Annotated in this window: 52 protein-coding genes and 3 tRNA genes; 32 read left to right on the top strand and 23 right to left on the bottom strand. The window is 42.4% G+C overall.

Going from position 1 to position 48,415, the window contains the following annotated elements; genetic code table 11:
• Positions 1–224: 224 nt before the first annotated feature.
• The 12 genes from L4C32_RS11280 (at position 225) to L4C32_RS11225 (ending at position 8,574) form a co-directional block, all read left to right on the top strand.
• Positions 225–300 (top strand) — tRNA-Asn (locus tag L4C32_RS11280).
• Positions 301–316: 16 nt separating this feature from the next.
• Positions 317–392 (top strand) — tRNA-Asn (locus tag L4C32_RS11275).
• 139 nt (positions 393–531) lie between these two features.
• The gene (gene rsxA, locus L4C32_RS11270; protein ID WP_428196978.1) at positions 532–1,113 is read left to right on the top strand and encodes an electron transport complex subunit RsxA; all 582 of its coding nucleotides are present in this window, start codon (positions 532–534) and stop codon (positions 1,111–1,113) included.
• 1 nt (position 1,114) lies between these two features.
• The gene (gene rsxB / locus L4C32_RS11265; RefSeq protein WP_428196977.1) at positions 1,115–1,699 is read left to right on the top strand and encodes an electron transport complex subunit RsxB; all 585 of its coding nucleotides are present in this window, start codon (positions 1,115–1,117) and stop codon (positions 1,697–1,699) included.
• Positions 1,700–1,702: 3 nt separating this feature from the next.
• Positions 1,703–3,973, top strand: coding sequence for an electron transport complex subunit RsxC (gene rsxC / locus L4C32_RS11260; protein WP_428196976.1), 2,271 nt, complete (start codon positions 1,703–1,705; stop codon positions 3,971–3,973).
• Positions 3,974–3,976: 3 nt separating this feature from the next.
• Positions 3,977–5,032, top strand: coding sequence for an electron transport complex subunit RsxD (gene rsxD / locus L4C32_RS11255; protein WP_428196975.1), 1,056 nt, complete (start codon positions 3,977–3,979; stop codon positions 5,030–5,032).
• 3 nt (positions 5,033–5,035) lie between these two features.
• Positions 5,036–5,671, top strand: coding sequence for an electron transport complex subunit RsxG (gene rsxG, locus L4C32_RS11250; protein ID WP_428196974.1), 636 nt, complete (start codon positions 5,036–5,038; stop codon positions 5,669–5,671).
• On the top strand, positions 5,668–6,363 hold the full coding sequence (locus tag L4C32_RS11245) for an electron transport complex subunit E (protein ID WP_428196973.1): 696 nt from the start codon (positions 5,668–5,670) through the stop codon (positions 6,361–6,363). The genes rsxG and L4C32_RS11245 overlap by 4 nt, the downstream gene beginning before the upstream one ends.
• A 28-nt stretch (positions 6,364–6,391) precedes the next feature.
• On the top strand, positions 6,392–7,027 hold the full coding sequence (gene nth, locus L4C32_RS11240) for an endonuclease III (RefSeq protein ID WP_428196972.1): 636 nt from the start codon (positions 6,392–6,394) through the stop codon (positions 7,025–7,027).
• Between the two features lie 14 nt (positions 7,028–7,041).
• Positions 7,042–7,458, top strand: a complete 417-nt coding sequence (gene gloA, locus L4C32_RS11235) for a lactoylglutathione lyase (protein WP_428196971.1) — start codon at positions 7,042–7,044, stop codon at positions 7,456–7,458.
• Between the two features lie 130 nt (positions 7,459–7,588).
• Entirely contained in the window at positions 7,589–8,026 is a 438-nt protein-coding gene (locus L4C32_RS11230; RefSeq protein WP_428196970.1) for a DUF2753 family protein, read from the top strand.
• A gap of 77 nt (positions 8,027–8,103) precedes the next feature.
• Positions 8,104–8,574 carry an RNA methyltransferase gene (locus tag L4C32_RS11225; RefSeq protein ID WP_428196969.1) on the top strand — a complete coding sequence of 157 codons (471 nt, stop codon included), beginning with the start codon at positions 8,104–8,106 and terminating at the stop codon, positions 8,572–8,574.
• Between the two features lie 69 nt (positions 8,575–8,643).
• Here L4C32_RS11225 and motY read toward each other — a convergent pair whose 3' ends face one another.
• Complete coding sequence (motY, locus tag L4C32_RS11220; protein ID WP_428196968.1) at positions 8,644–9,516, bottom strand: flagellar protein MotY; 873 nt, start codon at positions 9,514–9,516, stop codon at positions 8,644–8,646.
• Positions 9,517–9,765: 249 nt separating this feature from the next.
• Between motY and rnt the strand changes: the two genes are divergently transcribed.
• Both rnt and L4C32_RS11210 read left to right on the top strand, forming a co-directional pair.
• Positions 9,766–10,431 carry a ribonuclease T gene (gene rnt, locus L4C32_RS11215; RefSeq protein WP_428196967.1) on the top strand — a complete coding sequence of 222 codons (666 nt, stop codon included), beginning with the start codon at positions 9,766–9,768 and terminating at the stop codon, positions 10,429–10,431.
• Positions 10,432–10,508: 77 nt separating this feature from the next.
• Complete coding sequence (locus L4C32_RS11210; RefSeq protein ID WP_428196982.1) at positions 10,509–11,831, top strand: Na+/H+ antiporter family protein; 1,323 nt, start codon at positions 10,509–10,511, stop codon at positions 11,829–11,831.
• 69 nt (positions 11,832–11,900) lie between these two features.
• Here L4C32_RS11210 and grxD read toward each other — a convergent pair whose 3' ends face one another.
• Positions 11,901–12,224: a Grx4 family monothiol glutaredoxin gene (gene grxD / locus L4C32_RS11205; protein WP_428196981.1), complete on the bottom strand. Its 324-nt coding sequence runs from the start codon at positions 12,222–12,224 to the stop codon at positions 11,901–11,903.
• Between the two features lie 230 nt (positions 12,225–12,454).
• Between grxD and sodB the strand changes: the two genes are divergently transcribed.
• The 3 genes from sodB to L4C32_RS11190 all read left to right on the top strand — a co-directional run bounded on the left by sodB (position 12,455) and on the right by L4C32_RS11190 (position 14,571).
• Positions 12,455–13,039, top strand: a complete 585-nt coding sequence (gene sodB, locus L4C32_RS11200) for a superoxide dismutase [Fe] (protein ID WP_428196966.1) — start codon at positions 12,455–12,457, stop codon at positions 13,037–13,039.
• A 125-nt stretch (positions 13,040–13,164) separates the two neighbouring features.
• The gene (locus L4C32_RS11195) at positions 13,165–13,668 is read left to right on the top strand and encodes a VC2046/SO_2500 family protein (RefSeq protein ID WP_428196965.1); all 504 of its coding nucleotides are present in this window, start codon (positions 13,165–13,167) and stop codon (positions 13,666–13,668) included.
• A gap of 213 nt (positions 13,669–13,881) precedes the next feature.
• Complete coding sequence (locus tag L4C32_RS11190; RefSeq protein ID WP_428196964.1) at positions 13,882–14,571, top strand: SDR family oxidoreductase; 690 nt, start codon at positions 13,882–13,884, stop codon at positions 14,569–14,571.
• 75 nt (positions 14,572–14,646) lie between these two features.
• Here L4C32_RS11190 and adhE read toward each other — a convergent pair whose 3' ends face one another.
• Positions 14,647–17,325 (bottom strand): bifunctional acetaldehyde-CoA/alcohol dehydrogenase, encoded by a 2,679-nt coding sequence (adhE, locus tag L4C32_RS11185; protein WP_428196963.1) that lies wholly within the window; start codon positions 17,323–17,325, stop codon positions 14,647–14,649.
• Between the two features lie 576 nt (positions 17,326–17,901).
• On the opposite strand from adhE, the gene L4C32_RS11180 reads away from it, so the two are divergent.
• Together L4C32_RS11180 and L4C32_RS11175 are read left to right on the top strand one after the other, a co-directional pair.
• Complete coding sequence (locus tag L4C32_RS11180) at positions 17,902–18,540, top strand: YchE family NAAT transporter (RefSeq protein WP_428196962.1); 639 nt, start codon at positions 17,902–17,904, stop codon at positions 18,538–18,540.
• Between the two features lie 97 nt (positions 18,541–18,637).
• Positions 18,638–19,480, top strand: a complete 843-nt coding sequence (locus L4C32_RS11175; protein WP_428196961.1) for an ion transporter — start codon at positions 18,638–18,640, stop codon at positions 19,478–19,480.
• Positions 19,481–19,534: 54 nt separating this feature from the next.
• Here L4C32_RS11175 and L4C32_RS11170 read toward each other — a convergent pair whose 3' ends face one another.
• Entirely contained in the window at positions 19,535–20,047 is a 513-nt protein-coding gene (locus L4C32_RS11170; protein WP_428196960.1) for a pilus assembly FimT family protein, read from the bottom strand.
• 138 nt (positions 20,048–20,185) lie between these two features.
• Complete coding sequence (gene asd, locus L4C32_RS11165; RefSeq protein WP_428196980.1) at positions 20,186–21,304, bottom strand: aspartate-semialdehyde dehydrogenase; 1,119 nt, start codon at positions 21,302–21,304, stop codon at positions 20,186–20,188.
• A 566-nt stretch (positions 21,305–21,870) separates the two neighbouring features.
• Between asd and nhaC the strand changes: the two genes are divergently transcribed.
• Complete coding sequence (nhaC, locus tag L4C32_RS11160) at positions 21,871–23,304, top strand: Na+/H+ antiporter NhaC (protein WP_428196959.1); 1,434 nt, start codon at positions 21,871–21,873, stop codon at positions 23,302–23,304.
• A 59-nt stretch (positions 23,305–23,363) separates the two neighbouring features.
• On the opposite strand, the gene L4C32_RS11155 is transcribed toward nhaC, so the two are convergent.
• Both L4C32_RS11155 and yejK read right to left on the bottom strand, forming a co-directional pair.
• Positions 23,364–23,714 carry a nitrous oxide-stimulated promoter family protein gene (locus tag L4C32_RS11155; protein ID WP_428196958.1) on the bottom strand — a complete coding sequence of 117 codons (351 nt, stop codon included), beginning with the start codon at positions 23,712–23,714 and terminating at the stop codon, positions 23,364–23,366.
• Positions 23,715–23,818: 104 nt separating this feature from the next.
• Positions 23,819–24,838 carry a nucleoid-associated protein YejK gene (gene yejK / locus L4C32_RS11150; protein WP_428196957.1) on the bottom strand — a complete coding sequence of 340 codons (1,020 nt, stop codon included), beginning with the start codon at positions 24,836–24,838 and terminating at the stop codon, positions 23,819–23,821.
• 76 nt (positions 24,839–24,914) lie between these two features.
• Here yejK and L4C32_RS11145 point away from each other — a divergent pair, with 76 nt between their 5' ends.
• The 3 genes from L4C32_RS11145 (at position 24,915) to L4C32_RS11135 (ending at position 27,253) form a co-directional block, all read left to right on the top strand.
• Positions 24,915–25,142, top strand: a complete 228-nt coding sequence (locus L4C32_RS11145) for a YejL family protein (RefSeq protein ID WP_428196956.1) — start codon at positions 24,915–24,917, stop codon at positions 25,140–25,142.
• Between the two features lie 39 nt (positions 25,143–25,181).
• A complete protein-coding gene (locus L4C32_RS11140) occupies positions 25,182–27,014 on the top strand; it encodes a DUF3413 domain-containing protein (RefSeq protein ID WP_428196955.1) in 1,833 nt (610 codons plus the stop codon).
• A 148-nt stretch (positions 27,015–27,162) separates the two neighbouring features.
• Positions 27,163–27,253: transfer RNA gene (locus L4C32_RS11135), tRNA-Ser, on the top strand.
• A 52-nt stretch (positions 27,254–27,305) separates the two neighbouring features.
• On the opposite strand, the gene L4C32_RS11130 is transcribed toward L4C32_RS11135, so the two are convergent.
• Positions 27,306–28,553: an MFS transporter gene (locus L4C32_RS11130; protein ID WP_428196954.1), complete on the bottom strand. Its 1,248-nt coding sequence runs from the start codon at positions 28,551–28,553 to the stop codon at positions 27,306–27,308.
• Positions 28,554–28,676: 123 nt separating this feature from the next.
• Between L4C32_RS11130 and L4C32_RS11125 the strand changes: the two genes are divergently transcribed.
• The gene (locus L4C32_RS11125; RefSeq protein WP_428196953.1) at positions 28,677–29,444 is read left to right on the top strand and encodes a helix-turn-helix domain-containing protein; all 768 of its coding nucleotides are present in this window, start codon (positions 28,677–28,679) and stop codon (positions 29,442–29,444) included.
• Between the two features lie 175 nt (positions 29,445–29,619).
• Here the strand turns inward: L4C32_RS11125 and L4C32_RS11120 are convergent, their stop codons facing one another.
• Both L4C32_RS11120 and L4C32_RS11115 read right to left on the bottom strand, forming a co-directional pair.
• Entirely contained in the window at positions 29,620–31,089 is a 1,470-nt protein-coding gene (locus L4C32_RS11120) for a hypothetical protein (RefSeq protein WP_428196952.1), read from the bottom strand.
• Positions 31,082–31,669 carry a chromosome partitioning protein ParA gene (locus L4C32_RS11115; RefSeq protein ID WP_428196951.1) on the bottom strand — a complete coding sequence of 196 codons (588 nt, stop codon included), beginning with the start codon at positions 31,667–31,669 and terminating at the stop codon, positions 31,082–31,084. The genes L4C32_RS11120 and L4C32_RS11115 overlap by 8 nt, the downstream gene beginning before the upstream one ends.
• Before the next feature lie 409 nt (positions 31,670–32,078).
• Between L4C32_RS11115 and L4C32_RS11110 the strand changes: the two genes are divergently transcribed.
• From L4C32_RS11110 to L4C32_RS11100, 3 genes are read left to right on the top strand one after another with little or no spacing between them, the layout of a single operon-like run.
• Complete coding sequence (locus tag L4C32_RS11110) at positions 32,079–32,333, top strand: type II toxin-antitoxin system Phd/YefM family antitoxin (protein ID WP_428196950.1); 255 nt, start codon at positions 32,079–32,081, stop codon at positions 32,331–32,333.
• Positions 32,326–32,595: a Txe/YoeB family addiction module toxin gene (locus L4C32_RS11105; protein ID WP_428196949.1), complete on the top strand. Its 270-nt coding sequence runs from the start codon at positions 32,326–32,328 to the stop codon at positions 32,593–32,595. Before L4C32_RS11110 ends, L4C32_RS11105 begins: the two co-directional genes overlap by 8 nt.
• A gap of 31 nt (positions 32,596–32,626) precedes the next feature.
• Positions 32,627–33,265, top strand: a complete 639-nt coding sequence (locus L4C32_RS11100) for an HD domain-containing protein (protein ID WP_428196948.1) — start codon at positions 32,627–32,629, stop codon at positions 33,263–33,265.
• Here the strand turns inward: L4C32_RS11100 and L4C32_RS11095 are convergent.
• The 4 genes from L4C32_RS11095 to L4C32_RS11080 form a co-directional block, all read right to left on the bottom strand.
• A complete protein-coding gene (locus tag L4C32_RS11095) occupies positions 33,257–33,526 on the bottom strand; it encodes a type II toxin-antitoxin system RelE/ParE family toxin (protein WP_428196947.1) in 270 nt (89 codons plus the stop codon). The two genes, L4C32_RS11100 and L4C32_RS11095, sit on opposite strands and share 9 nt — an antisense overlap.
• Positions 33,519–33,797, bottom strand: coding sequence for a type II toxin-antitoxin system RelB/DinJ family antitoxin (locus tag L4C32_RS11090; protein ID WP_428196946.1), 279 nt, complete (start codon positions 33,795–33,797; stop codon positions 33,519–33,521). The genes L4C32_RS11095 and L4C32_RS11090 overlap by 8 nt, the downstream gene beginning before the upstream one ends.
• 72 nt (positions 33,798–33,869) lie before the next feature.
• Positions 33,870–34,406 (bottom strand): RES family NAD+ phosphorylase, encoded by a 537-nt coding sequence (locus L4C32_RS11085; RefSeq protein WP_428196945.1) that lies wholly within the window; start codon positions 34,404–34,406, stop codon positions 33,870–33,872.
• The gene (locus L4C32_RS11080) at positions 34,399–34,755 is read right to left on the bottom strand and encodes a hypothetical protein (RefSeq protein WP_428196944.1); all 357 of its coding nucleotides are present in this window, start codon (positions 34,753–34,755) and stop codon (positions 34,399–34,401) included. Before L4C32_RS11080 ends, L4C32_RS11085 begins: the two co-directional genes overlap by 8 nt.
• Positions 34,756–35,020: 265 nt before the next feature.
• Here L4C32_RS11080 and L4C32_RS11075 point away from each other — a divergent pair, with 265 nt between their 5' ends.
• On the top strand, positions 35,021–36,439 hold the full coding sequence (locus L4C32_RS11075; protein ID WP_428196979.1) for an MltF family protein: 1,419 nt from the start codon (positions 35,021–35,023) through the stop codon (positions 36,437–36,439).
• A gap of 36 nt (positions 36,440–36,475) precedes the next feature.
• Here L4C32_RS11075 and L4C32_RS11070 read toward each other — a convergent pair whose 3' ends face one another.
• Entirely contained in the window at positions 36,476–37,387 is a 912-nt protein-coding gene (locus L4C32_RS11070) for a LysR family transcriptional regulator (protein WP_428196943.1), read from the bottom strand.
• 123 nt (positions 37,388–37,510) lie between these two features.
• Between L4C32_RS11070 and L4C32_RS11065 the strand changes: the two genes are divergently transcribed.
• From L4C32_RS11065 to L4C32_RS11050, 4 genes are all read left to right on the top strand, one after another.
• On the top strand, positions 37,511–39,415 hold the full coding sequence (locus L4C32_RS11065) for an alkyl/aryl-sulfatase (RefSeq protein ID WP_428196942.1): 1,905 nt from the start codon (positions 37,511–37,513) through the stop codon (positions 39,413–39,415).
• Positions 39,416–39,500: 85 nt separating this feature from the next.
• The gene (locus tag L4C32_RS11060; protein ID WP_428196941.1) at positions 39,501–39,779 is read left to right on the top strand and encodes a hypothetical protein; all 279 of its coding nucleotides are present in this window, start codon (positions 39,501–39,503) and stop codon (positions 39,777–39,779) included.
• A gap of 110 nt (positions 39,780–39,889) precedes the next feature.
• Positions 39,890–41,281, top strand: a complete 1,392-nt coding sequence (locus L4C32_RS11055) for a sensor histidine kinase (RefSeq protein WP_428196940.1) — start codon at positions 39,890–39,892, stop codon at positions 41,279–41,281.
• A complete protein-coding gene (locus L4C32_RS11050) occupies positions 41,278–41,913 on the top strand; it encodes a winged helix-turn-helix domain-containing protein (protein ID WP_428196939.1) in 636 nt (211 codons plus the stop codon). The genes L4C32_RS11055 and L4C32_RS11050 overlap by 4 nt, the downstream gene beginning before the upstream one ends.
• Positions 41,914–41,922: 9 nt before the next feature.
• On the opposite strand, the gene L4C32_RS11045 is transcribed toward L4C32_RS11050, so the two are convergent.
• The 8 genes from L4C32_RS11045 to L4C32_RS11010 all read right to left on the bottom strand — a co-directional run bounded on the left by L4C32_RS11045 (position 41,923) and on the right by L4C32_RS11010 (position 48,342).
• On the bottom strand, positions 41,923–42,369 hold the full coding sequence (locus tag L4C32_RS11045) for a cytochrome c3 family protein (protein WP_428196938.1): 447 nt from the start codon (positions 42,367–42,369) through the stop codon (positions 41,923–41,925).
• Entirely contained in the window at positions 42,369–42,926 is a 558-nt protein-coding gene (locus L4C32_RS11040) for a cytochrome c3 family protein (RefSeq protein ID WP_428196937.1), read from the bottom strand. The genes L4C32_RS11045 and L4C32_RS11040 overlap by 1 nt, the downstream gene beginning before the upstream one ends.
• Before the next feature lie 89 nt (positions 42,927–43,015).
• Positions 43,016–44,062 (bottom strand): ethylbenzene dehydrogenase-related protein, encoded by a 1,047-nt coding sequence (locus L4C32_RS11035; RefSeq protein WP_428196936.1) that lies wholly within the window; start codon positions 44,060–44,062, stop codon positions 43,016–43,018.
• Between the two features lie 302 nt (positions 44,063–44,364).
• Positions 44,365–44,925, bottom strand: coding sequence for a sulfurtransferase-like selenium metabolism protein YedF (yedF, locus tag L4C32_RS11030; protein ID WP_428196935.1), 561 nt, complete (start codon positions 44,923–44,925; stop codon positions 44,365–44,367).
• On the bottom strand, positions 44,909–45,193 hold the full coding sequence (locus L4C32_RS11025) for a putative Se/S carrier protein (RefSeq protein WP_428196934.1): 285 nt from the start codon (positions 45,191–45,193) through the stop codon (positions 44,909–44,911). The genes yedF and L4C32_RS11025 overlap by 17 nt, the downstream gene beginning before the upstream one ends.
• Positions 45,183–45,980, bottom strand: coding sequence for an acyl-CoA dehydratase activase (locus tag L4C32_RS11020; protein WP_428196933.1), 798 nt, complete (start codon positions 45,978–45,980; stop codon positions 45,183–45,185). The genes L4C32_RS11025 and L4C32_RS11020 overlap by 11 nt, the downstream gene beginning before the upstream one ends.
• Positions 45,977–47,149: a double-cubane-cluster-containing anaerobic reductase gene (locus L4C32_RS11015; RefSeq protein ID WP_428196932.1), complete on the bottom strand. Its 1,173-nt coding sequence runs from the start codon at positions 47,147–47,149 to the stop codon at positions 45,977–45,979. Before L4C32_RS11015 ends, L4C32_RS11020 begins: the two co-directional genes overlap by 4 nt.
• A 20-nt stretch (positions 47,150–47,169) precedes the next feature.
• Positions 47,170–48,342 carry an aminotransferase class V-fold PLP-dependent enzyme gene (locus L4C32_RS11010; RefSeq protein ID WP_428196931.1) on the bottom strand — a complete coding sequence of 391 codons (1,173 nt, stop codon included), beginning with the start codon at positions 48,340–48,342 and terminating at the stop codon, positions 47,170–47,172.
• Positions 48,343–48,415 lie beyond the last annotated feature (73 nt).

The raw sequence follows: 48,415 nt of genomic DNA, 5'->3' as shown, positions 1-48,415 counted from the left end.
ACTTACCTCTAGGGGGAATAAGGCTTCATCGTACATTCAAGGGACTCATCAACATAGTTATCCACAATTTTAGTGGATAACTAATCTTAGCCTTTTGCATAAAAGGGTCAATGAATGTCAATCTTTTTTTATGACAAAAATAGTGATAATTAAAAACCATTTTTTAGATGATTCTAGTTGACAGTTTTTTTGTTGATCGTTAGAATTTTCCCGCTTTCAGCAATTCCCTCTTAGTTCAGTTGGTAGAACGCCGGACTGTTAATCCGTATGTCGCTGGTTCAAGTCCAGCAGAGGGAGCCAAATTCGCAATACCTGTTCCCTTTTAGTTCAGTTGGTAGAACGCCGGACTGTTAATCCGTATGTCGCTGGTTCAAGTCCAGCAAAGGGAGCCACACACTAAAGCCTCGTCATTGACGAGGCTTTTTTCATTTTTTTTCGTAATAAAGTAAAAACCCTACCGTTGAATGGTTGTTATCCCGAGCGCAACCAACGATAATATCTAAATCTCTTTATAAACATCATCATGTTGGTATGACTGACTATCTATTACTCCTTGTAGGCACAGTACTCGTTAATAACTTTGTACTGGTGAAGTTTTTAGGCTTATGTCCCTTTATGGGGGTTTCTAAGAAATTAGAGACCGCTATTGGTATGGGGTTAGCCACCACATTTGTTCTTACCTTAGCTTCAGTCTGCTCCTACTTAATCGAAAGCTATATTCTAAAACCGCTTGGTATTGAATATCTTCGCACTATGAGTTTTATTCTCGTCATTGCTGTTGTGGTACAGTTTACCGAGATGGTGGTGCATAAAACTAGCCCGACACTGTACCGAGTTCTGGGTATTTTCCTTCCACTGATTACCACCAATTGTGCTGTTCTTGGCGTCGCTTTACTTAACGTAAACGAGAGCCATGATTTTATCGAATCCATCATTTATGGATTTGGCGCTGCCGCGGGTTTCTCATTAGTCTTGGTACTGTTCGCCTCCATGAGAGAGCGTATCGCCGCCTCTGATGTCCCACTTCCATTTAAAGGGGCATCCATAGCCATGATAACCGCAGGTTTAATGTCCCTTGCTTTCATGGGCTTTACAGGATTGGTGAAACTCTAGTATGAGCACATTACTCATTGCGATTATCGCTATTTCAGCATTAGCAGCAGTCTTTGGTGTCATCCTCGGTTTTGCTTCGATCAAATTTAAAGTGAAATCGAATCCGATTGTGGAGCAGATAGATAGCCTTCTACCACAAACTCAGTGTGGTCAGTGTGGTTACCCCGGCTGTCGCCCTTATGCCCAAGCGATTGCAAATGGTGACAACATTAATAAATGCCCTCCAGGTGGACAAGCAACCATTGAGAAGTTAGCTGATCTAATGGGTGTCGATGTCGAAGAGTCCGCTCATGATGAGGACAAAGGAATAAAAACGGTTGCTTACATACACGAAGCGGATTGCATAGGCTGCACTAAGTGTATTCAAGCTTGCCCAGTCGATGCCATAGTCGGCGGCACCAAATCAATGCATACCGTAATCAAAGCCGAGTGCACGGGTTGCGATCTCTGTGTTGCCCCTTGCCCAACAGATTGTATAGAAATGATCCCTATTGAAATGACACCTGAAAGCTGGAAATGGCAGTTGAACCAAATTCCCATCGTCACTCTTCCTTCTGATGCACCACAACACAAGATGGAGTCATAATCTATGTTGTCCATCATCGAGCAGATCAAACAGGGGCAGCTATGGGATTTTCATGGCGGCATTCACCCACCAGAAAATAAACATATCTCTAGCAAACATCCATTGGTTCATGCTGGGATCCCAGATGAGATTACGCTGCCACTCAAACAGCATATTGGAGCGAAAGGGGAGATTCTTGTCTCTGTCGGAGACAACGTACTAAAAGGTCAACCCCTGACCCAAGGCAATTTTGCTATGTCTGTGCCTGTTCATGCCCCCACGTCAGGAACGGTCACGGCCATAGAACCGAGAACAATCGCACACCCATCAGGCTTGAGTGATTTATGTATTGTGATCAGCACAGACGGAGAAGACCGTTGGTGTAAGCGAAAACCTGTCTCTGATTATCTATCAGTAGACCCGGCTATCTTAATCGAGAAAATTCGTTCTGCAGGTATCTCTGGAATGGGTGGTGCAGGCTTTCCGACCAGCAGAAAAATTCAGACCGGTGTAGGCAAAGCCGACATCTTAATCATCAATGCTGCCGAATGTGAACCCTATATCACCGCCGATGACCGCTTAATGCAGGATCACTCAAAAGAGGTGATCGAAGGCATTAAAATTCTTAGACATATTCTCACACCTAAACTGACCATTATTGGCATTGAAGACAACAAACCCGAAGCGATCGATGCACTGATTAGTGCCTCAAAAGATGACGATGAGATTGTCATTCGAGTAATCCCGACTAAATACCCCTCTGGCGGTTCACGTCAACTGCTCAAGATATTAACAGGTAGAGAAGTTCCAACTCGAGGCCGCTCTACTGATGTTGGTGTTATCGTGCAAAACGTGGGTACTATTTTTGCCATCAAAAAAGCCATTTGTGATGCAGAACCTCTCATTGAACGCGTTGTCACCTTAACTGGAAACAGCATCGAACAGCCTGGTAACGTTTGGGCTCTTCTGGGTACCTCTGTCGAATACCTACTCACTAAACACGGTTACCAAAAAGACAAAAAACACCCTCGTATTATTATGGGTGGCTCGTTAATGGGTTATACCTTGCCACACACTGAGGTCCCCGTTACCAAAATTACTAACTGCATTATCACTCCTACTCGCAAAGAGCTGCCAATCAACAAGTATGAGATGGCCTGTATCCGTTGCAGTAGTTGTGCCGAAGTCTGCCCAAGTGTGTTATTACCACAGCAGCTCTATTGGTACGCAAAATCGGCAGAGTATGACAAATGTGAAGAGTACAACTTATCAGATTGCATAGAGTGTGGAGCCTGTGCTTACGTCTGCCCTAGTGACATTCCTCTCGTGCAATATTACCGCCAAGCAAAGTCTGAAATTTGGGCTCGCAAAGAGGATGCGCAAAAGGCCGAGCGAGCAAAATTACGCTTTGAAGAGCGAAATGCACGCCTTGAGCAAGACAAAGCTGACCGAGAAAATAAATTTAAGTTGGCTGCTGAACAACGTAAAAAGACCATGCTCGCAAAAGGTGATGACAATGCACTCTCCGCGGCTATTTCTAGGGTTAAGGCGCAAAAATCCAGTGAATCTATTACTGAAAAAAGTGACACCAAACCTGCTGTAGCGGCTGCGATTGCAAGAGCGAAAGCCAAACAAGCCGCCAGTGCATCTCAATCTCAACCAGACAATAGTGAGATGCAAAAGCTCCGAGAAGAAAGAAAACAGCAGGCTCGAGAAAAGCGAGCTAAGCAACAGAGCGAGTGTGTGCCAGAAAAACCAACAGCCAAAAATGCTGCTGTTGCCGCCGCTATTGCTCGCGCTAAAGCAAAAAAAGCCCAGCAAGCAGAAAACAGTGAGGTAAAAGAGACTGCACCAGCTGCGGATCCGAAAAAAGCCGCCGTTGCCGCCGCTATTGCACGTGCCAAAGCAAGAAAGGCACAACAAGTTGAAAGCAGTGACAATCAAACTGATGAGGTAAAAGAGAACGCACCAGCTGCGGATCCGAAAAAAGCCGCCGTTGCCGCCGCTATTGCACGTGCCAAAGCAAGAAAGGCACAACAAGTTGAAAGCAGTGACAATCAAGCTGATGAGGTAAAAGAGACCGCACCAGTTGCGGATCCGAAAAAAGCTGCCGTTGCCGCCGCTATTGCACGTGCCAAAGCAAGAAAGGCACAACAAGTTGAAAGCAGTGACAATCAAGCTGATGAGGTAAAAGAGACCGCACCAGCTGCGGATCCGAAAAAAGCCGCCGTTGCCGCCGCTATTGCACGTGCTAAAGCAAGAAAAGCACAAAATACTGAACAGAAGGATAGTTAAACCGTGGCATTCTTTATCTCAAGCTCACCACATGCTCACATTCAACGTCGCACCAGCGAGCTGATGTTATGGGTCATGTTATGCACCGGTTTCGGCCTATTTGCTCAAACGCTATTTTTTGGTTTTGGGTCATTAATTCAAGTTCTCTTTGCCATGCTGTTAGCGGTCATCACAGAAGCCGCCGTATTATTGCTACGAAAGAGACCGCTAGCGCCCTATTTATCAGATAATAGTGCGCTACTTACTGGTCTGTTAATCGGGTTAGCCATTCCCCCCCTTGCGCCTTGGTGGATTACGGTCATCGGTGTGATCTCAGCCATTGTGGTGGCAAAACACCTGTATGGGGGGATAGGTCAAAACTTATTTAACCCAGCGATGGTTGCTTATGTCGTGCTATTAATCTCCTTCCCATTAGAGATGACTACTTGGTTACCTCCTCAAGATTTACTCGCGAACAAAGTCGGTTTTGTTGATTCATTCATGGTGATTTTTACCGGTCATTCAAGTGAAGGGTTTTCAATTTTTCAGTTACAAAATAGCGTTGATGGCATCACGATGGCGACCCCTTTAGATACCATCAAAACGTCATTAAAAAATGGCCTAACCACACAAGAGATCTATCAGCAGCCTATCTTTGGATCATTAGCAGGTATTGGTTGGCAGTGGATTAACATTGGTTTTTTTGTTGGTGGCATTATCTTGTTAAAACTGCGTGTCATTCAGTGGCAAATCCCTCTCTCGCTACTAGCGTCACTGTTTAGCTTTAGCCTTATTTTTTATCTGTTCAATCCTGATACAGCAGCCTCCCCGGCTATCCACCTATTTTCTGGTGCCACCATGCTTGGTGCATTTTTCATTGCCACAGACCCTGTGTCGGCAGCGACAACACCAAAAGGCAGAGTGGTTTATGGGGCATCTATTGGTCTGCTCATTTTCATCATTCGTAGCTGGGGAGGGTTCCCCGATGGCATCGCTTTTGCCGTATTACTTGCCAATATGTGTGTTCCCTTGATTGATTACTACACCAAACCACGCACATACGGCCACGTGAAGGGATAGACTATGATTAAAGCCATTAAAAAGAGTTCTCTTGTTCTTACCCTATTTGCCATAGCCTCTACCAGTTTAGTGGTGGCCACTTATGCGTTAACGGCGGATCGCATTCAACAACAAGAGCAGATACACCTTCTTAAAGTACTTAACCAAGTGATCCCAGCGGACAATCATGACAATGAGCTCTATTTAAGCTGCTCAGTGATCGCAGCTTCGCCAGCGCTAGGGACCACAGTGGCAACTCCTGCTTATATTGCAACAAAGCAGGATAAACCTTCTGGTGTTGCGATAGAAACGATTGCACCAGATGGTTATAACGGAGCGATTAAGATCATTGTCGGTTTAAGTTACAACGCTGAAGTCACCGGTGTCCGCGTGTTATCCCATAACGAAACACCGGGCCTTGGCGATAAAATTGATCTTCGTATATCAGACTGGATTCTATCCTTTACTGGCCAATCATTGACTCCAAACACTGAAAATCAGTGGGCTGTAAAAAAAGATGGCGGTCAGTTTGATCAATTTACCGGCGCCACAATTACACCAAGAGCGATAATAAAAGCGACCAAGAAAGTGGTGCTCTACTATCAAAAAAATAGAGACGCTATCTATGCACTACCAAAAAATTGTCAGGAGGCGAAATGAGTGAGCAATCAAACCACAAAGAGCTAATGAACAATGGATTGTGGAATAACAACCCTGCTTTAGTTCAGCTTCTTGGCTTATGTCCTCTACTTGCTGTATCAGCCACTCTAACTAATGCTCTTGGTTTGGGTTTGGCCACCACCCTAGTATTGGTGGGTTCAAACCTAATCGTTTCATTAGTTCGTCAATGGGTACCCAAAGAGGTACGTATCCCCATTTTTGTTATGATCATTGCCTCACTAGTAACGTGCGTGCAGCTGCTCATGAATGCTTATGCTTACGGTTTATACCAATCTCTAGGTATATTCATTCCCCTTATCGTGACTAACTGCATCATCATCGGGCGTGCAGAAGCGTTCGCCTCGAAGAACAGCCCTAAGCTTGCTCTTCTTGATGGAATATGGATGGGCATTGGCATGACCGCCGTTTTGGTTCTCCTTGGTGCCATGCGTGAAATCCTTGGCAATGGCACCCTGTTTGACGGCGCCGATCTACTTCTCGGAGAATGGGCATTAATGCTCAGAATCGAGATATTCCATTTTGACAGTAAGTTTCTATTAGCGATTTTACCTCCCGGAGCATTTATTGGCGTCGGTTTGTTGATAGCACTAAAAAATGTGATTGATAATCGCGTGAAGATGATTTCGCCCAAAGAAGAAAAAACACAAATTGAGCGCGTAAGAATCAGTTAATAATAAAAAAGAGTAGAGTGAAAACCGTATGAACAACGTCAAACGTGTAGAGATACTTGAGCGATTAAGGGCAGAGAACCCCCACCCGGAAACTGAGCTCAACTGGTCAACACCCTTTGAATTACTGATTGCGGTACTGCTGTCTGCACAGGCTACAGATGTCAGTGTCAATAAAGCCACGGATAAACTCTATCCAGTCGCCAACACCCCTCAAACCATTTTCGATCTTGGCGTTGACGGCCTAAAAAGCTACATAAAAACCATCGGACTGTTTAATACCAAAGCGGTCAATGTGATCAAAACCTGTCGAATGATTATGGATCTTCATGGTGGTGAAGTACCTGAAGATCAAGAGGCTCTAGAGGCGCTTCCAGGCGTTGGCCATAAAACTGCAAATGTGGTTCTAAACACTGCTTTTGGTTGGCCGACTATTGCCATTGATACCCATATATTTCGCGTCAGTAACCGCACAAAGCTAGCGATGGGAAAAAACGTAAATGAAGTGGAAAAAAAATTACTCAAAGTGGTTCCAAAAGAGTTCAAATTAGATGTTCATCACTGGTTAATTCTGCATGGGCGTTACACCTGTATCGCTAGAAAACCACGTTGTGGCAGCTGTTTGATTGAAGATCTCTGCGAATTTGCAGACAAAACTGATAACTAAAAGTAGGTAACAATATGGCTATGGGAAGAATTCTACACACCATGATTCGTGTTGGTGATTTAGACAAATCTATCGAGTTTTACTCTACCGTAATGGGCATGACTCTACTGCGCCAAAACAGCAATGAAGAGTATAAATATACGCTGGCATTTCTCGGTTTTGGTGACGAGTCTCAAGGCGCTGTCATTGAGCTGACTTACAACTGGGGTACTGAAAGTTATGACCATGGCAACGCGTTTGGTCATATTGCGATTGGCGTTGATGATATCTACTCTACCTGCTATGCCATTAAAGCAGCAGGCGGTAATATTACCCGTGAAGCAGGCCCAGTCAAAGGCGGCTCGACGCACATCGCCTTCGTGAAAGATCCAGATGGGTATATGATTGAATTAATCCAAAACAGAGATGCCAGTGCTGGCCTTGAAGGATAAATTCTTCCACATCAAAAAGTGATAACTGCCTCACATTTTTCTGCTTCCAGTAAGAAAATAGATACAAATGATAACGGTTATCAATTAATCTCAATGCAATATTAACTCCAAAGTGGTATGGAAAGGAATTATGAGCATTGAGAATTGGGAACAACACACTCTACTGGCTGATTCTGCTATGCAGGAAAACGACCATTTACGCTCAATGATTCACTATCAACAGGCGTTCAGCATCTCAGAATCGATGATTGAAGATCAACGCTATTCACTGGATGACCGCTTAATCATCAGCTTATCCTCCTGCCACAACCTTGCAAACTTCTGGCGAAAGAACCACGATTCTGACTATGAATTAAAGTATCTACAGCTTGCTTCAGAAAAGATCCTGCTTCTTATTCCTCAATGTCCCCATAAAGCATGTAGCTCTTTTGTTTCATCACTCGGCTGTTGTAAAAAAGCCCTCATTGATTTTATGAAGCGACACCCTAACCCTGTCGTTGCTGAACAGGTAAAACATCTTGATAATGCAGCTCAATGTGAGCTAATCGCAACGTTTAGATTGCACTAACCTTGTCCTATCGGCTTGTATAAAGCGCCTTGCTTTGGTTATAATCCCGCTTCATTTTTTTGTATAGAGCGCAGTTTATGAGCAAAGGTTACTCTTGTATTGGTTTAGTTAACCCGAAAACCCCTGAAAATGTGGGCTCAGTGATGCGCGCCGCTGGTTGTTATGGGGTGAACTCAGTATTCTATACTGGCAAGCGCTATGAAATGGCCAAACAATTTTGTACTGATACAAAAAATGCACACTACAATATTCCATTAATTGGTGTGGAAGACTTAAAATCAGTCATCCCATTAGGTTGTGTACCCATTGCCGTCGATTTAATACCCGGTGCAAAGCCTCTACCAGAATATAAGCACCCTGCACGCGCTTTTTATATCTTTGGACCTGAAGATGGCACCCTCAAGAAACAGATTACTAACTTCTGTAAAGAGACCATTTATGTCCCAACTAATGGCTGCATGAACTTGGCTGCCGCTGTGAATGTCATCATGTACGACCGTATGGCCAAAGGGGATGATTTCTCTAATCATCAAGATACCCTAAAGTAGCAATCCACACTCAATAGTAAAAATGCCAGCAGTTAGCTGGCATTTTTCGTTATCCGTGACACTACCCGACTAAATGAGCGTTCGGCCTAGCGAGATCACAACACGACGGTTTTTATCTTTGCCTATTGGCGTATCGTTGTCAGCGATAGGTCTGCGTTTACCATACCCCTGAACTTGGATTCTGTCTCCTGGCATACCAATGGATTCAAAATACTCTTGTAACCTTTTCGCTCGCTTCTCAGAGAGGTTCTGATTGACGTTCTTTCCCCCTGACGAATCGGTATATGTTGATACTAACACCAGGTCAATATCATCACTGTAACGAACATATTCAGCAATCTGTGACAATCGCTTCTGTGACGCTTTGTTGAGCTGATCACTGTTTTTACTGTAGTGCAAAATAGTAAATGAGATATCTTCAAAACTGTATGGCAGTAAATTAGAGACACAAGTACTGAATTCATCATAAGCAGATTGAAACAGCACGGAAGAGAGTGATACTTCAATTAATTTATCGCGATTCTGCCAATCAGAATAGGTAAAGGTAGGGTAACGACCACTCTCAAGTTCTGCTAATAGTCCCCAAGCAGTTTGGCCACCGACATAACCATCAAACTGCTTGTAAAAGCGTAAATGCGTTATCGACTCGGCACTTTCACCTGGCATCCAACGAGGAGGCATTGAGACCAAAGAGACATTACGAGTCTCCCCCATGGCACGACGCATTTTGAGTTCGAAATCCAAATTGATTTTTTTACTGGCCATTGAGGTAAAGGTGGCATCACCATAGCTTGGGATCGGATGATTTAATTGACACTGCAAAGGCGTGTTCACCACCATTTTCCATTCAGATTGACCTGGTTGAGCTACATACTGTTTTGATGCCGATACATAGGGCACCATCAGTAGAGTCACCATTAACGAATACACAATCTTTTTCATAAATACCTAAACAACTAAAATTCTGATGCCGCAAAAAACTCATGTGGCAATGTTTGTCCCATTCACACAATGAGCACGCAACTGCACTTTTTAATGCAAGAAGCCCGCCATAGTTGCCAATAATATACGCTCAATTACGTTCATCCAATTTTTTATTCGCGTTAAAATGCCAAAACCACTTAAATCAGAGTTCAGCCTAGGCCCCTTTTCTGTAATAATAGCGCCCTATTTGACTAAGATAATATCTAAATGACCGCTGTTAAAGATGAAAACCTACTAAAAAGCCGATTTAGAGGCTACTTTCCTGTTGTGATAGACGTTGAAACAGCAGGGTTCAATGCCAAAACAGACGCACTGCTTGAAATTTGTGCCATCACCTTAACCATGGACGAAGATGGGTTTTTACATCCAGCAACCACAATGCATTTCCATGTATTGCCTTTTGAAGGGGCAAACATTGAACAAGCCGCTTTAGACTTTAACGGTATTCGCGATCCGCTCAGCCCACTGCGTGGTGCGGTATCAGAAGAACACGCCTTAAAAGAGATCTTTAAACAAGTTCGTAAAGAGCAAAAGAACCTCGATTGCCAGCGTGCCATTATGGTTGCCCATAACGCAACGTTTGATCACAGCTTTGTCATGGAAGCTGCTGAACGTTCAAAGTTAAAGCGTATTCCTTTTCATCCATTCTGTACCTTTGATACAGCTGCACTCAGTGGTCTTGCATTAGGTCAAACGGTTCTGGCCAAAGCGTGTAAGACGGCCAAAATCGACTTCGATGGCAAAGAAGCGCACTCTGCACTTTATGATACCGAACGCACAGCAGAGCTGTTCTGCCACATTGTTAATAAATGGAAAGCATTAGGTGGTTGGCCACTGATAGCGGACGATGAGCCGAATGATATCTCAGAGTAACCTTATCAATACGCGTCCCATAATTATGTTCATTACTAAATAGGTTCATCGATCTCATGAGTTTTCTTCTCGAATACATCAACCCAGTCATACTCTCTGTCTGCTTTATGCTGATACTCGCTTTAATGCGAGTGAACGTTGTTGTGGCATTAACATTCAGTGCTCTTGTAGGTGGTCTGTCTGCCGGTATCTCTCTTACAGATACCATTCAAGCGTTTGAAAATGGTCTGGGTGGTGGTGCAACCATTGCATTAAGCTACGCCATGTTAGGTGCTTTTGCAGTCGCTATCTCGCGCTCAGGTGTTACCGACCTTCTGGCGCAAACCGTCATCAAGAAAATCAGTGGTCATGATAATGCGGCGGCATCTATAAAGGTAAAATATACCCTGCTATTTACCTTAGCCATTATTGCAATTTCATCTCAGAATGTGATTCCGGTACATATCGCGTTTATCCCCATTTTAATTCCACCTTTACTCGTCGTATTTGCCAAGCTGAAACTCGATCGCCGCTTAGTGGCTTGTGTCCTCACATTTGGTTTAGTCACTCCTTATATGGTATTGCCTGTAGGTTTTGGCGGGATCTTCCTCAATAATATTTTATTGAAAAACTTGCATGATAATGGATTAGACATTGTCGGTAGCCAAGTTCCTGTAGCTATGTTGCTGCCCGCTTTAGGCATGGTAAGCGGACTATTCATTGCGGTCTTTTTCAGCTACCGCAAACCAAGAGAGTACAAAAGTGTCGCAGATCAGAATAGCTCAGCCACGCCATTAGCACTGAACATGCGTCATATCTACATTGCCATTGCCGCGATCATCACAGCATTAACGGTTCAATTGGTCGCAGGTTCGATGATTATCGGTGCTCTTGCTGGCTTTATGGTCTTTACTTTTGGTGGCGTCATCGCGTGGAAAGAGACACATGATGTCTTTACCAAAGGCGTACATATGATGGCAATGATAGGTTTTATTATGATCTCTGCTGCAGGATTTGCCGCTGTTATGAAAGCAACGGGGGGGGTAGAAACCTTAGTGGCTGCTTTATCATCGAACATCGGAGATAATCGTCCGCTGGCTGCATTACTTATGTTAATTGTTGGCTTGTTAGTCACGATGGGGATCGGTTCCTCCTTCTCAACTATCCCAATTATTGCCACTATTTACGTCCCTTTAGCCCTAGCATTTGGTTTCTCACCTATGGCAACCGTTGCCCTCGTGGGTACCGCGGCGGCTTTAGGCGATGCTGGCTCACCCGCCTCAGATTCAACCTTAGGCCCCACTTCGGGCTTGAATGCCGATGGGCAACATGAACACATTTGGGAAACGGTCGTTCCAACCTTCCTACATTATAATTTACCGCTAATTATTTTCGGTTGGATCGCCGCAATGACACTATAACCAAGCCGTTGAGACAAAAAAAAGCCCTTCACACTCAGTGCGAAGGGCTTTTTATTAAATAATGGTGTGCTATTCAGCGTCAGGGTGACGAGCTGCTGCTTCAGAAATCAAAGGCTGTAGTTCACCTTTTTGGAACATTTCAACCACGATATCACATCCGCCAACCAACTCACCTTCAATCCACAGTTGTGGGAATGTTGGCCACTGAGCATAAATTGGAAGTTCAGCACGAATATCTGGGTTTTGCAGAATATCGACATACGCGAATTTTTCGCCACAATTCACCAATACTTGAGCCACTTGTGAAGAGAAACCACAACTAGGTAGTTTAGGGGAACCCTTCATGTAGACTAAAATGTGATTTTCTTCTATCTGTTTTTTTATTTTATCAATCGTTTCCRTTGCTTCCTCTAAATGGTAACAGCTCTAATTAGTAACGATTCTACGCGTTAATTGAAAAGAAAAAAACACCTGTAATTTTAAAGGCTATTATTGTTCACTAATTTTGCATTTTTTCCCTTTTAATAAAGTAAAAACTTGCTAAAATAAAAAACAGTTCCAAACAACAATAACTATTGGAAGTTTTGCTAGTACACACTGGCATAATACATGGAGAATCCACAATGTCATTTGAATTACCAGCTCTACCATTTGCTAAAGATGCGCTTGAACCACATATCTCATCAGAGACGTTAGATTACCATCACGGCAAGCACCACAATACCTACGTAGTAAAGCTAAATGGCCTTATTCCTGGTACTGAGTTTGAAGGTAAATCATTAGAAGAGATCATCAAAACTTCTACTGGTGGCGTATTTAACAATGCAGCTCAGATCTGGAACCACACGTTCTACTGGAACTGCCTAGCTCCAAATGCAGGTGGCGAACCAACTGGCGCAGTTGCAGAAGCAATCAACAGCTCATTTGGTTCTTTTGCTGACTTTAAAGCAAAATTCACAGACTCTGCAATCAACAACTTCGGTTCATCTTGGACTTGGCTTGTTAAAAAAGCAGACGGCTCTCTAGAGATCGTCAATACGTCAAACGCTGCTACACCGCTAACAGAAGAAGGATCAACCCCTCTTCTAACGGTTGATCTGTGGGAACACGCTTACTACATCGATTTCCGTAACGTTCGTCCAGACTACATGAATGCTTTCTGGGCACTTGTAAACTGGGAATTCGTTGCAGCAAATCTAAGCAAGTAATCACGTTACAATATCTGGTTATTGCACCATTAAAGGTTGACTACGGTCAGCCTTTTTTTATTTCAAAGGAGCACTAAAGTTTTTTGCTATGAGCCGATAAGCTTATATCAGCAAAGGAATTTAGTATGCAACTCCACACTTTAGATAAAGCGTATTTAGTCAACGAAATCCAATTAGGCGATAAGCTTAACCGTGCCGTTGAATCAGGAAGACGAGCTGATTTTGCTTTAATGATGTCACTACTATCCAGCAACCTTTGCGAAAAAAGTCCTCTTCAGCACCCTGACGCGACGCACCCAATGTCACTGCGTGAAACACTAGGGGTAGCACCGGAAGCAGAACTCACGGCGAGTGAGATCTCCTACTCACGATCTGCGGCACAATCACACAGTTTTCACTCTGGTGGTATGTCCGATACGAGACTGCTGCAACATCTCGCGCCAACCTCATTGGCACAACTTCCCCAACACACGTACCAACTACCAGAAGATCTCTATCACAATTTATCTGGCCATGATCGTCGCCAATTAGCATCCTCCTCAACGCAAGCATTCAATGTCGCAGCCAATGAGCTCTATAATGAGCTTGTTATTGCCAAACGAACCGCCGATATGAATAGAGTCGCCTAATTCGTAATCCCCTAAAAAATATACTGTTATTTTATCTCCACTGTTATCTACTTAATAAGTGAGATCATCGTCTACTTTTTGTACATTTCATGATAATTCCTTCCAATCTACGATCTGTTACTTCGCATATATTGAGTTTATCTACCATGCTTATCTCCCTATGCAAGAATCATCTCTGTATTCTGTGCATATCCGGGGGAGGGAAACAGAATAATGGTGATTAAAGACTCTGTTATTTTAATAACATCATCGGGCAGTCAAATGGGTCGAGCTATCTCGTGGCACTTTGCAGCTTTAGGTGCCAAGCTGATACTGATCGACAGCAATAGCAAACAGTTATTGTCTACACACCAGACTTGCGAGCACCTTGGTGGAAAGGTATCAAGTTATCTTTTAGACGATGGCACTGATCATAATATCCGCCAACTCTTTTCATTCATCGATGAACAACATGTGAAGGGTATTGATGTCATGATCAATACGATGGTTGAAGATGAAACACCTTCGCTGCTTAGCAGCAACAGTGCCGAACTGTTTAGCTCACAGCTGACTGACTTAGCAAGTAAACTATTCTGTATTGGTAAGCGTGCTGCACAAAATATGCGTAAACATAATAAACAGGGCGTTATTATTAATTTGGTGACCAACCATGAGTTAAATAGTGAGTCTGACTCGCTCAGTAATTCCCGTGCAGTATTAAGTGGCATTACTCAGAGCTGGGCAAGAGAGTTGGAACAATTTAATATCAGAGTGGGAGGTGTCACGCCGACCTTCCACTGCATTGATCAATTACCATCCACTAATGCGCTGATCAAACTGCAAACCGAGCTAGTAAGAAATACAGAGTATATCGTCCAAAATGACTCATTTAATGGTCGTATGCTAGAGGCCGAATGCCACTAACTGCAACATTCAGAGCAAAAAAAACCACTTCAATAAGTGGTTTTTTTATTCGTTGCTAGTAACTAACCGTATCAGTTACTTTTTATTTTTCGCTACTTTTGCATCAGCTTCAACTGTTTTTTTAATCACAGTTGTTCCTTCAAAGGTTTCACCTTCAACAAACGCCGTACCGTAATAAGCAGACTTAAGTACTTCTTTAAGTTCTGAAATTAATGGGTAACGTGGATTAGCACCAGTACACTGATCATCAAACGCTTCCACAGAAAGCTGGTCAAGTTTAGCCAAGAAGTCCGCTTCTGGAACACCAGCGGCTTGAATTGACAGTGGGATATCCAATGCAATTTTCAGCTCTTCTAACCAAGTTAGTAGACGTTCAATTTTCTGTGCGGTACGGTCGCCAGCTTGGCTAAGACCTAAGTGATCGGCCACTTCAGCGTAACGACGACGTGCTTGTGGGCTTGCGTACTGAGAGAATGCTGTCTGTTTCGTTGGGTTATCATTAGCGTTATAACGAACAACGTTAGAGATAAGCAGTGCATTGGCAAGACCGTGTGGTACGTGGAACTCTGCACCTACTTTATGTGCCATTGAGTGACACACACCAAGGAAGGCATTAGCAAACGCAATACCAGCGATAGTCGCGGCATTGTGAACTTTTTCACGAGCGATTGGGTCAGCAGCACCATTTGCGTAGCTTGATGGTAGGTACTCTTTAAGCATCTTAAGTGCTTGCAGCGCTTGACCGTCTGAATATTCGTTAGCCAGCACTGATACGTAAGCTTCTAATGCGTGAGTGACGGCATCGTAACCACCAAATGCAGTTAGAGACTTAGGCATGTTCATCACCAAGTTTGCATCTACGATAGCCATTTGTGGAGTCAATTCGTAATCAGCAAGTGGGTATTTCGCCCCAGTCTTGTCATCCGTAACCACCGCAAATGGAGTCACTTCAGAACCGGTACCTGATGTTGTAGTAATACACACTAATTCTGCTTTTTTACCCATCTTAGGGAACTTGTATATACGCTTACGGATATCCATAAAGCGCATTGCTAGCTCTTCAAAATGTGTTTCAGGGTGTTCGTACATTACCCACATGATCTTCGCTGCATCCATTGGAGAACCACCACCAAGGGCGATAATAACGTCAGGTTGGAAGCTCTTCATTGCTTCAGCGCCTTTCTCTACAATCGACAGTGTTGGATCCGCTTCAACATCAAAGAAAGTTTGAACTTCAATACCTTGAGCTTTTAGTAGCGATACCACTTCGTCAGCATAACCGTTGTTGAATAGGAAACGGTCAGTAACAAGGAACGCACGTTTCTTGTCTTCAAGATCGCTCATTGCGATTGGTAGGCTGCCACGACGGAAGTAGATGGATTTAGGAAGTTTGTGCCACAACATATTTTCAGCTCGCTTTGCTACTGTTTTTTTGTTGATAAGGTGTTTAGGACCTACGTTCTCAGAGATAGAGTTACCTCCCCATGAACCACAACCTAGAGTCAATGAAGGTGCAACGTTAAAGTTATAAAGATCACCAATACCACCATGTGTGGTTGGGATGTTTACAAGAATACGTGCTGTTTTCATTTTATCGCCAAAGTACTTAATGCGATCTTTGTTGGTATCTTGGTTTGTGTAGAGACCAGATGTGTGTCCGATACCACCGATATCAACCATAGTACAAGCTTGATCCACCGCATTTTCAAATGACGAGGCACGGAACATACCGAGAGTAGGAGACAGTTTTTCATGAGCGAACTCGTCGTCGTATGAAACCTCACCGCCTTCACCAATTAGAATCTTGGTATCCGCTGGTACTTTAATGCCGGCCATTTCAGCAATTTTAGTTGCTGGCTGACCAACGATATCTGCGTTCAAGTTACCGTTAATCAATAGGATTTTACGAACTTTGTCCGCTTCAGTTTTGCTTAATACATAACCGTTATGAGAGGCAAAACGTGCTTTCACTTCTTCGTACACTTCATCCATAACAATAACGGCTTGCTCAGACGCACAAACAACACCGTTATCAAACGTTTTTGACATCAATACAGACGCAACAGCACGTTTAATGTCTGCAGTATCATCGATAACGACAGGTACGTTACCCGCACCAACACCAATCGCAGGCTTACCTGAAGAGTAAGCGGCTTTAACCATGCCTGGACCACCTGTTGCAAGAATCAGGTTAACGCCATCGTGCTTCATCAGTGCGTTCGACAGTTCAACTGATGGTTGATCAATCCAACCAATAATATCCTTTGGAGCACCTGCTGCTACTGCTGCATCTAAAACAAGTTTTGCGGCATCATTTGTTGAGTTTTTAGCACGTGGATGTGGTGAGAAGATGATTGCGTTACGCGTCTTCAAAGAGATAAGTGATTTAAAGATCGCTGTAGATGTTGGGTTAGTAGTTGGAACGATACCACAGATGATGCCGACTGGCTCAGCGATGGTCATGGTACCAAACTCTTCATTCTCTTCTAGAATGCCACAGGTTTTTTCATCTTTATATTTGTTGTAGATAAATTCAGATGCAAAGTGGTTTTTAATCACTTTGTCTTCAATGATACCCATACCTGACTCTGCGACCGCTTGTTGCGCCAGAGGGATACGCGCATTGTTCGCAGCCAATGATGCAGCACGGAAAATAGCATCTACTTTTTCTTGAGAAAAGGTAGAAAATTCCTTTTGCGCCGCTTGTACACGAGCAACTAATGCATCAAGTTCAGCCAAATTTGTTACAGGCATAATGGATCTCCTAAAAATTAAAAACTATTTATTAAGGATGCTACTGAATTCCTTAAGAGTGATGACATTCTCATCATCTTTTTCACTACCGCTATCCACACTTAGTAAATTGCTTTCAAAATTGATTATAATATTTCACGCCTCGAAAAAAGTTGATTCAGATCACTTCTCGTGAACTAAATAACCATTAAGTATCAGTACATTATACCAATTAAAAAATTTATTATTTATCAGTGAATTACAGGTAAAACCTTGCAAATTTTAATGACATACATAGCAAGAATTGTATGATTATCAGTCACTTTTATGTAATTATCTTACGAATTATTGTTTTTTAAGGACAAAAGTAGCCATAAAATGTGAACTTAAACCAAAATGCACCCTATGACGGATGCCTATGAAAATAGTCGTTATTGACAATTAATGCCACTGAAATCTCATACCTTGTAACACTATTAACAAGCGAAAAACATTAGCTATACTAAATCGTTGACATACTTTAATTCACTAGTGTTTCACCACACTTTCAATTACATTACCCGAAAATATCACTGTTCTTAATTAGGTACATCGCTAATGCAATCAATTGAAATTGCAATCTATCTACAGTTTTTCCTTGGTTTAGTTGCAACCGTTAACCCAATAGGAATTATGCCCGTTTTTGTTTCTCTTACCGGACACCTAACTCCTGAAGAGAAAGCGAAAACCGCTGCAACCGCGAACCTTGCTGTTGCTATTATCTTGATCGTCTCCCTATTAGCCGGTCAAATGCTGCTTGATATGTTCAGTATCTCTCTGGATTCTTTCAGAGTGGCAGGCGGACTGCTTCTACTTAGCATCGCATTTTCGATGATGAGCGGTAAACTGGGTGAAGATAAACAGAACAAACAAGAGAAATCTGAGTATACCTCTAGAGAGCAAATTGGAGTCGTTCCACTGGCAATGCCGTTAATGGCTGGACCCGGTGCAATAAGTTCAACCATTGTTTATGGTTCTAGATACTCAACGCTGCAAAATATTTTAGGCATCATCATTACTATTATTATGTTTGCGCTCTGTACTTGGATACTGTTTCGCTCTGCGCCCTATATAGTGAGATTCTTAGGTCAGACAGGGATTAACGTGATTACTCGTATCATGGGTTTAATTCTTGGTGCATTAGGCATAGAGTTCATCGCCAATGGGTTAAGAAGTTTGTTCCCTGGATTAGCGTAACTCGTTCGCTTTCTCCGGAAAACGCCAAACATGCTATTAGCGTGTTTGGCGTTTTTTTATTACTCTAAAGGCTCCATCCATCACTAGATTCTCAATAATGACCAGTAAAAATCTCAAACATCAGTTATATACCGTGATTTTTGGTACTCACACTCAAGCGGGGAAAGCGTTTGATATTTTGCTGATCGTGATTATTCTTGCTTCGCAACTTACCTTGATCCTCGAATCAATCAGCCATGTCCGACAGCAATATGGCGATGTATTAAGGTTATTAGAGTACTCTTTCACAGCCGTGTTCACCGTCGAATACTTACTGCGCTTATACTGCTCTCCAAAACCAACCGCTTATGCACGAAGCTTTTACGGTGTGATTGACCTACTGGCAATTTTACCAACCTATCTTGCCATCTTCTTCCCTAGCGCAAGTTTCTTGGCCATCATTCGTCTATTGCGTGTGATGCGAATCTTCAGAATCTTAAAGCTGGTTCGCTACCTTCAAGATTCCAATATACTGATGCGCTCTCTACTGATGTCTAAACGTAAGATCATTATCTTCTTTAGCACTGTCGCCATATTAGTCTCTGTTTTTGGTTCGATGATGTTTGTTATTGAGGGGCCAGATAATGGTTTCACTAGTATTCCACAGAGCATCTACTGGGCAATTGTGACGATTACGACTGTCGGGTACGGAGATCTGGTGCCACATACGCATTTGGGTAAGGCCGTTGCGTCATTAACCATGTTATTAGGTTATTCTATCTTAGCGGTGCCCACCGGCATTATTACGGCAGAGCTTAGTCATGAAATGAGCGCTCATCGACAATTGGTTAAGTGCCCTAATTGTACACGCAGTGGTCATGAAGACGATTCACACTATTGCAAACATTGTGGCAGTGAACTACCGGAACCCTCCGAAAGAGTGGTACCGCCCACCAACTGATAGACATAAAAAAAGAGCCTTAGGCTCTTTTTTATATTCAATTAATTGAGTGCTCTAACAGCCATCGGTAAATGTTTCTACTTTATACGATCCATTGACTTCCATAGCCGTTGTGTATTTAACGTAACAGTTTGTCGCAATGATCTCATCTCGTGTCGGAGCAGTCGAGAAGAGTGACGATAGAGTAATCACACGATAATCAGGATCGGCTACCGTACCTCCCGTATTGTAGCCAGCCCATACCCAGTCATGGTCTAACGAAGCCATTTTCATATCCATGTCTAAGAATGTCTCCAATCCACCATTCTCAATAATCGGATAGCCATAAGTCAGGTAGCCATAACCATCCAAAGAATACATCGGATCATTCTCTTGATTAAGAATTACCGCTTTTGAATGTGCCAATTGTGCCGCACTACTAATACTACCTGCAGCCCCTTTTATATCTGCTGCTTTTGCATCATTTTGTAGATTCAAAAACTTCGGGGCCGCGGTCACAGCAAGAATGCCTAAGATAACAATGACAACGACTAACTCAATGAGTGTAAAACCTTCTGTTTTCTTCATATTAACCTCTAATGTTAGATGGTTAATATGATAATCAAAAACAGAGTGTGTAAGTCATCGTTTTGTAAAATGTGATATTAATCACACAAAAAAGCCTCGTCAATGCGAGGCTATTATCATCTGTTTAAGTGGACGAGGTTATGACTTTTCGGCCAGTAGGATACGCAACGTTCGTCGTAATGGCTCCGCCGCTCCCCATAGTAGTTGATCGCCCACGGTAAAGGCATTAAGGAAGTCATCACCCATGGTCATTTTACGCAAACGACCCACAGGAACAGAGAGTGTGCCTGTTACTTTGGCTGGTGTTAACTCTTGGCAGGTTATATCGCGCTCATTCGGAATCACTTTAACCCAATCGTTATGGCTAGCAATGATGCCTTCGATTTCATCCATTGGCACATTTTTCTTCAGTTTAATGGTTAACGCCTGAGCATGACAACGCATTGCCCCAATTCGAACGCACGTGCCATCGATAGGAACCGGCTTACCATCTAGACCAAGGATTTTGTTGGTCTCAACCGATCCTTTCCACTCCTCTTTACTTTGACCATTTTCACGCTTCACATCAATCCAAGGAAGCAGAGAGCCAGCAAGTGGTGCACCAAATTCTGACGTAGGAAAAGCGTTAGAGCGGAGGGTTTCAGCCACTTTTCTATCAATATCTAAAATGGCGCTAGAAGGATTGGCAAGTTCTGAGGTTACAGAGTCGTTGATGACACCCATTTGAGAGATCAACTCACGCATGTTCTTCGCACCTGCGCCAGAGGCCGCTTGGTAAGTCATTGCGCTCATCCACTCCACCAAACCAGCTTGATACAGACCACCAACGGCCATCAACATCAAGCTAACGGTACAATTACCACCAACAAAGGTCTTAGTTCCACCATGGATACCTTGTTGAATCTGGCTGAGGTTGACTGGATCTAAGGTAATGATTGAATCATCTTTCATACGAAGTGTTGATGCCGCATCAATCCAGTACCCTTTCCAGCCTGCTTGACGAAGTGCAGGGTAGACTTTCTCGGTATAGCTACCGCCTTGGCAAGTAATGATCGCATCAAGCTGCTTTAAACTATCAATATCAAACGCGTCTTGCAGCAGACCCGCTTCTTTGTTGCCCAGTTGAGGGGCTGGAATACCTACTTGTGACGTAGTAAAAAAGACCGGGTTGATAAGATCAAAATCTTTCTCTTCTACCATGCGCTGCATTAATACAGAGCCAACCATTCCTCTCCAGCCAACTAAACCTACTCTCATCATTCCAAAACACTCCCTGTAAATATAAATGTTGTTACTGCCAAAAAACTTCTCTACCTATGTTTTTAATTTGTTCGCGCGTAGAACACAAGTCTATTTTTCATTATTTCGTATATTATTTTGAATTCATATTGAAAAAAATAGTACAAAACAGATGAAAACATGAACAAAACCATAGGTTAAGTAGTATCCACCAGCATAATAAAAACAATTAATTGTAGAATATTCAATTCATTTACAAACATTAACACCCACTAGACACAGCTAATAGCTGTAAATGTTCAATGCTTAGTATGAATCTCAATAATCATCGTTTAAACCACATAAATAAAGGGGATTTAATCGATAAAAACAACACAAAAATACAACATTATCGATTAATAATGCACCGTTAAGTTATCATTATGAAGAATTRAAGTAAAAATAGTCATGAAGTTACTAATTAGCATCGTATCTTGCTAAACATTCAGATAAATTACCTTCCACACTGAAATCCCCCTATTGTTGCTGAAATAGGATAGCTTCTGCTCGCATTAGCTTCCAGCTTCATAAATTACAGGTTCGCTATGTATTCTAAAAAAATTCGATTACCTTCACTGCTGCATGTTGTGCTTGCTCTCGGTCTCTTTCTATCTCTGGCATTTTCATTCACCGCTCAACTTGATCTCCCTATCCAACTCGCTCTCTACATTGGCTGGTTTATCATCATCTCTCTAGGCATCAAACTGGGGCACAGCTACCAATCACTTGAAAAGGCGGCATTAAAAGGTATCACCAACGGTTTAGGCGCGATTTTAATTCTCTTGGCCGTGGGCGCTTTGGTGGGAACTTGGATTGCTGGAGGGATTGTTCCAACCATCATCTATTATGGTTTGAAAGCCATTCACCCCTCAATCTTCTTATTGGCCACTATGATCATCTGCTCACTGACGGCTTTGGCTACGGGGACCTCATGGGGATCAGCGGGTACAGCAGGCATTGCAATGATGGGAATCGGTCAAGGTCTCGGCGTTCCAGCCCCCATCACAGCAGGTGCAGTGCTTTCAGGCTGCTATTTTGGCGATAAAATGTCACCACTGTCTGATTCCGTAATTTTAGCGTCCTCAATGTCTGGTGTTGAAGTGGTTGAACACATTAAAGGCATGTTACCTATCGCGTTGATCAGTTATATCATTACTGGAATCATGTTCACTGGCTTTGGTATGCACTATGCGGGCAATGTTGACATGAGCCAAGTCGACTCAGTTATCCGCGCGATGGAAAATCAATTTGTCATAACGCCCGCCTCCTTTGTTCCGGTTATTATTATTCTCGCACTCCTTGCTCTAAAAATGCCATCGTTCCCAGTGATCAGTTTTGGTTCGCTCCTAGGTATCATTTGGGCAGTGATGATTCAAGATATTGACTTCATTGTGGCTTTTAATACCGCTTGGGCCCCTTTCTCGATTGATTCTGGTGTCGCCTTCATTGATTCAATTTTAAACCGTGGAGGGATGTCCTCCATGCTAGGTTCCGTCGCTGTGATCATATTTGGTCTTGGTTTTGGCGGTCTACTCGACAAAGTGGGTGTGCTAGAGACTGTTGCGACGTTATTTGAAAAACGCGTTCAAGGGCCAGGCAGTTTAGCGACATCCACCATCTCCACCGCCTTCCTTGGGAATCTGTTTGGATCGGCCATGTATGTGTCACTTATTTTAACGCCAAAAATCTGTGCCAAAAACTATGACCGTTTAGGCTATCAGCGCAAAAACCTATCTCGAAATGCCGAGTTTGGTGGGACACTCACGTCAGGCATGGTGCCATGGAGCGATAATGGCATCTATATGGCCAGTATATTGGGGGTCGCAACTCTCTCTTATGCGCCCTTTATGTGGTTAAGTTTTGTCTGTATTGCGGTCACCATCATCACCTCTTACATGGGTTGGTTCGTTGATAAGTGCCCACCAACAGAGCTCCCAGCAGAAAACAACGAACAAACAGCAGCAGCCAAACTGGCCTAACGAGAAAAATCAGACAAAAAAATAGCGCTAACTCATTAGCGCTATTTTTTATTTCAAACTCACTCTATCAACGCTGACGGCCTATCTTGATGTATATACCCACCCAATTTCATTCTTAGATAAAAAATGGGATGACTCCATCTGATTTTAGGCTTCGCCCAGAGATAAATATGTTTCATCTCTAGTCGCTTACTATTGCTATAACACTTGGCTTTACAATCATGGCAACTTGGTTTCTCTCCAGACTTCTTACAGCTGACTATTTTCTCTGAAGCGTACTCTTTAACTTCCAAACATTGAGAACATAACTTTGCCCCTCGATGCAACCTACTGCAGTATAAACTGACGACCAGATCAACAGCTTCTAGCTCAAATTGAACTCTGTTGTCGTATTGATTTGAATTATCCATAGGCGCGGTATTATCCTCATCAAAGAAGACATTCCGTTGATTACGATCAATAGATGTAAAAAAAGCGCCGAAGAAGGCGCTCTATTGCTCAAAATTTACTCTAACTACGACTCGTCATTCGAGCCAAGTCGTCGAGTTAACTGATCCCGTAGATTAGGAGGTGTGCCTTTGATGGTCAAAGTATCGGTTTCAGCATCATAAAAGACACGCTCACCCAACAACATGCTATCAAAGTTTACCGACAAGCCACCACCGGCACCAACAAACTTAGTCAACTTACGCAGTGACGTTCTGTCTACCGGAAAGCTCTCTTCCAATTCGTACCCCTGCTCATTGGCAAACTGATAAAAATCAGTACCTGCATCAGAAGTAGGCAGCTCGCCAGATAGCTCTTTAACTTCTACCTCTTCGCCAGATTGAAGTTGACCGTTACAGTAATCGTACACTTGCTTACGGTAGGTTTGACTCTCCTCTTTATCTAAACGAGAGTCAGAGCAGTAATCTTCAACCGCCTGCATCAAAACTTGGTTTTGAACTTTGCTGTCCATTCCCACTTCCGCTTGCAAGAAGTCTAAAAAGAAATCCGCCACTTTACGGCCCACTCTGCCTTTTATGTAAGTGAGGTAACGGTTACTGTCTGAATCGGTTTCCCATGTTGAGAGGTCAATACGGGCAACAATGTCCATTTTGGCAATATCAAGGTAATCCGTTGCACTGATGTCGAGTTGTTCAGTTAACTTCATGCTCTGATTAAACGGAAGTAAGCCAACCAATAAATATTGAGTCGCTAAAGATTGGTACTCTGCCATCACTAATACCCCCTCTTCAGCAAAAGGATATTTAATCAATTCACCTTTTAAACGCTCTGCTGCTTGGGCACTAAAATCGAGAAAATCCAACCCTCCACTGCGCAACGCCTTAAGCATGGAACTAAACTCACTCTCCTCTTTAAAAATCCCGAAGCCTTTGCCCCCTTTAGAGCTAAAAACTCGGTGCAATTCTGACACTAAATTTTCAGTCGAATGATCATGATCAAGTGATTGTTTTCTTAGAATAAAATTCAATTCATCTTGATCATTTTTTGCTAATTTATGTAATATAACGTTTGAAAGAGATATGCTCATAATGGAAAAGGTTTTTAGTTGTGGTAGATAGTAGGTTATCATAACGCGTTTTTACTATCATTAACTCAAGAATTTTATGCCAATTAAATCAAAATACAGTAACCAAAAAATTGAACAAATGCTTAACGAAATTGTCGATGTATTAGACAAACACGAAGCGTCTGCGGATCTTTCACTTATGATAGTTGGTAACATTGCTACCAATGTTTTAAATCAAGAAATCCCAGCAGCTCAGCGTAAAGTGATCGCTGAGAAGTTTGCTCAAGCGCTAATCTCTTCCATTGAAGAGCCGAAAACGCATTAAAGTTTCGTTAACTACATAACTAAAAAGAAAAATTACTAAATGGTCGATAGCGGAAATACCTACAGTGATAAAGTCTCCCGCATAATTAGCTGGGGACACTGGTTCAGCTTTTTCAACATCATCGCAGCGATGATGATTGGCACACGTTACATCATTCAATCAGATTGGCCTGATACTTTTATCAGTCAACTTTATCTGTGTTTGAGTTGGGTGGGTCACTTCGGCTTTTTAGTTTTTGCTATTTATGTATTAGTCCTTTTCCCTCTGAGTTTTATCGTCCCTTCACAGCGATTAATGCGCTTTTTAAGTGTTGTTATTGGCACACTAGGTTTAACGATACTGCTTCTTGATACCCACTCTTATCAACAGATCCACCTGCACCTAAGTCCATTGGTATGGGAACTTCTGCTGAGTAAAGAGAAAACAGAAATCAACTCGCAATGGCAATATCTGTTCATTGTGGTACCGATCATCTTCCTGCTGCAATTAATGCTGTCAGAGTGGGTGTGGACTAAACTTAGAAAACTGTCACATAAACAAGTTGGTAAGCCGATCGCTATCATCTTTTTTGTTTCGTTTATTGGCAGCCACCTAATTCACATTTGGGCTGATGCGAATATCTATCGTCCGATCACGTCGCAGCGTTCAAACTTCCCACTCTCTTATCCAATGACCGCCAAAACCTTTATGGAAAAATATGGTTTATTGGATAAACAAGAGTACCAACGCTTGCGTGAAGCAAAAGGCGCTGAGGGCAGTGAGTTAATTCGCTACCCTATTGAACCACTCTCATTCAAAGATCAAGGCCACGGTTATAACGTGATGGTCGTGATGGTCGATAGCTTACGCAGTGACATGCTCACCGAAGGGTACATGCCGAACTTGTGGCAATTCAGTAGTCAAAACATCAACTTCTCTCGTCACTACAGCACCAGCAACGACATGAGTGGTGTGTTTGGTCTGTTTTATGGTTTACCTGGCGGTTACTCTGAAAGCATTAAAGCTGACGGCGCCTCTCCACTGTTATTGCAAACCTTAACCAAACGAAAATATAACTTTGGTCTCTTCAGTGGCAGCAACTTTGACGACTCTCTCTACTATCAATCGATATTCAGTGAGTCGCAAATGAGCGAAGTCAACACTGAAGAGACAGAACAAACCGATACCAATGCTATTGAAGATTGGACGGCTTGGCTCGCCAAACAACCGACAGACGAATCATGGTTCAGTTACCTAGAACTTGAAACGGTTGCCGACTATGAAGAGTTATCAGATATTGATGACAGATTCGCCCCTGAGAAGTCGACAGCCGATCAGATTTTATCGGCGAAGTACAAAAATGCCGTGGCGCATTTAGATTCGCAACTGGGCTCAGTGATCGAGTCATTACGACAGTCTGAACAGTATCAAAACACCGTGATTATCATCACTTCAAACCATGGTATGGAGTTTAACGACACCAACACCCACTCTTGGGGCGCCAACAGCAACTACAGCAAATATCAGCTACAAGTTCCTCTTGTGGTCCACTGGCCAAACAAGGAGGCTCAGGTGATTGAGCGTGCGACAAGTCATCTAGATGTGGTTCCAACCTTAATGGAAGATGTGCTGAATGTAAGCTCGGACTCTAAGGACTACAGCAGCGGCATTAATCTATTTGATGATAAGTCCAACCGTTCATGGATCATCGCCGGTGACAGCCGTGAGATTGCTCTTATCACCAAGAACAACACCACGGTGATTGATAAATTTGGTAACTACAAAGTCTATGACGAGAACTACCAGCGTCTACAAAAAGGCAAACCTAAATTATCATTATTAATGCAGGGGCTATCAGAGCTGAAACGCTTCTATCATCCCAACGAAAAATAACCCTAGAGCAGCCTAAGCGCTGCTCTTTTTGCATCCATTTTCTGCTGTAACAAACAAATTTTAAAAAATCCGTTCAAAAAGCCATCAAACGATCATTGGAGGGGTTTACAAGATACCACCCCCTCGCTATTATGCCCGCACACCACACGGAGAGATGGCTGAGTGGTTGAAAGCACCGGTCTTGAAAACCGGCGTACGTTTATAGCGTACCTAGGGTTCAAATCCCTATCTCTCCGCCACATTAGAAAAAGCCGCTGATTTCAGCGGCTTTTTTGCATTTATAGTTCCTGCTTATGCTGTTTTCAATTCTGACTTCTCAGGAATAAAGATAAAAAAGACTGAAGAGACAACAAGCAACACACCGCTAATCATCCAACTTATCGCAATACCAAAGTACTCTGATAGAAAACCGAAAAGTAGAGAGGCTAGCACACCACCGCTGGTGACCATCAGTGAACTAATCGAAAGCATTGTCGAACGAACTCTCTCTTCTGTATTTTCGTGTAACAACACACTCTCTGAATTATTTCCAGCTGTAAATAGAAAGAAGAACAGCAGGTAACACAGAGCAAAACTCCATAGTTGTGTTGTATTCGCTAAAAGAATAAACACGATACCCGCGAAAACTCGAGTCGTTAACATCAAGCTTTTATGTGAGCCGTTGAACCATTTGAGTAGGCGAACGGATAACAGTGAAGATACTGCAGACATCATAAAATAGAGAGCAGCGATAATACCAAAAACGGTAACACCATAAGACGTTCCTTGAATAACGTCAGCTAAGTAGGGTTGCCAATAGTTTTCTATGCTACTCAATACCATGCCAAACATGAGTGTCGCTTGCATCAAACGGCTTAACACGCGGTGGCGTAACGACATCCTAATCGCTTCTAATCCCAACTGGATAACAGTCAATTTTGCTTTCATGGCTTGTTCTGTGTTTGGTTTTCTCTCTTCCTTAATCAAGACTACAGTGATCAAGAGCAGCAATATATTGGCGACACAAGCCAGGATTATATTGAAATCATATATGCTCTCTAGCTGAAAAAATGTGTGCATTGAGCTATCAGGCAACGCTCCCCCAGTCAGTGAACCAATCGCCAAACCTATCGTCACCATCACACCTACTTTCGCTAACGCAGCATGAAAAGAGTCCTCTTCTTGTTGATGCCGAAAACAGTCATAGAACCACGCATCAAGCGTCCCTGAATAAACGGCCCTTGATAGGCCAAGACACATCGCAGCAATCATCATGAGAGTCAGATCATAGGCATAATAAAGCACGATACACCCTAAGGTACTCACCAATAAAGAGACTAAATAGGTACTTCTGCGTCCGTAGGTATCAGCGACTCCACCTAAGGGGATTTCAAAGAGAGCGGTGCTGCCAATCCACACCGCCATGACTAATCCAATGTCACTTAAACTGAGTCCTCTTGACTGAAAAATGAGGGTAATAACAGGGATCATTATTCCGATACTCATCCAGTGGATGCACTGATGAATTCCGAAGCGTATCGTAAGTTCTCTTGGGCTCATAATAACGTTCTCTCTCTTTCATAATACAAAAGAATCTCATAGCGACCCAATTAATCAATTCTTTACTGCAATGGGTACAACTATGATACGTTTAGTATCAGGCTGTGACTCGGGGAGAATAAAATGGACGATAGATTGTCGCAAGAAGTGTGCATCATACTTAAAAAGGAACTCAGGAAATGCAATATCTCCTATCGACATCTGGCGGTTGAATTAGCGATCTCTGAAGTCAGTATTAAGCGACTTCTTAATAATACCCAACCACTTTCGATGCAAAGATTGATTAGCATCGCTCGTTTAATTAATTTTCCGCTTTCGAAACTTCTTGAAGAGGCGGAAAATAATATCTATACCATCCCCATTTTTACTAAAGAGCAAGATCAAGCATTTTTCGACCAACCGCCACTCTTCTCTTTCTGGACCGAGTTGACGGAACACCAAACAGTAAACGACATCGTAGCAAAACATGGACTTAACGAAGCATCTACACACCTCTATCTGAGACAACTTGAAACACTTCAGTTAATCTCGTTAAAAATGAATAATGATTACAAACTGTTAGTGCCGACTCACACTTCATTTGAGAAAGGGTCTAAGTTCCCAATATTCTTTACTAAGCAAGTGATAAATGGGCTGCAAGAGCGAGTGATTGATCTACCTGCAGAGGACAATCAAGCCTTTCTCATTACCTTAAAAGCAGAGCTCACGCATGAGGAGTTCGTCGAAATCACTCATAAACTGGATGATTGGATGTTTAATAAGCTACGGGAAAGCCAAGATTTAAGAGCCCGAGAAGGGCTAACCGTTGCACCCTATACATTTGGATTCATGGCGGCAAAAGGGGCGTTTCACGGGGAGTTACCGACAATACCAAACCTTACACACGAGTGATTAAAACGTCTAGTTACGTGTGTATTGCAGAACAGCACTAACTCGTTTCTGCCCCTAAACGAGTTGGCAACTAGGAAGAATTCCTTCTGAGTTGCCTAAACCGCCTTTGCCCTATTGTGTGATAAGAATGCTCAAACATCATGACTCAATTGTGAATTAGTTTAATAAAAAAGCATTACAAACCAGTATCATAATAAGCATAAAAGCTTGCCCATAATGATTTAGGTATGACTAAGTTATTATTAGTTAAATACTTACGCTCTGAATCACTTAGTACTCTTGATGATTGCTCTATTCGCCAAAAAGAGGCGTGATTCCCTGAATTGTGACCATCACTGCTTTGTCCTTTTTCAATGTCTTCGTGAAGCATATTAAAACGATCGGTTATTCTAAGTTGATATTTTACGGGTGAGCGAGTTTGGTCACTAAGTTTAGATACGAACGAAATTAAGTAACTGCTGTCCGTTAGATTATGACATTGGTTGATTGTATATGTGTGTTCTTTGTTCTCTATGCTTATTGGGTAAGGGGTGTTAAAAGTATTAACTGTAAACTCATCTGAGTCCCATTCATCAACAATGTATTTCGAATGTATAATAAAATCGCAGTAGTGGTATGCCGGACAAGGTTTAAGTTCAAATGGATTTAACACATTAATATTGTCAGTTTGGTCAGCAATAGTAGCGACTTCTTTTTCATGAGTTTGAATAAATGCAGGGTTTGCAATAAATTCAAATTGATACAGATAATCATTTATTTCAGGCTTTTGTAAGTCAGAAAATGCGTTATTCACGAATGCTTTTATCATCGCGATTGAATTTGGATCGGTTAGATAGACATCGATTAAGCTATGCCCAGCAAGATCTTTTTTAGGTATGGTGATATTACTCTCTTTAATTGAGTCATATCCAGTGAGTTTAAGTCCATTAATGACTAGATCATTGGTGGAGAGAATGTAATCCCCATTGACTGTTGGTGAGGCGGGGGCAATATGAATGGTTTTGATGTTTGAAGCGTCATACCCTTGTTGCTCGAGAATACTCTGAAACGATTCGTTAACCCACAAATTACCTTGAGAGTGGGCAATATAAATTAATTTCTTCCCACTCCAAGCGAGTGAGTCATTAATTAATTGGTGCTTCTTTCGAACCTCTTCTGTATTTGGTGTGCTACTAGATAAGGTAGCTAAATCCTCCAAAAACAGTTTTATATCCTCATTCAAGCCCAAACTAATGACATCATGAACAAAATCTAAGAACCCTGATATTAATGAGTCAATTAGGTTGATAATGGAACTGTTTGTACGTCCATTAATGATGTCCCAAAAAGCTTCCCATCGCTCAAATGTTCGTTGCTCCAATTCGCTTGTGCGTTGATCAAACGTTTCAGCAAAATCCCCAAGGACGTTCAGCATGCCCTCATCGATGTATGAGTCGTTGTAGAAGAGCTGATAGTCAACATCTTGACCGCTATATTGTTCAACGTTAAGAGTCAATTGGAGTTTATCTTTACCGTTTATAGCTTGTTTTAGAGTCGTGGCAACTCCATTAAAAAAGCCGATGGTGTAACCTTCTACCTTGCAACTGTTCGCTTGTATTGGCAAAGAGAGGCTCGCGAAGAGAGTGAACCCGATAAGCCTATTCACAATATTTCGCCTCCGCTTTTAGAGAGGTCGACACTGTGCCATCTAATAACCGATTGTAAGCCAAGTACGCCATGGTGCGCGTTTTGGTGTTGTAAGTGAGTGCAACGACAGTGCGAGATGTGTTGATTCTGTCATCAACAGGAATTCCCACAAATCTCTTACAAGCAATAACTTTTTCATACTTGCGTGCAATTTCGATAGCCTTTACTTCGCTTTCATCTGTTTTTACTGAGAAATCGTAATAGAGGTTCTCTTGGGTTTGTCTGGCATCTTGTTTTAATGCATTCCGCTCAGGCTCGGTGACTTCTAAAGCATTAATAAAGGCTTCAATGTCATCACGAATACCATCGTTATTGTCATCTGGGCCAGTTAGAGAGCCACTTCTGTCTAACAGCGGTTCAAATTTTTGGTATAAAATGGAGAGTTGGTCATCGATGGTGGGTTGTGCTTGCAGCACTTGAATGAGCTCAGGCGTTTTGGGGATGTTTGTTATTGGCCCCTCTGCGTCAGGACTGGTTTCTTTGTCTGATTCATTACAGCCAACAAGTAAAAGTAAAAATAATGGAATACATGATTTCATAAAATCATACTCACTATGGTTATTTTTGAATCAACACTATCTCATTGTTTTATTTGAAGGTAATGAGCGTTGGTTAAAATTTGAGCGCTGTGCCAAGGTTTTGATTTAGTTAAATAATGTTCATTTTAACCATGTAGTTGTAGGTTCTCCCTTTTCTGAACCGCGAACAACGGGTACGTGTTTATCTGCTGTGGCATTATTGTGGATGAGTGAATCTGGTCAGCAATTTGCAGTAAAGTAGCAATCTATGTACAGCTGAGGTTATCTGAAACTCGGAAATGTCCAACTTTGATTCAAACAAGCATGACTGAATCATTGTTGCCTCATTAATATCACATGTCCAATTTACTGTACAAGTTGATTTAACGATACTATACTTGTTCCACTTAGTGTACATGTGGAGGTTCTTATGAGGATCGTATCTTTTACCGAAGCGAGAAATAGTCTCAAAGCTGTTTTGGACGAAGTCGTTAATGATGCAGATACAACTGTAATTACTCGTCGTGATTCGGAAGACGCTGTAGTAATGTCATTAGACTACTACAATAGCCTTATGGAGACAGTGCATTTACTTCGTTCTCCCCAAAATGCAGAGCATTTAAACCGTTCAATCGCGCAGTTTCGGGCTGGTAAAGTCACAGCGCGCGAGTTGATTGATGAGTAATAGCCTACGTTTATTGTCTTGGACTGACGATGCTTGGGCTGATTATTTATATTGGCAAACCCAAAACAAGAAAGCACTCAAACGTATTAACAAGATCATTAATGATGTGAAGCGTTCGCCATTTGAAGGCATTGGCAAACCAGAGCCATTAAAAGAGAATCTATCTGGTTTTTGGTCTCGTCGTATTGATGACACTAATAGGCTTGTTTATGCAATCGATGATCAGGCAATTACTATCATTTCGTGTCGATATCACTATTAAAATGACACTTCACAGTCAGTAAGGAAGCAAAGTGACTGCAGATTATGAAAAACAGTTTCTGAATTTTATCAAAACCGAAATGCAGCAAGATTTGGCTCATGATTTCAATCACGTATTGAGGGTGGTAAAAACTGCCAAATCATTATGTGATATTGAAGGGGCAACAAGTGAAGTTGTTCTCCCCTCGGCATACTTGCACGATTGTTTTTCATTTCCTAAAAATCACCCAGATAGAGCGAAAAGCTCACTGATCGCTGCCGACAAAGCCGTTGAATTTTTGATTGGTATTGGTTATCCCGCTGAATACTTGCAAGCCATAAGACACGCCATTATCGCCCACAGTTTTAGTGCTAATGTTCAACCTGAAACGTTAGAAGCGAAGATTGTGCAAGATGCGGACAGACTCGATGCATTAGGTGCTATTGGGGTGGCAAGGTGCATTCAGGTGAGTACAAACTTAGGGGTTGCTTTGTATAGTGACAAAGACCCATTTTGCGATAACCGCGAGCCAAACGACCGCCTTCATACCGTGGATCATTTCTATACAAAGCTCTTCAAACTTGCTGATACTATGAACACCGAGTCTGCCAAGCTTGAAGCGAATACAAGGTGTGATTTCATGAAAAGCTTTTTAAAACAGTTGGGAGGGGAAATAAATGAATCAGAATAGATCGCTGTGTGAACCAATTCTGGCTAACTGAAGTGTATCGCCAGTAGTACGGTAGATAAGTACTAAATCTGGCTTAATGTGACAATCTCTAAAATCTGCCCAGTTTCCAGTTAACGAATGATCAACATTCTTAGGATCTAATACTTCACCACGCTGTAACTTAGAAATGATGTTCCCTACTTCCAATATATCTTGGATTGGCATTTTTGTTATTTTCTTGAAATCTTTCTTAAACTGATTCGAATACTCAAGACTATACATTGCTGACTTTGCCTTCAGTGAGATCTGAGAGCATACTATCTACTGAATCAACTTTGTGACCTTGTCCTTCAATAAGCTCTTTCATAGCCGCGGCGGTAACATCGTTTGGTTGCGGGACACGAAGGTCAAAAGGGATCCCCCCGTGGTTTATGACGGCTTTTGCAAATAGCTTTATTGCTTGCGAGGTACTTAAACCGACTTCATCACAAATAGTTGTAAAAGCCATTTTTGTATCGTGATCAATACGTGTACTTAGCATTTCGTTTTTCATGATTACACTCATTTGTATTACAATGTATTACGAATTATAGCAGTGCGCAAAAGCATATACCAAAGAAATAGTTTAAGACCTCTTGGGTAAACGGCTCTCATCATCAATGACAGTAACTTTTTTGGGTGGCACATTGCTCCAATCAAAGAAGACGATATTTCGCATATCTGCGCTGGCTTCGTTGGTATAGCTTGGAACGATAATCGCAGCCACACCATAGCGACGAAGTTCATTAGATAATTGCCAACTCTTAGGAATAAACCCGGCTTTAGATGGTTGGATCCACTCTCCACCTAATTGTGATGGTTTTATACCACAAGCAAGTAACACGTCTTCATCAGTAAGATCTAATACCTTTTCGCAATTCACATCGTATTGGCAGATAGTTAACGGTTGAGCTTTGTGTCGAAACGATTGTTGTGCCTCGACCCAAGCGCCGGCTTGAGTCATTGAGGTATAAAGCGCCGGAATACCAACAGGATTAAATCGCCCACCGTTTCGTTTTGCGCCCTCACCACTCTCCGGTGAGTATGACCAACGAGGGTCATGACCGCGAAACACTGCACCTGTGAAAACATGCAAGTGACGGCAGAGCGCTTCTTTAAGCATAGCCACCTTCATTGGTATGATTCAGGTAAACACGTAAATCGTCAATTCGTCCAGATTTTACAAGCTGCTCAGCGGTTAGTCCGCCAAACTCTGGTAAACCTTCACTGCGATACCATGCGTACGCTTGATATTCATTGCCACACCAAGGCAGCACTCTATTAATGATTTCAGTGCAGTTTCGAAGTGCCTGTTGAGATTTAACAGAAGTAAAACGATCCATTCTGCTTAGAGTGGTAAAAGGGATCCCTGATAGTGAAGCGATCTCTTTAAGATTAGTGTGAAAGAAAGCCGCCATCTTCGAGGGTTCTACCACACCGCTCTCGTTAATTACACTGTTTAATATTGACATATCGCACTCCATGTCATCTAAATTGACACCATTAGGTTCATTATAAATGACTTACATTAAATATCCAATACTAGTATCGCTCTACTCCATGAACTACGGTGGCAAATAAAATCGGGAGACACTCTTACTTCACTAAGATTTTGAATAAAAAGCACGTTCTCAACACTTCAATTTGCTCAAGTGGGCTTTTCGTCTTACCTTTATAGTATCAATTAGTGAAGGATGACTTATTGTGACTCACAAATATCGCCACTGGCTTTTATTGATGCTTCTTGTCTTGAGCGTACCCATCGCTTCTGCATTAGAGCTATCACCACTACAGAAAACACCCTACACAGGGGATTTCGACGATCTCAAAAAAAGAGGGGTGGTTCGTGTGCTGGTCGCGGCAGACTTAGGGTTCTACTACATTGAAGGGGGGCGCCCAAAAGGCATCATTGCTGAATTGCTTTACCATTTTGAAAAAGAGTTAAAAAAAACCTCTCCTTATCTCAACCTACAGGTGATCCCCATCCATCGAGACGATTTATTACCCTCGATTGAAAATGGTTATGGTGATCTTGCCGTAGCGAATCTCACCATTACCGATAAACGTAAACAACGCGTTGATTTTAGCTCTCCTGTGAAAAAAGAGATCAATGAACTGATTGTGACTCAACAGTCGGTCGCCGAACTCACCACGATTGAACAACTGAGCGGCCAAGAGATCTGGGTTCGTGCCAGTTCTAGCTACTTTGAAAGCCTTCAAGCCATCAACCATCGGTTAGATGCCATCGATAAACCTCCTATCATGATTCATTTCATTGAAGAGACGCTGCAGGATTACGAGTTGATGGAGATGATTAACTTAGGTCATATCAAAGCAACCGTTCTGGATAGTCACAAAGCGGATCTGTGGGTAAATACACTCAAAAACTTGCAGGTTCACCCTGCTCTGCCTCTGCGTGAAAATGGCGAAATAGCGTGGGCAATGAGAAAGAACAGCCCTCAATTGAAAAAAGTGACCGACAAATATCTTCACTCCGCTCGCTCTGGCACTCTGTTAGGTAACGTGATTTACAGTAAATACATAGATGATACTCGTTGGTTAGCTCGCCTTCTCAATCCTAAAAAAATAAAACGATTAGAATCGGTATACTCCACCTTTGAAGTCTATTCAGAGCGGTATGAGTTTGATCCCTTAATGATGTCCGCACAAGGCTTTCAAGAATCGGGACTGGATCAAAGGAAAGTCTCTCATAAAGGTGCTGTCGGTATTATGCAGGTGCTTCCCAGCACAGCCAAAGACCCCAACGTTAATATTCCCAACATAAAAAAAGTCGACAACAACATTCATGCTGGAGTTAAATACATGCGCTTCATTCAAGATCGTTACTTCACCAATGATGAAATCGATGAAGATGATCAGGTCTATTTTACGCTTGCTGCTTATAATGCGGGACCCGCCAATATCAGGAAAATGAGACGACTGGCTGAGAAGCATGGTTATGACCCCAATGTTTGGTTTAAAAACGTCGAGATCATTACAAGAAGAAACATAGGCAGAGAACCCGTCACTTATGTAGCCAATATTAATCGCTACTATGTGGTCTATAAACAACTGTCGGCATTAGAACAGCTGCGAACGGAACGAAATGGTAGTGTAACACCGACTAACTTACTGCAATTAGAAGCTAAGCAATGATATAAAAATTCAGTGTCACTAAAATGGAACGTATAACTAAAAATTATTCGCACTACTGATGATCTGTTCTCTTAACCACTGATGGCTAGGATCATTTGTCCTTGATGAATGCCAGTACATCGCCACTTGAATTGGATCAATTAAGTACGTTGTTTTTAATTGTTTTAGTTGATAAAACTGTCGATATTGATCGATTAAACGCTGGGGCAGTATGGCGATATAGTCACACTTTTCAATCACTGGCAGCATTTCCATAATACTACTCGCCTGCCAAGCCACGTGGCGCTTATCTAGGATACTTCCATCTTTCAAGCCTCGCCCCACTAAATACCCCTGTTTGTTATCTAGCTGAGAATGGGTCACGTGTTTCTCTGCCAAGTACTCATCCACAGTAATCGAATCTCCAGTCAATCGAGGGTGATCCACCCTGCACATCACACTCAAGGTATCTTCCATTATTACGCGTGAACGTAGTTGCGGATACTGATTTGAATGCGCTTCAACCACCAAATCAAAATATTGTGAACGGAGCATACTGGTGATATCACTATTATAAAGTGGTTCGATTTTTATACTGGATAATGGTGCATAGCGCTCCATCCTTGAAGACAATTCAGGTAAAATAGTAAAACCAAATACACTTAATGATGAAATTGAAAACTGTTTATCACATTTTTTAGGGTCGAATTTTTTATACTCTGGCATCATGTACGCGATATTTTCTACCGCACTGGATAAGGTCGGATAAATATCAAGGGCAAATTGCGTAGGCACGACTCCACGGCTTCCCCGAATAAATAGCGTGTCTTTGAAAACCTCTTGTAAACGAGCGACACTCTGACTTACCGCTGACTGAGATATTCCTAAGCGTTTTGCAGCCTTGGTATAACTTTTCTCTTCGACAATCGCAACAAATGTTGGGATCAAACTGTAATCAGAATGCTTCATTACTTCTCTTTAAAGATCAAATCAATGGTTGATATAAGATATCTTATGTCAAATATCAGCTATCTTCTAGACTTTTTCCTTACTATAACCCCATCAGAAACGAACGAGTTACTTGAGGTTATTATGAAAAATTCAACCATTGCTTTAGCTGTACTAGTTGCGACATCATTCTCTGCTGCTAGTATTGCAGAAATACAACATCAGCGTTTTGAAAATGCGAAAGTTAAAATCCCAACATTATCCCATGACTACTATTTGGGTCAGGATTCCGGCGCAACGCATTTTTGGCACGGCAATAATAAAGACATGTCTTTCACTTCTACTGGTGGAAACAACGCTTACTATCAAGACTCTGACATGGTTCACCCTGAACTCACCGCGCACTCCAATAAAATGAAAAAAGGCATTTTTTCATTCAAAAATAAATTCTATCAAGTTTATGGTTACGGGCTAACCTCACCAATGATTGTTGACGGTGATAATGGGTTATTGATTTTAGACCCAGTAGAGTCTGTTGAAAAAATGAAATTAGTTATGGATGATTTCAGAAAGGTCACTGATAACAATAAACCTGTCGCAGCAATTATGTATTCACATTGGCACCCAGACCACTATGCCGGCGTTCGTGGCATTGAAGGAGCTGATAATGCAAAAATTATTGCTCATGAAACTTTCATGAAAAACGTTGTAAAAGGCTCAATGGGGGGCACCGGTCCTGCTCTGGGATTTCGAGTTGACTATTCACTGGGTACCTTGCTTAACGTTGAAGAAAGTGGACGAATCAATGGTGGTTTAGGGCCTGATTTTGAAATCCGTGAGCATAGCTTAATTGCGCCAAATACCTTAGTCCAAGGTAAAAATGGCGTTTTAGACATGAGTATTGAGGGCATAAAAGTTGAGTTTAAACACGTCCCTTCTGAAGCCTCTGATGAAATCACTGCTTACTTCCCAGAGTTCAATTTATTATTCGGCTCAGAGGTCATTCAAGGTGAAAGCTTTCCAAATTTACACACTATCCGTGGTACTCAATATCGAGACCCAAGCATCTGGTTCCCAGGGGTAGATACATTACGAGAGTATAACGCTGATACTATGATGGTATCTCACGGTAGACCCGTTGTTGGTGCTAAACACGTTGATAACACGTTGACCTCTTACCGTGATGCGATTCAGTTTACTTATGACCAATCAATTAAAGCCATTAATAATGGGGCAACTCAAGAAGATTTAATTCGTCAAATCAAACTTCCTAAGCACCTTGAGAGTCACCCTTGGTTAGGTGATTTCTATGGTTCAATCCGTCATGCTGCGAAACAGATATTTGTGGGTGAAATGGGTTGGTTCGATGGAGACCCAACAACATTAAACCCAACTTATTCTGTCACAGCATCAAACCGATATGTAGATATGGTTGGTGGGAAAGACGCAATGATGAGCTTAGCGAACAAAGCTTGTGATTCTGGAGACTTTCAATGGTGTGCAGAACTTGCAACCCACGCCGTTCGAATTGATTTGGAGGACATGGAACCTCGTTTATTGAAAGCAAAAGCGTTACGAGAACTCGGTTACCGTGAAACCAATAACAACTGGAGAAACTGGTACTTAACTTCAGCCCAAGAACTTGATGGCACGATTGATTACTCAAAAAAAATTAATCTACAAGCTCCCGATTTAATGGCAGAGTTTGAGCCTGCACAACTTGTTGGCGCAATGCGTTTCAGTTTAAATTCAGAGCGAAGCTTAGATAAGCACTTTACGGTAGCATTTGAATTTGACGACTACAAAGAAACACATGCTTTAGAAATCCGCCGCAGTATTGCACAGTTCCACAAAAACTTCGAAGGCGAGGCAAAAGCAACAATCAAAATCACTAAGCCTGTATTCTTAGGACTACTCGTTGGTAAAGTGGACTTCACTCAAGCTGTGAAAGATGGTTACATCCAAATCGAGGGCGACGCAACAGCTGTACCCGAGTTCTTCAGCTTATTCGATAAGCCGGCTGAAAACCCAAAAATAACGTTACGTTAAACATTAACCTGAGCATGCCACGTTTGTGGCATGCTTTTTAACAATACAAACCTCACTGCTTAGGGCTGCTTCAAAGGAGCGTACTATGAACAAAACTCTCGTCATCCCATTTTCAATGATCGCCTTTTCATCCCTCTCCTTAGCTTGTAGTGGCGATGTACATATGTCTATCCCCCATATTCATGATGAAGACGAGATGATTAACAGTGTGAGTCGCAATCAACATAGTGAATTAAAAAAAATTGATATTCACCAAATATTTGCTGGAAAAATGGAAGCACACCATCATGAGACAACCGTTCAAGAAGAAGAGGGAGATGATAAACCAACTCTACGCTTACAGCCTATAATACCTTCCACTTGAGTCTCAATAATGGAGACCAATTAGAGAGCACGATGATTTCATAGACAAGGCTCAAATAAATAAATGTTGATTGATGTTATATTGCCCTATTAACCATAGGGATACCGCGCATGCAAGAGCTGTTTATTTTTAGTCTCTATATTCTCTATGGTCTTATTTTCGTCGCCATTGGTTTCACCATTTTTTTCCGCGACCTTAGGTTTAGTCATCTCTCTATTGCCTCAGCACTACCCACCTTAGCCATTTTTGGCTTTATTCACGGTTTACATGAATGGTCAGAACTTTATCTGCATGTCTATCAAGATGAATTGATGATGCAGCAGACCGTAAAAATCCTAAAAGTATTGAAACTTTGGATCTCATTCATCGCATTAGGGTATTTTGCTCTGCAGATGCTGTCGATGACTAAGTGGCGATTTCGAGTGCAGCTCTCCTACATCACCGTCGCGGTAACCTCTCTGTTTTTTATTAGTGTGGTCTATCGTTACTTCTTTCAAGATCTCTCCACCTTTGTCAATGACACCTCCTTTCAGATCCGCTGGTTATTTGGCTCGGGTGCAGGTGTACTCGCGGGTTCAGCGCTGATTAACTACTCCAAGATATTAAAAAGTGAAGAGAGAGAAGCCGCCGATGCCGTTGGTTATTTGGGGGGAACCATCATTATCTATGGTCTGTTTGCTGGCCTATTTTACATTGAGAACATGTTCATCGGCCCAGCAATACGCACCTTGCTGGCCTTGATGATTTTAATCTATCTGCGTAAAACCCTTGAGATATTTGATGCTGAAAGACAACAGCAAATTGAGCACTCTCTTCATCAAGTACTGCATAACGACAAGTTACGAGACATCGGAGAGTTAGCTTCGGGGATTGCCCATGAAATAAAAACCCCGCTTAGCAGTGCATTAATGCGATGCGATCTACTAGAAAAGCAACTCGCAACCGAACAACTAGATAAAGACAACGCCAACCGTCAATTAGAGCATATTCGCCGCGGGGTGTTAAAAGCGGCGCATATTAGCCAGCAACTGTTGCAATTTTCCCATAAACGTCAGCCAATCAAACAACACTTTAGCGTGGCTGAGTTTATTCAAGAATCACTGGATGTAATGGCACATCGCTTAACTCAATTTAAGGTCGAGCAGATCATTCCGTCCGATTTATATTTATACGCAGATAAAGAACAACTTGAAGAGGTGGTGATTAACATTATGAATAACGCCATTGATGCTTCTGTCGATCATAAGCGCCTCATTATTCAAGCGGAACAAAGGGGGTTACGGATTATCTTGTCCATCACCGATTTCGGTGGCGGCATTGATATCAGCATACAAGAGAAAGTGTTGTTGCCCTTTTTTACCACCAAAGAGAAAAGCGCCGGTACTGGACTAGGATTAACCTTATGCCAGAAAATTCTAGAGCAAAACCACGGTAAGTTACGGCTGAATAACACGGGCAGTGGTTTATGCGTTGACATTGAATTACCCATGGAGAGTTCATGAGCCTTAAATTACTGCTTGCTGAAGACGATCTTGATTTACGCGAAGTGATCACAGAAGCACTGACACTCGATGGCTTCGACGTGACAGCGTGTGACAGCGCCGAGCAAGCCATCAGTTGCGGGATGCGTCACCGCTACGATATTGCCCTGTTGGATTTTGTGATGAGTGGTATGAGTGGTATTGATGCGATTGCGGTATTAAAACAGACGGATCCCAATATGGGTATCGTCATTGTAACGGCATTCGGCACAATAGATACTGCTGTTGACGCCATGAAAAAAGGGGCCGATGAGTTTTTAACCAAACCGTTTAACCTGCAAACGCTCTCGGTGACATTAAAAAAAGTGCATGCTGAAAAAACGTTGAAATCCCCGCACATCGATCAAAATGATGACCTTGTGTTTGGTGCATTAGCCAACCCTATTCGACGCCATGTGATCCACCAGCTCAAAATGCATCAACGCCTAAAGTTTATGGATCTGTGCCGGTTAGTGGGTATAGAAGATCACACCAAGTTTAACTTTCATCTACGCCAATTAATTAAAAGTGGTTTAGTCACCAAGGACAGTGAAAAAACCTACTTTTTAACCCCAATAGGTTTGGATATAGAAGCCCGCCTTCTGATGCAGTAATCGAGTTAATTAATAGTGATGGGGCTGTTTTCTCTCTGTTATCGGTGTAAGAAATACGGCGTACAGGCCTTGATACTTATCAAGCCTAATAGAGTAGAAATCCTCTAACTCTTCATCGCCTTCATCATGACAATCCAAGCACATCTCTTTGGGATCAAACGCTTCATGAGGAAGGTGACAATCTACGCACTCCATCTCTTCACTCTCTTGGTGTTTGATATTGTGCTGACTCCCTTTAAGCTCACCAAACGTATCGTGACACTCTACACAACTGCTGTACTCAAACTCTAAATCATCTGATGCCTCTTCACCTTCATGACACTGTCCTGCGCAAGTCTCATCCAACAGGTGGGTGTTGGCTAAATTGTCTTCGTCGGGGTTAGGCAAGTCGTCACTCAAGCTGACCGGGCTGAGTAAAAACACGAGTATAAATAATAGCGTTTTCATGAGCTTCATTATTCTGTCTCCTTACTATTTTTATGGCAATCCACACACAGTGAGATTCTCTTCTTTTTCTGAATACCTATAATGGGATCGCTCGCGGTATGAAGAGAGTGACATGAGGCGCAATTAATCGGCTTCATGTGTACATCGTGAGTCCACTCGGCTTTACGTAACTCTGTGGGCGCATGACAGTTGATACACTGGGTATTTTGTACCAATGGTTCGGTGGTAGAGTGAGCGGAAAAAAGGATAACACTTTGATTATCTTTCGGGTGATCACCTTTGCTGTTATGGCAAGCGGTGCAGTTGTTGTAAAACGTCTGACTGGAATGAGCACCCACACTCTTAATCGCCTTAATCTCTTTTAGCAATCGCTTTTTTTTGTGGCAACGAATACAGCGCTTATTCTCTTTGACTAAAGTCGCCATCTCTTCACTGCTGTTCACTTGTGAGCTGAAGATCTGATCCACTTCATCACTGCCGCTCGTTTGCTCGGCATACCCTTGAGATGAAGCACCAATCATCAAACTCAATATGACCAAAGGAAGCATGAACACAACTCTACTCATCGCACTCCTCATCAAATACTCCCGACACTGTTGAAAGGGGTAAGGCCAACAAGGTTGTTGGCCTAAATAGACAACTCAATGCCTAACTTCTATTTAAACGCTAAGTTAAGGACTCCTCGATGGAATATATGGTTAATTTGAGAGTTATCAAACACGGCAACACCAAACGGGTAAACTTTGCCCAGGTCTTTAAATTGCACATCTTGAGTTTCCGCGTTACTGCCTGTTGTGACCAATTTACGCTTCATCTCTAAGGTCCAAACGCCATCTTTCCAGTTTGCCCCCACCTCAACATCACCACGAGATCCAGTAAACGGCGCCCCAGTTAGTCCTGGAATACGGTCTAATTGACTGTAATCCGCACTGAATGGTTTCTTCTCAGTCTCTAAAATAAGCAGAGTTTCATTGGTTAAGTTGTCCGACACATAAGCAGGTTGTCCATCTTTGATATTATTGACATAGCCTCCGCCAGTTTTATCATCGCCTTTACGTCCCCACCCTTTGTTGGCTTTAGGGTCGGTATTACTATCAACGTATTGATCATCTAACTGGTTATGAACGGCACTACGAACCCCTTTCCAGTGCCACATATCAATGTATTGGCCCGCTTTGGTGTATTTACGCGCTGGGTTTTTATCGACCTTGCCATCAATTTTTCCATCTTTTGCTCGGTGACAGGCTGCGTTACACCCTTTCTTATCAAAACCTTCCGCATTGATGTCCCAGAATATGGCAAATTTATCTTCATAATAAGTATTATCATGGCCGGTGCTGTCTTTATTCTTCAGCTGCTTCCAACTGCCATCTTCTTGTTTTATCCAAGGGAATCGGTCAATACTTTTGGTTGGATCTTTATAACTAAACAAGAAGTAGACATACTCATCATCGTAGATCGACTTCATCTCCACGTCGGTCTTTTTGATGCCCTCATAACCATTATTAGGTTTGTAAGGCAATTTGTTTAATTTCACTTTTACCGCTTTAGCTTCATTCCACACACTATCAACTTGCCCATCAATAGTGACTTCTGATGTTGCTTTAATACTTTCTAGCACTTGAGTTTTAGCGTATGCCAAACTTACCGGTGCGGTGGCTAAGGTAACCGCAACACTTATAGCAATTATTGAAGGTTTCATATTAAGCTCCTAAATAGCTTTAAAAATCTGCTGACAAACTCATCATAGGAAGCAAAAAGCGGGTGACTATTGATCAGTATCAACAAACGACTTACCGATATAGTTTAGACACACCGTTTGTGATCCCACAAATAAAGTGTGTGAATTATTGTTATACTGATGGATAAAGTTGATAAATATTATTATCAACTAAACATTCGCATATCTAAGAACTCATTATCATAAGTACTGGCTATTCAGTAGGCACAAAAAAGCACCTGCTAATTGAGGTGCTCTTTCGTATCGTTAACCTAATAGCAACATTAAATCGTCACGACTTCATCAATGCCGTGATAAAGCGCGAGCAAGTCATGCATAGAACCCACTCGACCAACCGCCAGCTTCTCTTTGACTTCAAAAAAGTCTAAGCAACTACCACAAACAATCACTTCCGTGCCTTTATTTTCAATCTCTTTTAATGCCGCCACGGTATCAGCATCTTCGATGCAAAGTTTTACCCCAGTGTTCATAAAAAAGAGTGCACGTGCTGCTTGTGGGTACTCTGCACTGACATTGAAATAAGCGGTCATTAATTTACCACCAATCACATCATCGCCACTGCCTAACGTATCACTGCCAACAACGTAAGATTTAAGCGGTTTCACCCCAGCTACTGACACAACAAGCACTTGCTCATCATCACCAGCTAACTGCTCTTCAATGGTGCCGCCACTGCTAACTAAGTGCTGCTGCAACTCTAAGAATAAATTCTGGTCGGCGGTTTTGATAACTAGCTGATGTTCACCTTGTTGCGCTAAGGTCGCATCAATCAAAGCCAGAGCCTGGTGTTGCGATAACTCACGAGCATCAATTTGATTTTGCATAGGTTTTTACTCCATCTATGGTCTTTTTAATATAAATATGGTGAAAGTTAAGATTCATGTCACTCAATCTCTCAAAGAGATCGTCATGGGGATAATCATCGAGTAATAAGCAAAACCCGCACTCTGAACTGATGGATCTAGGTGCAGAGATCAGTGTTATCTGCTCAGTTAATTGCTGTTTTTTGATCTTTTTCTCCGCCTTTAGCGCAAAATGGCTAGAGGGAAAAGTGATAATGTAGCCCTCGACTGCGTGCTCACTATCGCTCATTAGGGATCTCCTTGTTCAGTGAGTTATACCCAATAATGGCCGCCCCCAATGCACCGGTTAACTGCGGATGCTCTGGAATAGAGATAGACGAATCCTCTGCTTGAGCTTGAATGGCAGCCAATACCCCTTGGTTTTGGGCAACACCACCAGTAAACACAATCGGTGCACTGAAATTGAGCTTACGACCCAGCGCAATCACTCGTTTGGCTACCGATTTAAACACCCCACGCAGAATCACATCCACTTCGGTGCCGTTATGCAATAACCCATTTACTTCTGACTCCGCGAACACCGCACACATCGAAGAGATATCGCAACTCTTTTCACCCACCAAGGCAATTGAGCCTGTCTGCTGAATGGTCAACTCCAACGTTTGCGCCACCATCTCAATAAACTTGCCGGTTCCTGCAGCGCAGCGATCATTCATGACAAAATCAACCACCTTTCCTTGAGGTGACACTTGAATCACTTTGGAGTCTTGCCCGCCAATATCGATGATGGTGCTCACATCAGGACATAAAAATGCCACCCCTGCGGTATGGCAGATAATTTCAGAGGAGACTTTATCCGCTTTGGCAAAGAAATTGCGGCCGTACCCAGTGGCAACCGTTTTTGCTACATCACTAAAGGTACAGTGCTGCTCAGTTAACAACTGATTCATTAACAAAACCGCTTTCTCTTGAGGGGCGCGGCCACTCAAGATGGTGCCTGATGTCAACATTTTACTGCCATCAAACAGCACCACTTTGACGGTTCTGGAGCCGATATCTACACCACAAGTAATCATTCAATCAATTCCAATAACGTTTGTACGCGAACTTTTAGCTGCTCTCTATCTGAATTTGAGTAATCCGTTTCGACTTTCAGGTAACTCAGGCCAAGTTCATCTCTTACAAACTCACCAACAATGGCAGATTCAACGTTATAGGTGTGGCACGCCTGCCAAACGAGATCAACCACTGCATCTGCTTGGTACTCTTCAGCCAACTGTTTTAACAGACGCTCACGGCCCGTATTCGGTGTCATACAAGAACATGGAATATTGAAATGCTTACGAGCAATTGCGGTGAGTGGGTCACCCTCTTCAGAGACATTTTCAAATACCCCTTTAATGCCAGAGCACGCCTCTTGAACAATTACCACGCCACCACACTCTTCAATGATCTCGATGATCTTCTCGGTACCGTGCCCTGTTGGACAACCTGTCAAAAGTACCCGCGGCGCACTTTCAGGCACTGCCTCATAACCTGATTCAAGTCGCTGCTGTCCCATCGCCACAAAATTTCTCATCTGTTCAAGGTGTGAATCAAAACCGGCAACACGATAACGTGTTTGCGCGACTTCAAGTCCAGTCACAATTGAGGGCTTATGTTGGCCCAACTGCTGAATGGCCAAAATTAAACTGCGCTCTTCATTCATTGCTCGAATGGCTTCACGAAGTCTTTGATCGGTAATATCGACATCAAAGGTCTTCTCTAACACCTCTTTTAACTCCTGAACTTCAGCTAACCACAGATCAAAAGCACGCTGCTCATTCACCTTTTGCGTTAACTCTAAAACATGCATGTTTTTCTTCTTAGAGAGGATCTCATACATCTTTTTCTTGCCGTCACACGTGGTTTCCGCCACCAATAGATCAGCATCATTTAACAGAGGGCACCCGCCAGTTAGCGCGTAACCAAAAGAGGACTTAATCAGTGGACATAAATTGCTAGGCAGTATGGTCTCAGCATGAGTAATGGTATTAATGCTGGTGCCACACAAACAGATAGGAATAGCCCCTGCTGCTAAAATGAGATCCCTAGGGGTAAACTCACAATAGAAACCAACCACCCCTCTCCCTTCTGATTTTTGTTGCGATACATAACGAATCTCGTCTGAAATAGACGATTTGAAGTACTCCTGAACAGAGGCAGAAACACTCTCGGAAACACCGCTCTCTTTTAATGCTGACATATGCTTACCTATTCGATTATTTATGATTTTGATTTCATTAACTGACTAAACGCATGGATGGTCTGCTCGATCTGCTGCTTTGTTGTGTGGTATCCAATGCTCAAACGCAGAGTACCCTCTGGAAATGTGCCCATGGTTTTGTGTGCTCTAGGGGAGCAGTGCAGTCCAATTCGCAGGCAGATTCCGTAGTAGTTACTTAAAAATTCCTCGGCATCTGCGTTATCTATGCCATCGAGTTGTACCGACAGTACACTGACTCTTTCAATTTCTGTATCGTCGGCAAATAGCGTTACACCCTCGATTTGTTGAAGGCCCTCTATTAATCGGAGACACAGTTTGAGTTCTTTCTTTTGAATATTGTCAATCCCAGTTGTTTGTAGCCATTTCACGGCCGCGTTTAATCCTGCGATGCCCGGTAAATTCGGGGTACCGCTCTCAAGCGCATCAGGGAAGAAATCAGGCTGGCTCTCATATTCAGAATGGCTACCGGTACCGCCACACATGAGCGGTTCAAATTGTTGAGCATTGACTCTCTCATTGATAACCAAACCGCCAATCCCCATAGGGCCTTGCAACCCTTTATGTCCGGTAAAAGCCAGAAGATCGATACCAAGTTCAACCATGTTGATCTCCATGCTGCCTGCGGTTTGGGCGGTATCCACCAGCAACAGTAAATTGTGCTTTCTACACAATGCACCTATTTCAGCAATAGGTTGTACGATGCCAAATACATTTGAAGCATGGTTTATGGCGATGAGTTTCGTATCAGGGGTAATTGCGCGTTCGATATCATCAATATTAATGAGACCATTTTGCTGACTGCACGAGACAACGGTATGGTTCACACTTCTATCAGTTAACGGCTTAAGAGGGCGCATCATTGAGTTGTGCTCCATACTACTTAACACAAGGTGATCCCCGTCTTTAAGCAGACCTTTCAATACCAGGTTGAGAGACTCGGTAATATTTTTGGTAAAAATCAATTCAGAATCGTCAGAGGCGTGGAAAAACGTTAATAGCCGCTCTCTGGTTTCAAAGACCATTCGTGCAGCTCGGTTTGCCAACGAATGACTACCGCGACTTGGATTTGCACAGTAATCGGTGAGAAACGGTATCATCGCATGCAATACAGGACCCGGCTTATAATTACTGGTTGCCGCATTGTCTAAATATATCAATTCACTATTACCCATATAACCAACAACCATATTAAGATTTATTTATTTATTTATTTGATGCAAATATAAATAAAACACAAATAACATC

The sequence above is a fragment of the Aliivibrio kagoshimensis genome, assembly GCF_050337105.1.
GTDB lineage: Bacteria > Pseudomonadota > Gammaproteobacteria > Enterobacterales > Vibrionaceae > Aliivibrio_A > Aliivibrio_A kagoshimensis.
The sequence above is the reverse complement of the archived record's forward strand: the minus strand, read 5'-3'. Positions and strand labels throughout refer to the sequence as shown.

Bases quoted from the DNA above. Each gene is read 5' to 3' on its own strand.
- rsxA (WP_428196978.1), top strand. From the start codon at position 532: ATGACTGACTATCTATTACTCCTTGTAGGCACAGTACTCGTTAATAAC.
- rsxB (WP_428196977.1), top strand. From the start codon at position 1,115: ATGAGCACATTACTCATTGCGATTATCGCTATTTCAGCATTAGCAGCA.
- rsxC (WP_428196976.1), top strand. From the start codon at position 1,703: ATGTTGTCCATCATCGAGCAGATCAAACAGGGGCAGCTATGGGATTTT.
- rsxG (WP_428196974.1), top strand. From the start codon at position 5,036: ATGATTAAAGCCATTAAAAAGAGTTCTCTTGTTCTTACCCTATTTGCC.
- L4C32_RS11245 (WP_428196973.1), top strand. From the start codon at position 5,668: ATGAGTGAGCAATCAAACCACAAAGAGCTAATGAACAATGGATTGTGG.
- nth (WP_428196972.1), top strand. From the start codon at position 6,392: ATGAACAACGTCAAACGTGTAGAGATACTTGAGCGATTAAGGGCAGAG.
- gloA (WP_428196971.1), top strand. From the start codon at position 7,042: ATGGCTATGGGAAGAATTCTACACACCATGATTCGTGTTGGTGATTTA.
- L4C32_RS11230 (WP_428196970.1), top strand. From the start codon at position 7,589: ATGAGCATTGAGAATTGGGAACAACACACTCTACTGGCTGATTCTGCT.
- L4C32_RS11225 (WP_428196969.1), top strand. From the start codon at position 8,104: ATGAGCAAAGGTTACTCTTGTATTGGTTTAGTTAACCCGAAAACCCCT.
- motY (WP_428196968.1), bottom strand. From the start codon at position 9,516: ATGAAAAAGATTGTGTATTCGTTAATGGTGACTCTACTGATGGTGCCC.
- rnt (WP_428196967.1), top strand. From the start codon at position 9,766: ATGACCGCTGTTAAAGATGAAAACCTACTAAAAAGCCGATTTAGAGGC.
- sodB (WP_428196966.1), top strand. From the start codon at position 12,455: ATGTCATTTGAATTACCAGCTCTACCATTTGCTAAAGATGCGCTTGAA.
- L4C32_RS11195 (WP_428196965.1), top strand. From the start codon at position 13,165: ATGCAACTCCACACTTTAGATAAAGCGTATTTAGTCAACGAAATCCAA.
- L4C32_RS11190 (WP_428196964.1), top strand. From the start codon at position 13,882: ATGGTGATTAAAGACTCTGTTATTTTAATAACATCATCGGGCAGTCAA.
- adhE (WP_428196963.1), bottom strand. From the start codon at position 17,325: ATGCCTGTAACAAATTTGGCTGAACTTGATGCATTAGTTGCTCGTGTA.
- L4C32_RS11180 (WP_428196962.1), top strand. From the start codon at position 17,902: ATGCAATCAATTGAAATTGCAATCTATCTACAGTTTTTCCTTGGTTTA.
- L4C32_RS11175 (WP_428196961.1), top strand. From the start codon at position 18,638: ATGACCAGTAAAAATCTCAAACATCAGTTATATACCGTGATTTTTGGT.
- L4C32_RS11170 (WP_428196960.1), bottom strand. From the start codon at position 20,047: ATGAAGAAAACAGAAGGTTTTACACTCATTGAGTTAGTCGTTGTCATT.
- asd (WP_428196980.1), bottom strand. From the start codon at position 21,304: ATGAGAGTAGGTTTAGTTGGCTGGAGAGGAATGGTTGGCTCTGTATTA.
- nhaC (WP_428196959.1), top strand. From the start codon at position 21,871: ATGTATTCTAAAAAAATTCGATTACCTTCACTGCTGCATGTTGTGCTT.
- L4C32_RS11155 (WP_428196958.1), bottom strand. From the start codon at position 23,714: ATGGATAATTCAAATCAATACGACAACAGAGTTCAATTTGAGCTAGAA.
- yejK (WP_428196957.1), bottom strand. From the start codon at position 24,838: ATGAGCATATCTCTTTCAAACGTTATATTACATAAATTAGCAAAAAAT.
- L4C32_RS11145 (WP_428196956.1), top strand. From the start codon at position 24,915: ATGCCAATTAAATCAAAATACAGTAACCAAAAAATTGAACAAATGCTT.
- L4C32_RS11140 (WP_428196955.1), top strand. From the start codon at position 25,182: ATGGTCGATAGCGGAAATACCTACAGTGATAAAGTCTCCCGCATAATT.
- L4C32_RS11130 (WP_428196954.1), bottom strand. From the start codon at position 28,553: ATGAGCCCAAGAGAACTTACGATACGCTTCGGAATTCATCAGTGCATC.
- L4C32_RS11125 (WP_428196953.1), top strand. From the start codon at position 28,677: ATGGACGATAGATTGTCGCAAGAAGTGTGCATCATACTTAAAAAGGAA.
- L4C32_RS11115 (WP_428196951.1), bottom strand. From the start codon at position 31,669: ATGAAATCATGTATTCCATTATTTTTACTTTTACTTGTTGGCTGTAAT.
- L4C32_RS11110 (WP_428196950.1), top strand. From the start codon at position 32,079: ATGAGGATCGTATCTTTTACCGAAGCGAGAAATAGTCTCAAAGCTGTT.
- L4C32_RS11105 (WP_428196949.1), top strand. From the start codon at position 32,326: ATGAGTAATAGCCTACGTTTATTGTCTTGGACTGACGATGCTTGGGCT.
- L4C32_RS11095 (WP_428196947.1), bottom strand. From the start codon at position 33,526: ATGTATAGTCTTGAGTATTCGAATCAGTTTAAGAAAGATTTCAAGAAA.
- L4C32_RS11090 (WP_428196946.1), bottom strand. From the start codon at position 33,797: ATGAAAAACGAAATGCTAAGTACACGTATTGATCACGATACAAAAATG.
- L4C32_RS11085 (WP_428196945.1), bottom strand. From the start codon at position 34,406: ATGCTTAAAGAAGCGCTCTGCCGTCACTTGCATGTTTTCACAGGTGCA.
- L4C32_RS11080 (WP_428196944.1), bottom strand. From the start codon at position 34,755: ATGTCAATATTAAACAGTGTAATTAACGAGAGCGGTGTGGTAGAACCC.
- L4C32_RS11075 (WP_428196979.1), top strand. From the start codon at position 35,021: ATGCTTCTTGTCTTGAGCGTACCCATCGCTTCTGCATTAGAGCTATCA.
- L4C32_RS11070 (WP_428196943.1), bottom strand. From the start codon at position 37,387: ATGAAGCATTCTGATTACAGTTTGATCCCAACATTTGTTGCGATTGTC.
- L4C32_RS11065 (WP_428196942.1), top strand. From the start codon at position 37,511: ATGAAAAATTCAACCATTGCTTTAGCTGTACTAGTTGCGACATCATTC.
- L4C32_RS11060 (WP_428196941.1), top strand. From the start codon at position 39,501: ATGAACAAAACTCTCGTCATCCCATTTTCAATGATCGCCTTTTCATCC.
- L4C32_RS11055 (WP_428196940.1), top strand. From the start codon at position 39,890: ATGCAAGAGCTGTTTATTTTTAGTCTCTATATTCTCTATGGTCTTATT.
- L4C32_RS11050 (WP_428196939.1), top strand. From the start codon at position 41,278: ATGAGCCTTAAATTACTGCTTGCTGAAGACGATCTTGATTTACGCGAA.
- L4C32_RS11045 (WP_428196938.1), bottom strand. From the start codon at position 42,369: ATGAAGCTCATGAAAACGCTATTATTTATACTCGTGTTTTTACTCAGC.
- L4C32_RS11040 (WP_428196937.1), bottom strand. From the start codon at position 42,926: ATGAGTAGAGTTGTGTTCATGCTTCCTTTGGTCATATTGAGTTTGATG.
- L4C32_RS11035 (WP_428196936.1), bottom strand. From the start codon at position 44,062: ATGAAACCTTCAATAATTGCTATAAGTGTTGCGGTTACCTTAGCCACC.
- yedF (WP_428196935.1), bottom strand. From the start codon at position 44,925: ATGCAAAATCAAATTGATGCTCGTGAGTTATCGCAACACCAGGCTCTG.
- L4C32_RS11025 (WP_428196934.1), bottom strand. From the start codon at position 45,193: ATGAGCGATAGTGAGCACGCAGTCGAGGGCTACATTATCACTTTTCCC.
- L4C32_RS11020 (WP_428196933.1), bottom strand. From the start codon at position 45,980: ATGATTACTTGTGGTGTAGATATCGGCTCCAGAACCGTCAAAGTGGTG.
- L4C32_RS11015 (WP_428196932.1), bottom strand. From the start codon at position 47,149: ATGTCAGCATTAAAAGAGAGCGGTGTTTCCGAGAGTGTTTCTGCCTCT.
- L4C32_RS11010 (WP_428196931.1), bottom strand. From the start codon at position 48,342: ATGGGTAATAGTGAATTGATATATTTAGACAATGCGGCAACCAGTAAT.